Annotated in this window: 62 protein-coding genes and 1 pseudogene (1 of these 63 cut by a window edge); 26 read left to right on the top strand and 37 right to left on the bottom strand. The window is 60.6% G+C overall.

What is annotated here, in order from left to right; all coding sequences use genetic code 11:
- Nucleotides 1-113 carry the final stretch of a thiol-disulfide oxidoreductase DCC family protein gene (locus EDE05_RS21590; protein ID WP_132408868.1) on the top strand. Its footprint begins 340 nt before the window's first position, so the window shows 113 of its 453 coding nt (coding positions 341-453); its start codon lies off the left edge, out of view; its stop codon occupies nt 111-113.
- A 16-nt stretch (nt 114-129) separates the two neighbouring features.
- Here the strand turns inward: EDE05_RS21590 and EDE05_RS21585 are convergent, their stop codons facing one another.
- Entirely contained in the window at nt 130-1,023 is an 894-nt protein-coding gene (locus tag EDE05_RS21585) for a DUF1499 domain-containing protein (RefSeq protein WP_132408866.1), read from the bottom strand.
- A gap of 332 nt (nt 1,024-1,355) precedes the next feature.
- Here EDE05_RS21585 and EDE05_RS21580 point away from each other — a divergent pair, with 332 nt between their 5' ends.
- The 3 genes from EDE05_RS21580 to EDE05_RS21570 all read left to right on the top strand — a co-directional run bounded on the left by EDE05_RS21580 (nt 1,356) and on the right by EDE05_RS21570 (nt 2,943).
- On the top strand, nt 1,356-1,622 hold the full coding sequence (locus EDE05_RS21580) for a hypothetical protein (protein ID WP_132408864.1): 267 nt from the start codon (nt 1,356-1,358) through the stop codon (nt 1,620-1,622).
- Between the two features lie 131 nt (nt 1,623-1,753).
- Complete coding sequence (locus EDE05_RS21575; RefSeq protein ID WP_132408862.1) at nt 1,754-2,302, top strand: sigma-70 family RNA polymerase sigma factor; 549 nt, start codon at nt 1,754-1,756, stop codon at nt 2,300-2,302.
- Entirely contained in the window at nt 2,299-2,943 is a 645-nt protein-coding gene (locus EDE05_RS21570) for a DUF1109 domain-containing protein (protein ID WP_132408860.1), read from the top strand. The genes EDE05_RS21575 and EDE05_RS21570 overlap by 4 nt, the downstream gene beginning before the upstream one ends.
- A 23-nt stretch (nt 2,944-2,966) precedes the next feature.
- Here the strand turns inward: EDE05_RS21570 and EDE05_RS21565 are convergent, their stop codons facing one another.
- The 6 genes from EDE05_RS21565 to EDE05_RS21540 all read right to left on the bottom strand — a co-directional run bounded on the left by EDE05_RS21565 (nt 2,967) and on the right by EDE05_RS21540 (nt 11,783).
- Nucleotides 2,967-3,326: a VOC family protein gene (locus tag EDE05_RS21565; RefSeq protein WP_134102945.1), complete on the bottom strand. Its 360-nt coding sequence runs from the start codon at nt 3,324-3,326 to the stop codon at nt 2,967-2,969.
- A 120-nt stretch (nt 3,327-3,446) separates the two neighbouring features.
- Entirely contained in the window at nt 3,447-3,878 is a 432-nt protein-coding gene (locus EDE05_RS21560) for a GNAT family N-acetyltransferase (RefSeq protein ID WP_132408858.1), read from the bottom strand.
- Nucleotides 3,875-6,547 (bottom strand): pyruvate, phosphate dikinase, encoded by a 2,673-nt coding sequence (ppdK, locus tag EDE05_RS21555; RefSeq protein ID WP_134102943.1) that lies wholly within the window; start codon nt 6,545-6,547, stop codon nt 3,875-3,877. Before ppdK ends, EDE05_RS21560 begins: the two co-directional genes overlap by 4 nt.
- A gap of 363 nt (nt 6,548-6,910) precedes the next feature.
- Nucleotides 6,911-10,372, bottom strand: a complete 3,462-nt coding sequence (locus EDE05_RS21550) for a chromosome segregation SMC family protein (protein WP_134102940.1) — start codon at nt 10,370-10,372, stop codon at nt 6,911-6,913.
- 36 nt (nt 10,373-10,408) lie between these two features.
- On the bottom strand, nt 10,409-11,113 hold the full coding sequence (locus tag EDE05_RS21545) for a DsbA family protein (RefSeq protein WP_132408852.1): 705 nt from the start codon (nt 11,111-11,113) through the stop codon (nt 10,409-10,411).
- 145 nt (nt 11,114-11,258) lie between these two features.
- Nucleotides 11,259-11,783 (bottom strand): DUF721 domain-containing protein, encoded by a 525-nt coding sequence (locus EDE05_RS21540; protein ID WP_112801602.1) that lies wholly within the window; start codon nt 11,781-11,783, stop codon nt 11,259-11,261.
- A 161-nt stretch (nt 11,784-11,944) separates the two neighbouring features.
- Between EDE05_RS21540 and mutY the strand changes: the two genes are divergently transcribed.
- Both mutY and EDE05_RS21530 read left to right on the top strand, forming a co-directional pair.
- Complete coding sequence (mutY, locus tag EDE05_RS21535) at nt 11,945-13,048, top strand: A/G-specific adenine glycosylase (protein WP_132408932.1); 1,104 nt, start codon at nt 11,945-11,947, stop codon at nt 13,046-13,048.
- 19 nt (nt 13,049-13,067) lie between these two features.
- Nucleotides 13,068-13,682: an HAD family phosphatase gene (locus tag EDE05_RS21530; protein ID WP_132408850.1), complete on the top strand. Its 615-nt coding sequence runs from the start codon at nt 13,068-13,070 to the stop codon at nt 13,680-13,682.
- 23 nt (nt 13,683-13,705) lie between these two features.
- On the opposite strand, the gene EDE05_RS21525 is transcribed toward EDE05_RS21530, so the two are convergent.
- Nucleotides 13,706-14,083, bottom strand: coding sequence for a type II toxin-antitoxin system PemK/MazF family toxin (locus EDE05_RS21525; protein WP_132408848.1), 378 nt, complete (start codon nt 14,081-14,083; stop codon nt 13,706-13,708).
- Nucleotides 14,080-14,304, bottom strand: a complete 225-nt coding sequence (locus EDE05_RS21520) for an antitoxin MazE family protein (protein WP_112801596.1) — start codon at nt 14,302-14,304, stop codon at nt 14,080-14,082. Before EDE05_RS21520 ends, EDE05_RS21525 begins: the two co-directional genes overlap by 4 nt.
- A gap of 92 nt (nt 14,305-14,396) precedes the next feature.
- On the opposite strand from EDE05_RS21520, the pseudogene EDE05_RS27340 reads away from it, so the two are divergent.
- Nucleotides 14,397-14,495 (top strand): annotated as a pseudogene (locus EDE05_RS27340) (HAD family phosphatase); the annotation flags it as partial.
- A gap of 112 nt (nt 14,496-14,607) precedes the next feature.
- Here EDE05_RS27340 and EDE05_RS21510 read toward each other — a convergent pair.
- The 3 genes from EDE05_RS21510 to EDE05_RS21500 form a co-directional block, all read right to left on the bottom strand.
- Complete coding sequence (locus EDE05_RS21510; protein WP_132408846.1) at nt 14,608-15,738, bottom strand: site-specific DNA-methyltransferase; 1,131 nt, start codon at nt 15,736-15,738, stop codon at nt 14,608-14,610.
- 163 nt (nt 15,739-15,901) lie between these two features.
- On the bottom strand, nt 15,902-16,249 hold the full coding sequence (locus tag EDE05_RS21505) for an antibiotic biosynthesis monooxygenase (RefSeq protein WP_132408844.1): 348 nt from the start codon (nt 16,247-16,249) through the stop codon (nt 15,902-15,904).
- Complete coding sequence (locus tag EDE05_RS21500; RefSeq protein WP_132408842.1) at nt 16,246-16,575, bottom strand: NIPSNAP family protein; 330 nt, start codon at nt 16,573-16,575, stop codon at nt 16,246-16,248. The genes EDE05_RS21505 and EDE05_RS21500 overlap by 4 nt, the downstream gene beginning before the upstream one ends.
- Before the next feature lie 71 nt (nt 16,576-16,646).
- Here EDE05_RS21500 and EDE05_RS21495 point away from each other — a divergent pair, with 71 nt between their 5' ends.
- Nucleotides 16,647-17,348: a winged helix-turn-helix domain-containing protein gene (locus tag EDE05_RS21495; RefSeq protein WP_132408840.1), complete on the top strand. Its 702-nt coding sequence runs from the start codon at nt 16,647-16,649 to the stop codon at nt 17,346-17,348.
- Here the strand turns inward: EDE05_RS21495 and EDE05_RS21490 are convergent.
- From EDE05_RS21490 to EDE05_RS21480, 3 genes are all read right to left on the bottom strand, one after another.
- Nucleotides 17,281-17,754 (bottom strand): DUF1284 domain-containing protein, encoded by a 474-nt coding sequence (locus EDE05_RS21490; RefSeq protein ID WP_132408838.1) that lies wholly within the window; start codon nt 17,752-17,754, stop codon nt 17,281-17,283. The two genes, EDE05_RS21495 and EDE05_RS21490, sit on opposite strands and share 68 nt — an antisense overlap.
- Before the next feature lies 1 nt (nt 17,755).
- Nucleotides 17,756-18,340, bottom strand: coding sequence for a biotin transporter BioY (locus EDE05_RS21485; protein WP_132408836.1), 585 nt, complete (start codon nt 18,338-18,340; stop codon nt 17,756-17,758).
- Between the two features lie 191 nt (nt 18,341-18,531).
- The gene (locus EDE05_RS21480; RefSeq protein WP_132408834.1) at nt 18,532-19,194 is read right to left on the bottom strand and encodes a GntR family transcriptional regulator; all 663 of its coding nucleotides are present in this window, start codon (nt 19,192-19,194) and stop codon (nt 18,532-18,534) included.
- Between the two features lie 138 nt (nt 19,195-19,332).
- Between EDE05_RS21480 and EDE05_RS21475 the strand changes: the two genes are divergently transcribed.
- The gene (locus tag EDE05_RS21475) at nt 19,333-20,022 is read left to right on the top strand and encodes an HAD family hydrolase (protein WP_112801579.1); all 690 of its coding nucleotides are present in this window, start codon (nt 19,333-19,335) and stop codon (nt 20,020-20,022) included.
- A gap of 13 nt (nt 20,023-20,035) precedes the next feature.
- On the opposite strand, the gene EDE05_RS21470 is transcribed toward EDE05_RS21475, so the two are convergent.
- Nucleotides 20,036-20,605, bottom strand: a complete 570-nt coding sequence (locus tag EDE05_RS21470) for a PilZ domain-containing protein (protein ID WP_112801577.1) — start codon at nt 20,603-20,605, stop codon at nt 20,036-20,038.
- 127 nt (nt 20,606-20,732) lie between these two features.
- Here EDE05_RS21470 and thrC point away from each other — a divergent pair, with 127 nt between their 5' ends.
- From thrC to EDE05_RS21450, 4 genes are read left to right on the top strand one after another with little or no spacing between them, the layout of a single operon-like run.
- Nucleotides 20,733-22,133 carry a threonine synthase gene (gene thrC, locus EDE05_RS21465; protein ID WP_207914805.1) on the top strand — a complete coding sequence of 467 codons (1,401 nt, stop codon included), beginning with the start codon at nt 20,733-20,735 and terminating at the stop codon, nt 22,131-22,133.
- A 29-nt stretch (nt 22,134-22,162) separates the two neighbouring features.
- Nucleotides 22,163-23,461 carry a pitrilysin family protein gene (locus EDE05_RS21460; protein WP_132408830.1) on the top strand — a complete coding sequence of 433 codons (1,299 nt, stop codon included), beginning with the start codon at nt 22,163-22,165 and terminating at the stop codon, nt 23,459-23,461.
- 44 nt (nt 23,462-23,505) lie between these two features.
- The gene (locus tag EDE05_RS21455; RefSeq protein WP_112801573.1) at nt 23,506-24,117 is read left to right on the top strand and encodes a GNAT family protein; all 612 of its coding nucleotides are present in this window, start codon (nt 23,506-23,508) and stop codon (nt 24,115-24,117) included.
- Entirely contained in the window at nt 24,114-27,023 is a 2,910-nt protein-coding gene (locus tag EDE05_RS21450; protein ID WP_112801571.1) for an EAL domain-containing protein, read from the top strand. The genes EDE05_RS21455 and EDE05_RS21450 overlap by 4 nt, the downstream gene beginning before the upstream one ends.
- A 2-nt stretch (nt 27,024-27,025) precedes the next feature.
- Here the strand turns inward: EDE05_RS21450 and EDE05_RS21445 are convergent, their stop codons facing one another.
- Nucleotides 27,026-27,721 carry a helix-turn-helix domain-containing protein gene (locus EDE05_RS21445; protein ID WP_205839355.1) on the bottom strand — a complete coding sequence of 232 codons (696 nt, stop codon included), beginning with the start codon at nt 27,719-27,721 and terminating at the stop codon, nt 27,026-27,028.
- Nucleotides 27,722-27,924: 203 nt separating this feature from the next.
- Between EDE05_RS21445 and EDE05_RS21440 the strand changes: the two genes are divergently transcribed.
- Nucleotides 27,925-29,079, top strand: a complete 1,155-nt coding sequence (locus tag EDE05_RS21440) for an acyl-CoA dehydrogenase family protein (RefSeq protein WP_132408828.1) — start codon at nt 27,925-27,927, stop codon at nt 29,077-29,079.
- Between the two features lie 32 nt (nt 29,080-29,111).
- Here the strand turns inward: EDE05_RS21440 and EDE05_RS21435 are convergent, their stop codons facing one another.
- The 3 genes from EDE05_RS21435 to EDE05_RS21425 form a co-directional block, all read right to left on the bottom strand.
- Nucleotides 29,112-30,275, bottom strand: coding sequence for a putative zinc-binding metallopeptidase (locus EDE05_RS21435; protein WP_134102937.1), 1,164 nt, complete (start codon nt 30,273-30,275; stop codon nt 29,112-29,114).
- A 91-nt stretch (nt 30,276-30,366) separates the two neighbouring features.
- The gene (locus EDE05_RS21430) at nt 30,367-30,558 is read right to left on the bottom strand and encodes a CsbD family protein (RefSeq protein ID WP_105373231.1); all 192 of its coding nucleotides are present in this window, start codon (nt 30,556-30,558) and stop codon (nt 30,367-30,369) included.
- Between the two features lie 96 nt (nt 30,559-30,654).
- On the bottom strand, nt 30,655-31,260 hold the full coding sequence (locus EDE05_RS21425) for a YqgE/AlgH family protein (protein WP_112801710.1): 606 nt from the start codon (nt 31,258-31,260) through the stop codon (nt 30,655-30,657).
- A gap of 162 nt (nt 31,261-31,422) precedes the next feature.
- Here EDE05_RS21425 and EDE05_RS21420 point away from each other — a divergent pair, with 162 nt between their 5' ends.
- The gene (locus EDE05_RS21420) at nt 31,423-32,268 is read left to right on the top strand and encodes a protein-disulfide reductase DsbD domain-containing protein (protein WP_112801565.1); all 846 of its coding nucleotides are present in this window, start codon (nt 31,423-31,425) and stop codon (nt 32,266-32,268) included.
- Between the two features lie 93 nt (nt 32,269-32,361).
- A complete protein-coding gene (locus tag EDE05_RS21415; RefSeq protein ID WP_112801563.1) occupies nt 32,362-32,847 on the top strand; it encodes a peroxiredoxin in 486 nt (161 codons plus the stop codon).
- A 64-nt stretch (nt 32,848-32,911) separates the two neighbouring features.
- Here the strand turns inward: EDE05_RS21415 and EDE05_RS21410 are convergent, their stop codons facing one another.
- The 14 genes from EDE05_RS21410 to coxB all read right to left on the bottom strand — a co-directional run bounded on the left by EDE05_RS21410 (nt 32,912) and on the right by coxB (nt 44,000).
- Nucleotides 32,912-33,220 carry a Dabb family protein gene (locus tag EDE05_RS21410; RefSeq protein ID WP_105373235.1) on the bottom strand — a complete coding sequence of 103 codons (309 nt, stop codon included), beginning with the start codon at nt 33,218-33,220 and terminating at the stop codon, nt 32,912-32,914.
- 67 nt (nt 33,221-33,287) lie between these two features.
- Entirely contained in the window at nt 33,288-34,097 is an 810-nt protein-coding gene (locus tag EDE05_RS21405) for an endonuclease/exonuclease/phosphatase family protein (RefSeq protein WP_166675494.1), read from the bottom strand.
- Between the two features lie 3 nt (nt 34,098-34,100).
- Entirely contained in the window at nt 34,101-34,829 is a 729-nt protein-coding gene (locus EDE05_RS21400) for a class I SAM-dependent methyltransferase (protein ID WP_134102932.1), read from the bottom strand.
- A 21-nt stretch (nt 34,830-34,850) separates the two neighbouring features.
- A complete protein-coding gene (rnhA, locus tag EDE05_RS21395) occupies nt 34,851-35,291 on the bottom strand; it encodes a ribonuclease HI (protein ID WP_134102929.1) in 441 nt (146 codons plus the stop codon).
- Complete coding sequence (locus EDE05_RS21390; RefSeq protein WP_134102927.1) at nt 35,288-36,268, bottom strand: homoserine kinase; 981 nt, start codon at nt 36,266-36,268, stop codon at nt 35,288-35,290. Before EDE05_RS21390 ends, rnhA begins: the two co-directional genes overlap by 4 nt.
- A gap of 128 nt (nt 36,269-36,396) precedes the next feature.
- Nucleotides 36,397-37,425 (bottom strand): 4-hydroxy-3-methylbut-2-enyl diphosphate reductase, encoded by a 1,029-nt coding sequence (ispH, locus tag EDE05_RS21385; RefSeq protein WP_112801559.1) that lies wholly within the window; start codon nt 37,423-37,425, stop codon nt 36,397-36,399.
- Nucleotides 37,426-37,429: 4 nt separating this feature from the next.
- A complete protein-coding gene (locus tag EDE05_RS21380) occupies nt 37,430-37,795 on the bottom strand; it encodes a DUF1304 domain-containing protein (protein WP_112801557.1) in 366 nt (121 codons plus the stop codon).
- Between the two features lie 60 nt (nt 37,796-37,855).
- Nucleotides 37,856-38,617 carry an SURF1 family protein gene (locus EDE05_RS21375; RefSeq protein WP_245519956.1) on the bottom strand — a complete coding sequence of 254 codons (762 nt, stop codon included), beginning with the start codon at nt 38,615-38,617 and terminating at the stop codon, nt 37,856-37,858.
- A gap of 72 nt (nt 38,618-38,689) precedes the next feature.
- Nucleotides 38,690-39,568 (bottom strand): cytochrome c oxidase subunit 3, encoded by an 879-nt coding sequence (locus EDE05_RS21370; RefSeq protein WP_105373242.1) that lies wholly within the window; start codon nt 39,566-39,568, stop codon nt 38,690-38,692.
- 49 nt (nt 39,569-39,617) lie between these two features.
- On the bottom strand, nt 39,618-40,223 hold the full coding sequence (locus tag EDE05_RS21365) for a cytochrome c oxidase assembly protein (RefSeq protein WP_134102921.1): 606 nt from the start codon (nt 40,221-40,223) through the stop codon (nt 39,618-39,620).
- 9 nt (nt 40,224-40,232) lie between these two features.
- The gene (locus EDE05_RS21360; protein WP_162712486.1) at nt 40,233-40,373 is read right to left on the bottom strand and encodes a hypothetical protein; all 141 of its coding nucleotides are present in this window, start codon (nt 40,371-40,373) and stop codon (nt 40,233-40,235) included.
- Nucleotides 40,370-41,326 (bottom strand): heme o synthase, encoded by a 957-nt coding sequence (gene cyoE, locus EDE05_RS21355; protein WP_132408812.1) that lies wholly within the window; start codon nt 41,324-41,326, stop codon nt 40,370-40,372. The genes EDE05_RS21360 and cyoE overlap by 4 nt, the downstream gene beginning before the upstream one ends.
- A 68-nt stretch (nt 41,327-41,394) precedes the next feature.
- Nucleotides 41,395-43,098, bottom strand: coding sequence for a cytochrome c oxidase subunit I (gene ctaD, locus EDE05_RS21350; protein WP_132408810.1), 1,704 nt, complete (start codon nt 43,096-43,098; stop codon nt 41,395-41,397).
- A gap of 17 nt (nt 43,099-43,115) precedes the next feature.
- Nucleotides 43,116-44,000, bottom strand: coding sequence for a cytochrome c oxidase subunit II (gene coxB / locus EDE05_RS21345; RefSeq protein ID WP_112801551.1), 885 nt, complete (start codon nt 43,998-44,000; stop codon nt 43,116-43,118).
- 408 nt (nt 44,001-44,408) lie between these two features.
- Here coxB and EDE05_RS21340 point away from each other — a divergent pair, with 408 nt between their 5' ends.
- The 3 genes from EDE05_RS21340 to EDE05_RS21330 all read left to right on the top strand — a co-directional run bounded on the left by EDE05_RS21340 (nt 44,409) and on the right by EDE05_RS21330 (nt 46,982).
- Complete coding sequence (locus EDE05_RS21340; RefSeq protein ID WP_245422951.1) at nt 44,409-45,047, top strand: invasion associated locus B family protein; 639 nt, start codon at nt 44,409-44,411, stop codon at nt 45,045-45,047.
- Nucleotides 45,048-45,123: 76 nt separating this feature from the next.
- The gene (gene tldD, locus EDE05_RS21335; protein ID WP_112801548.1) at nt 45,124-46,539 is read left to right on the top strand and encodes a metalloprotease TldD; all 1,416 of its coding nucleotides are present in this window, start codon (nt 45,124-45,126) and stop codon (nt 46,537-46,539) included.
- Nucleotides 46,536-46,982, top strand: coding sequence for a VOC family protein (locus tag EDE05_RS21330; protein WP_134102918.1), 447 nt, complete (start codon nt 46,536-46,538; stop codon nt 46,980-46,982). Before tldD ends, EDE05_RS21330 begins: the two co-directional genes overlap by 4 nt.
- On the opposite strand, the gene EDE05_RS21325 is transcribed toward EDE05_RS21330, so the two are convergent.
- Entirely contained in the window at nt 46,963-47,271 is a 309-nt protein-coding gene (locus EDE05_RS21325; RefSeq protein ID WP_134102915.1) for a pyrophosphatase, read from the bottom strand. The genes EDE05_RS21330 and EDE05_RS21325 overlap by 20 nt on opposite strands.
- Before the next feature lie 126 nt (nt 47,272-47,397).
- Between EDE05_RS21325 and EDE05_RS21320 the strand changes: the two genes are divergently transcribed.
- Together EDE05_RS21320 and EDE05_RS21315 are read left to right on the top strand one after the other, a co-directional pair.
- Entirely contained in the window at nt 47,398-48,189 is a 792-nt protein-coding gene (locus tag EDE05_RS21320; RefSeq protein ID WP_134102912.1) for a sulfite exporter TauE/SafE family protein, read from the top strand.
- A 108-nt stretch (nt 48,190-48,297) separates the two neighbouring features.
- A complete protein-coding gene (locus EDE05_RS21315) occupies nt 48,298-49,338 on the top strand; it encodes a polysaccharide deacetylase family protein (RefSeq protein WP_166675495.1) in 1,041 nt (346 codons plus the stop codon).
- A 9-nt stretch (nt 49,339-49,347) separates the two neighbouring features.
- Here EDE05_RS21315 and pdxH read toward each other — a convergent pair whose 3' ends face one another.
- Nucleotides 49,348-49,968 (bottom strand): pyridoxamine 5'-phosphate oxidase, encoded by a 621-nt coding sequence (gene pdxH / locus EDE05_RS21310; protein ID WP_134102906.1) that lies wholly within the window; start codon nt 49,966-49,968, stop codon nt 49,348-49,350.
- A gap of 56 nt (nt 49,969-50,024) precedes the next feature.
- On the opposite strand from pdxH, the gene EDE05_RS21305 reads away from it, so the two are divergent.
- From EDE05_RS21305 to EDE05_RS21290, 4 genes are all read left to right on the top strand, one after another.
- The gene (locus EDE05_RS21305; RefSeq protein ID WP_132408798.1) at nt 50,025-50,483 is read left to right on the top strand and encodes an RT0821/Lpp0805 family surface protein; all 459 of its coding nucleotides are present in this window, start codon (nt 50,025-50,027) and stop codon (nt 50,481-50,483) included.
- A 239-nt stretch (nt 50,484-50,722) separates the two neighbouring features.
- On the top strand, nt 50,723-51,802 hold the full coding sequence (locus EDE05_RS21300; RefSeq protein ID WP_134102903.1) for a DnaJ C-terminal domain-containing protein: 1,080 nt from the start codon (nt 50,723-50,725) through the stop codon (nt 51,800-51,802).
- 142 nt (nt 51,803-51,944) lie between these two features.
- Nucleotides 51,945-52,763: an enoyl-ACP reductase FabI gene (gene fabI, locus EDE05_RS21295; RefSeq protein WP_105373255.1), complete on the top strand. Its 819-nt coding sequence runs from the start codon at nt 51,945-51,947 to the stop codon at nt 52,761-52,763.
- 22 nt (nt 52,764-52,785) lie between these two features.
- Nucleotides 52,786-53,373 (top strand): histidine phosphatase family protein, encoded by a 588-nt coding sequence (locus tag EDE05_RS21290; RefSeq protein ID WP_134102900.1) that lies wholly within the window; start codon nt 52,786-52,788, stop codon nt 53,371-53,373.
- A 47-nt stretch (nt 53,374-53,420) separates the two neighbouring features.
- Here the strand turns inward: EDE05_RS21290 and EDE05_RS21285 are convergent, their stop codons facing one another.
- Nucleotides 53,421-53,681 carry a DUF1344 domain-containing protein gene (locus EDE05_RS21285; RefSeq protein WP_132408792.1) on the bottom strand — a complete coding sequence of 87 codons (261 nt, stop codon included), beginning with the start codon at nt 53,679-53,681 and terminating at the stop codon, nt 53,421-53,423.
- Nucleotides 53,682-54,059: 378 nt separating this feature from the next.
- Between EDE05_RS21285 and EDE05_RS21280 the strand changes: the two genes are divergently transcribed.
- Complete coding sequence (locus EDE05_RS21280) at nt 54,060-54,308, top strand: hypothetical protein (RefSeq protein WP_134102897.1); 249 nt, start codon at nt 54,060-54,062, stop codon at nt 54,306-54,308.
- Nucleotides 54,309-54,388: the final 80 nt, after the last annotated feature.

The following is a 54,388-nucleotide window of genomic DNA, read 5'->3' as shown; positions in this document are numbered from 1 at the left end:
CATTCCGCGACTGGGGTTATGACATCATCGCCCGGAACCGTTACCGGATCGCCGGCAGACGCTCGTCCTGCTTCGTGCCAACGGCCGCAGATAAACATCGTTTCCTCGCGTAAAGCGCCGACCCGGTCGTCAGTTGCCGGCGATACCCAAGAGTTCGGTGTCGAGTCGATCGAGGAAGTCTTCGGCAATCGCTTCACCCATGCCAAGGTCATGCGGTCCATAACGGGAGGCGACGCGGATATCGACCGAAGTGGTCTCGGCATCTTCGCGCAGACGGATAACGAGATCGAAGCGCAGTCCGAGAACCAGCGTGCGGGCCTCTCCCTGAAGCAGGACGTCGCCGGCATTGCCGAAAACGGTGGTGAGCGACGGCTCGGGACGCGGCAGCGGGATCGGCGCCAGATCCGGCACCGGGGCCTGCTCGTCCTCGGGCGCAGGCCGCTCGGCGATATCCGGCGCGATCAGTTCCACTCCTTCCCTGCGCGTCACCGAAATGCGAGCGGAAAGCATAGCCTTCTGCACGCCTTCATAGACGCGATCGAGAGCACCTTCATACCGGCGGCCGGTCAGACCCGGATAGGCGGCAAACTGCGCACGCCTGTCGGCCGGCGTGACAGAAGCCGGTCGCGGCAGCCATTGCTGTTTCGCGTTCGGCTCGGCGATCCATGTCGGCGGGTCGACAATGTCCGTCGAAATATCGAAAAGCGGCGGCAGCGTGTAATAATAGAGCGTACCGGTCGCAACGACCCCGAGCGGCACCGCTGCGTAGAAGAGGCCCTTGGCGGCTGCGACGCCGCCTTCCGCACCCACCTGCCAGAGCCGCGTCAGCCCGATCAACGACAACGGCACGGAGACTGCCGCAATCGCCGCGGCAAGGAAGGTCAAAGACAAAAAATCCGGTGTCGTCAGCGGGCCGAATCGATGGGCAAGTGTCGCGATGGCGAAAAGCACGAGCGCGGAAAGTCCCAGCCTTCTTGCAGCATAGGCCGAATGGGAAACGGGCCGGACAAAACGGACGGTCATGCTGACACGAGGCTCACGACAATATGAGGACACCGGCACTTATATCTAAAGCAGCCATTCTTAAATGGAAATCGCTTTGTTCGTCCCTTTGCACAAGGAGATCCGCCCATGCGCAATACCGGTATCTTCAGCATCATCCTCTTGTCCTTGCTTGTGACCGCTTGCCAATCCTCCCCAGGCTTTTCGCGGGCAGACCGTTCGGTATTTCAATCCACCGACAATTGACGGGGGCGAGCCTGAAGCAGGTTCAGACATGGTGCGGGCAGTCGTTCTTGTGTAAAAAAGGCGAAGTCGGGTGTCGCACCCTACATCTTTCCTTGGGAGTTTCCGTCATGCGCCTTCGTCGTCCTCTCCTGCTTGCAGCGCTCGCCTTGCCGCTTGCGGCTTGCCAGACCATGACGCCGGAGGAGCGCCGCGCAGCCGACGAGACCACCTGCGCAGGCTATGGCTTCCGGCGCGGCTCCGAAGCGATGGCGCGCTGCGTGCTGGACCTGGAGCTCGACCGCCGGGCGGAGTCGCGTGCCTTCCAGGCCCGCAGCAGTTCGATGATGTGGCGCCCTATGGTCGTCGAGCGGCGCGTGATCGTCGAAAGACGGTAGGCGTAAGGGCAACTTGACGCTGACCGGAACACATTACAGCGTCACGCTCATGTGATAGGGCTGAGCTTCGGGAAAAATTTTCCGCAGGCTGTAACCGATCGCACCAGGCTTCCGAATACCAACGAGACAGCATGACCATCGCCCATTCGGAAGAAGCCCTGAAGACGCTGATGCTTCTATCCCTGGATGGGGACGAGGCAGCCTACCGGCGTTTGCTGAACGCTCTGCGCGTCCTGCTCGTCGGTTACTACAGCCGCAGGATGGGCGCGGCGACGAGAGCGGATATGGAAGACCTTGTCCAGGAGACATTGCTGGCGCTGCATTCCCGGCGAGCAACATACGATCGCAATCGCCCGTTCACGTCCTGGTTCTTCTCGATCGCGCGCTACAAGCTGATCGACCACCACCGTGGTCGCGGTGGGCGGATGATGGCGGAGGTGGAACTCGGCGAGGATTTTGAAAGCGGTTTCAGCGAAGATGCGGTGACCGCCCGCATGGATGTCGAGCGGCTTCTCGACAGCCTGCCGGCAAGACAACAGGAAATCATCCGTCAGGTGAAACTGGAGGGGCAATCGGTCGCCGACACAGCAAGCCGCACCGGCCAATCCGAATCGGCAGTCAAGGTAGGCATCCACAGGGGCCTGAAGGCATTGGCGGAGAAATTGCGAGGCGAAACGTGAAACGGACAGACGATATCATCGACAGCCTGGTGAAGGACCTTAAGCCGGTGGCGCCCCGCGCGCTGGAGCGGCGCTTGGCGCTTGACCTCGTCGCTACTCTTGCCGTTTCGCTGCTCCTCATGCTGACGATCCTGGGCTTGCGCGTCGATATGAGCGAGGCGCTGATGCTGCCCGTCTTCTGGATCAAGTCCGCCTATAACGCACTGCTTGCAGTCGTCGCGCTCCTCGCGGTCTACCACCTCGCCCGCCCGGACGGTTCGGAGGGACGCTTCTTTGTCCTGATTGCCGTGATCTTCCTGGCCATGGCAGTCGCCGCCGCAATCCAGCTGATGATGTCTCCGAGTGAGACCTATCGGGTCCTCATCTTGGGGTCCTCGGCGTTGCACTGCCCCTTCCTGATCTTCGCCTTCGCACTTCCGGTCCTTGCCGGAAATATCTTGTGGTTGCGTCGAGCGGCACCGACCGATCTGCGCCTGACGGGGCTTATAGCGGGCATTGCCGCCGGCGCGGCGGGTGCCTGGGTTTATTCCTGGTTCTGCACCGAAAACGGCATGCCTTTCGTGCTGATTTGGTATTCCCTCGGAATTCTGATGACCGGCCTTATCGGCGCTCTCATCGGCCCCCGCCTGCTCCGCTGGTAGGGGGAGGTAAGACCACGCCTCGATCAGCGGCGGTATTGAAGTTCGATTTTTACGCTCTCCGGCCCGTAGACAAAAATCTGGCCTATATCGGTACCCGGTATGGCATCGTGTTCGAAGCGGTAACCGGTCGCCTCGATATCCCTGACGGCGATATCACGGTCATAAAACGCAAAGGCCACGTGATCATAGATGCCAACAGGAGGATCATCTTTCCGATCAACGGGAGGCAGATGAATGCAGGAATGGCCATCGAGATAAAGCCAATGCCCTGGGAAAGGGAACGGCGGACGAAAGCCTTCCTTCACTCCCAACACCTTTTCGAGGAACGCCATCATCGGCCCCGGATCGCGGGTGCGGATCGTTACATGGTCCAAGCGCGGCATCTGGTCCTCCCCGTCGCCCCCGTTCACTCACAGACAAATTCTGCCACAGCCGTCGCCTGAAAACGACTCCTCATTCGATTCCGGCCAAAGACCTCCGGCAGATGAACAGGCTGAGGTCGGTCAGAAATTTCTCATCTCGTAATGCGGGATGCCGACTTCGAAGAACTCCTCGCCAAAGGTTTTGAAGCCGAAGCGTTCGTACATTGCTGTCTTGTCGCTTTGCGCCGACAGGCAAAAACGGTTGTCGCGCGCAGTCCGGTGGACATCCATGGCATGGCGGATCATGGCGCTTGCAATTCCCTTGCCGCGCCAGGCATGGCTGACGACAACCCGTCCGATCCTGACGAAGTCGTCGGCGTAGATCAATCGGAGCGTGCCGCAAACTTCGCCGGAGAGGATCGCCACGAAATGAAAGGCCGTCAGATCGTCGGCATCGAACTCCATATCCGCCGGCACGTTCTGCTCGACGATGAAGACCTCGCGACGCAGCCGAAAACCCTCGTTGCAGAGCGTGCTGAAAACCGGCACGGCAAGCACGGTAACCGGGTTCATGGTTTTTTCCCCTCTATCGCCGCCTGGGCCGCCGCAAGCCTGGCAATCGGCACGCGGAAAGGCGAACAGGAGACATAGTCAAGCCCGGCGTCTTCGCAGAAGCGGATCGATGCCGGGTCGCCGCCATGCTCGCCGCAAATCCCGAGCTTCAGGTCGTGTCGTGTCCTGCGGCCGCGTTCGGCGGCCAGTCTGATCAGTTCTCCAACGCCGTCGAAATCCAGAGAAATGAACGGATCGTGCTCAATGATGCCCTTGCGCTGGTAGGTCGGGATGAAGGTCGCCGCGTCATCGCGCGAAATCCCGAACGTCGTCTGGGTAAGGTCGTTGGTGCCGAAGGAGAAGAACTGTGCTGTCTCGGCAATCACATGGGCACGGATCGCAGCCCGCGGCAACTCGATCATCGTGCCGGCGAGGTAAGCGATCGGCGTGCCGCTTTCCTTGGCAACATCATCGGCAACCCGGTCGATGACACCTTTCACGTAATCGAGTTCGGTGCGAAGGCTGACGAGCGGCACCATGATTTCAAGCTCCACGGGCTCGCCGGTTTCTAATGCGGCGGCCACGGCAGCCTCGAAAATAGCGCGGGCCTGCATCTCGGCAATCTCGGGATAGGAGATCGCCAGACGGCAGCCACGATGGCCGAGCATCGGGTTGAACTCATGGATAGCGTCGATGCGTCGGGCCAGAAATGCCGGCGGCATGCCCATGGCCTTGGCGACATCGGCAATCTCGGCCTCCGTCTTAGGCAGAAATTCGTGCAGCGGCGGGTCAAGCAGGCGGATCGTCACCGGCAGGCCGTGCATGATGGTGAAAAGCTCGGTGAAATCCGAGCGCTGCATCGGCAGGAGTTTCGCAAGAGCTGCCCGGCGGCCGTTTTCGTCTTCCGCAAGGATCATCTCGCGCATCACATGGATGCGGTCACCCTCGAAGAACATGTGCTCGGTGCGGCAAAGGCCGATGCCTTCGGCGCCGAACGAGCGGGCAGCCCGTGCATCCTGAGGCGTATCGGCATTGGTGCGTACGGTCATGCGGCGGTTCTTGTCGGCCCAGGCCATCAGCTTGCCGAAATCGCCGGAAAGCGCCGGCTGAATCATCGGCACCGTTCCCTGCAACACCTGGCCGGACGAGCCATCGATGGTGATCGTGTCACCCCGCTTCAGCGTGATGCCGCCGACGCCGATCAAAAGTTCGTTGCGAAGGTCGACACGCATCGAACCAGCGCCGACCACGCAAGGGATACCCATGCCACGGGCGACCACCGCTGCGTGGCTGGTCATGCCGCCGCGTGTGGTGAGAATTCCTTCGGCCGCATGCATGCCGTGAATGTCTTCCGGGCTCGTTTCGATCCGAACCAGGATGACCTTGCGGCCCTCCGATTCCGCTGCCACCGCCTCTTCGGCGGTGAAGACGATCTCGCCGGTGGCCGCGCCCGGCGACGCCGGAAGGCCCGAACCGATTATATGACGTTCAACCCGCGGATCGATGGTGGGATGCAGCAGTTGATCCAGAGAAGGAGGCTCGATCCGGCAGATCGCCTCCTCCTCGGAGATCAGTCCCTCCTCCACCATATCGACAGCGATCTTCATCGCCGCGCGGGTGGTGCGCTTGCCCGAACGGGTCTGCAGCATCCAGAGCGTTCCCCGCTCGATGGTGAATTCGAGGTCCTGCATGTCGCGGTAATGGGCTTCCAGCCGTTCGCAGATCGCCTTGAATTCTAAAAAAGCCTCCGGCATCAGCTTTTCCATCGAGGGCTTTTCGGAGCCCGACGCGATGCGCCCCTCTTCGGTGATCGACTGCGGCGTGCGGATGCCGGCGACGACATCCTCGCCCTGGGCATTCACCAAAAACTCGCCGTAAAGCGCCCTTTCGCCTGTCGAGGGGTTGCGGGTGAACGCAACCCCCGTTGCCGACGACGAGCCGAGGTTGCCGAACACCATGGTCTGGACGTTGACGGCCGTACCCCATTCTTCGGGAATGCGGTGGAGGGTCCGGTAGGTCAGCGCACGCGGGTTCATCCAGCTCGAAAACACCGCCGCAATCGCCTTCCACAGTTGGATATGCGGATCCTGCGGAAAGCTCTCTCCCAACTCCTCTTCGATGATCTTCTTGTAGAGGCCGACGACATGCTGCCATTCGACCGCGGAAAGATCGGTATCGTAATCATGGCCGAAACGGGCCTTTTCGTCCTCCAGGATCTCCTCGAACACTTCGTGATCAAGGCCCATGACGACGTCGGCATACATCTGGATGAACCGCCGGTAGCTGTCCCAGGCAAAGCGGGCATCGCCGGCGTCGTGACCAAGCGCCTGCACCGTCTCGTCATTAAGGCCGAGATTGAGGACGGTATCCATCATGCCAGGCATGGAGGCGCGCGCACCGGAGCGGACGGAGAGCAGAAGCGGCTTGGTCGAGCCCCCGAAGCTGCGCCCCGTCAGGCCCTCCATGGCAGCGATGCCCTCGAGAACCTGGCTTTTCAGGTCATCGGGAAGGGTCCGGCCATGTTCAAAATAATGGGCGCAAGCATTTGCGATGATGGTCATACCCGGCGGCACAGGCAAGCCAAGGCTCGCCATCTCGGCGAGATTTGCGCCCTTTCCACCTAACCGCTCAAGGTCGACGGCGCGGCCCTCGGCCTCGCCACCGCCGAAGCGATAGACCCACTTCATCATGCTGCCCTCCACCCGATGCAGTCTGTTTTTCGCCATAACTACAGGTTTTACGACGGTTTGGAAACGCAGTAGGCAAGGATTATGTTGCAACGCAGCAAATAAAAGCTGCAGCGCGGATGGATAGCAGGTTTCTTGGAAAACAAGCTTTGCGGGGCCGGATCACAGGCGGCCCCGCAAAGCCTTCCGTCCGAGACAGGAAACCCGGACGGGGGGTCTAAGGCTCCGACGTGAGCGCCGGAGCACCAGGAAGTTCAATGGACTTCCTCCGAATTCAACAAGACAACAATAGCCGAAAATTTCAATCACCCATATGGGTGATTCTACTTAATTGGTGAGCATTTTTCCTAGGCACATTAAATTTGCTCAGCTTGCCTCACGCAACAGTTCCGCCGTCTGCAAGTCGACGGACACAAGCTGGGAGACACCTTGCTCCGCCATCGTAACACCGAAAAGCCTGTTCATCCGCGCCATGGTTATGGGGTTGTGCGTGATAATGATGAAGCGGGTTTCGGTGGACGCCGCCATTTCGTCCATGAGATTGCAGTAACGCTCCACGTTATGGTCGTCGAGCGGCGCATCCACTTCGTCCAGAACGCAGATCGGCGCGGGATTGGTGAGGAAAACCGCAAAGATCAGTGCCATGGCGGTCAGGGCCTGTTCGCCGCCTGAAAGCAGCGTCATGGTCTGTGGTTTCTTGCCCGGCGGGCGCGCAAGGATTTCAAGCCCGGCTTCAAGCGGATCGTCCGATTCGATAAGCTGCAGTTCCGCCGTGCCGCCGCCGAAAAGGTGCGTGAAGAGCCGCTGGAATTCCGCGTTGACCACATCAAAAGCCGCCAGCAGACGCTCACGACCTTCACGGTTCAGGCTCTGGATCGCCCCGCGCAGCTTGCGAATCGCGTCGATCACATCGGCGCGCTCGCGCATCAATGTATCGAGCTTGTCGGAAAGCTCCTTCTGCTCTTCGTCGGCACGAAGATTGACGGCTCCCAGCCGCTCGCGCTCCATCCGCAACCGGTCGACCTCCCGCTCGATCTCCCTGATATCGGGCATCGGCGCATCGGGTTTCAGTCCGGCAAGGCGCAGGACGTCATGGGGCGCAACGTTCAAGGTCTCGCGGATGCGGCTTTCGCTTTCGTGGCGCTTTTCGGCAGCGGAGACTAAACGTTCCTCGGCGCGGCCGCGTCTTTCGCGAACTTCGGCCAGTTCGGACAGCGCGGTGACAGCAATTCGATCCGCCTCACGCTGACGCGTTTCAGCCTCGGCAAGCCGGTCAGCGGCAGCGCGCCGCATGTCGTCGGCCTTCTGCAGCTGCGAAAGCAGCGCGCGCCGCTTGTCGTCAAGCTCCTCGGGAGCGGCTTCGAGATCGGCGATTTCCTCGCGGGCCTCGTCCTCGCGCTCACGCAGGCTTGCGATGTGACCGGCAGCACTCGCCGCTCGGGTGGTCCACGCGGCGCGTTCCTGAGCGATCGCCGACAGGCGGCGCTTGCGGCCTTCCGTCTCGCGGCTCAGCCCCTCGTAGCGGGCACGTGCCTCGGCGAGCAAGCTGCGATCGGTCGCAACCACCAACTGCTGCTCGCGCAGCCGGTTATCGATATCGGAAATATCCGGAGCATCTTCCAGTTCAACGCGCGCATTCTCCTCCTGAACGCCCAGATCCTCAATCTGCCCGCTGATCTGATTGACGGCCTCGGCGATCACGTCACGGCGGCGCATCAGGTCGCCAGCAGCGCGTTCGGCCGAAGCAAGTGCATCGCGCGCTTCGGAAAGCTGCCGCGCAGCAAGGCGGCCGCCTTCGCGGGCATCGGCAAGCTGGCGCTCCCGAGCCCCGATTTCGGACGCGGCGGCGGCAAGTGCCACCTCGGTTTCCGACAGGACGATCCGTGCCTCGTCGATTTCCGCCTCAAGCTCGGAGAGCCGGTTCTTCTGAGAAAGGCGCAGGGCGGCGGCGCCAGGCGCTTCCGAACCGGTGACGTGACCGTCCCAGCGATAAACGGCGCCTTCCTTCGTCACCAGACGCTGGCCGGGATGCAGGAGCCGGATTAGGTTCGGGGCATCAGCTTCGGAAATGAGGCCGATCTGCGCCAGGCGGCGAGCAAGTTCCGGCGGAGCCGTAACATGGGCGATCAGTGGCTTTGCGCCCGGCGGTAGGTCCGGATCGCTTGAGCCATCGCCGTTCAACGACCAATAGGTCGGTGCGTTGGCATCGACTGGGCTTTCCAGATCATCGCCCAATGCGGCTCCAAGTGCTGCCTCGTAACCGCGGTCGACGCGGATCATTTCGGCAACAGCAACGAAATCGCCAGAAGCGGCGCCGGCCGCAAGCATCCTGGAGATCGTACGCGCTTCGGTTTCCAAGCCGTTCAGTGCGGAGCGGGCCGCTTCCACCGGGCCGCGGGCTGCCAATTCATCCGCACGCGCCGACGCGAGTGCGGCTTCGACTTCCTCGGCAACCGCGGCTGCATCCTCGACCGCGAATTCGGCTGCCTCCACCGCTTCGCGCTTTTCGGCCGGGTCATCAAGTCCTGAGAGGCGATCGTTGATTGAGTCGAGCTCGCGCCTGGAGTCGCCAAGCTGCCGGTCGAGACGCTGGCGGCGCTCGGCAAGATCGCGGATTGCCCGCTCCAGCTGGTTGCGTCCAGCAGCCGCTTCCGCTCGCTCGGCGGTGATGGCGGAAAACAGCTTCTCGCTTTCGCCAAGTTCGGCCGCCGCAGCCTCAAACGCCGCATGCAGCTCTTCGGCCTGCACACCGGACTCGGCCAGAATCTCGCTGAGCTCGGCCTCTTCCTGGTCGAGCTTTTCCAAAAAAACCGCATTGTCAGCGGCCAGTTGCTCTTCGCGGCGGATATCCTCGCCGAGCTGTGCAAGGCGGCGTGTCAGTTCATCGCGGCGCTTCAGGAGACGGTTTACCTCCTCCTCCAACTGACCGCGGGCGATCTGCAGGCGCTGGAGCGCGGCCCCCGCCTTTGCCTCTTCCTCGCGCAGTTCCGGCAGCTTCAGGCTGGCGACCGCCTGTTCTTTTGCCGCCTCCATCTGCGCCTGCGCCTTCTCGGCCACGACGACCGTGATCTGGTTCAGCGCGCTTTCCGCTTCGGCTTCGGCCTCCTTGGCCTGCGTCCAGCGGATATGCAGAAGCTGCGCTTCGCGCGAGCGGATATCGGCTGAAAGCGTTTTGAAGCGGTTAGCCTGCCGGGCCTGCCGTTTCAGGCTCTCTATCTGGCTTTCGAGCTGGCTCAGCACGTCGTCGAGGCGTTCGAGATTGGTTTCGGCGGCGCGCAGGCGAAGCTCGGCCTCATGGCGGCGGGAATGGAGGCCGGAGATACCAGCTGCCTCTTCCAAGAGCTGACGGCGAGCCTGCGGTTTCGCCTGGATGAGCTCCCCGATCCGGCCCTGACCGACCATGGACGGCGAGCGCGCGCCGGTCGACGCATCGGCAAAGAGCAACTGCACGTCCTTGGCGCGCGCCTCCTTGCCGTTGATGCGATAGATCGATCCGGCTTCACGCTCGATCCGGCGGCTTACCTGGATTTCATCGGCATCATTGAAAGCGGCGGGCGCGGTGCGGTCGGAATTGTCGAGATAAAGGCCGACTTCGGCAGTGTTGCGGGCCGGGCGGTTGCCGGAGCCGGAAAAGATCACGTCGTCCATGCCGGACGCGCGCATGTTCTTGTAGGAATTCTCGCCCATCACCCAGCGCAACGCTTCGACAAGGTTGGACTTGCCGCAGCCGTTCGGGCCGACCACACCGGTCAACCCGCGTTCGATGACGAATTCCATCGGCTCGACGAAAGACTTGAATCCGACGAGGCGCAGCTTGGTGAACTTCATGCCGCGCCCCTCATCTTCCCTTTAAGGAAGATAAGCTCACAACAGGCTGTCGATGAGCGCTGACATGGATTCAACCGATAGGTCCCCAGAATACTTCTTGCCGTTGATCAGGAAAGTCGGGGTGGAATTCACACCGAAGTCGTCAGCTCCCCGCTTTACGACCGCGTTTACTTCATCGAGAAGCTTCTGGTTCGTCAAGCAAGCTTCGAAACTCTGCTGTGAGTAACCTGCCAGTTTAACACTTTGCAGCAGTGCATTGCGCACATTTCCATCTGCCGGAGCCGCCCAGGCGCGCTGCTGCTTGAAGAGCATCGAGACCATCGGGAAATATTGGGCCGGAGCGGAAAGCTCCTGCGGGTTCTGCGGATTGCAGCGGGCCAGCATGAAGGCCGCCGTCGCGACCGGATCGAACGGGAATTCCCGGATGATGAAACGCACCTTGCCGGTATCGATATACTTGGTCTTGATCGTGTCGAAGGTCTTGTTGTGGAAGTTGGCGCAGTGCGGGCAGGTCATCGACATATATTCGATGACCGTCACAGGCGCCTTCTCCTCACCCAGCGCCATTTCCGGCAGCGGACCCGGCTTGATGGCAGCTGCCATGTCCACGTCGCCCTGGGACTCGGGGAGTTCCTGCGCAAAAGCTTCGGAAACGCCGAGCGGCAAGGCCAGCGCCAAGGCGGCTACGGCAACACCGCCTAAAAGCGCGCGTCTGGTCATGGTGACATCGTTCATCTGCATGGAACACCTGTAAGCGAGAGGTCTCAATATTTTTGACATTCCGTAACGCGACGCCCGAACAGGAACAAGCTGTCGATAGGCAAATCTCTTCAAAGAATTGTGACAAATCAGAGATGTATCAAGGATGAACGCAAGCTTCTTAAGGTCACCGCTTGCTTTTCTTCTGGAGCACGGCGGTGCCAAGCCGCTCGACAGCCTTTTTCAGCGCCTCGCTTTCGATGCCCTCCATCATCGTTTCAAGCCGCTTGGCTGCCTCGCCCTTCAGCGGCGGAGGCTTGCGGGGATGCTTGAAGGTTTGCGAGACGGGCTTTTGGACGATACGTATCTGGCGGACGGCCGGAAAGCCGAAAAAGCCATTGATGCGCGCAATCAACTCGCCCTGGGCGTGGGTCAGAAAAAGGGCGCGGGCGCCTTCGCAAGCGATCGTCAGGACGCCGGCCTGATAGCCGCCGCCTGCGGCAAAACCTTCGTCGCGCCGCGGCCAGGCGATTTTTTCCGGTCGGGTGCAGTCTGCAAAATCCTCGCCGGCGATTTCGTCCCAGGAGCCGAGCAGTGCCGTCGAGATGCCGGCGCGGCGGGCAAGCACCGGATCGATGATGCCGTTTGCCACTTCGGAAATCTGAAACTCCCGTTTTCCTCTCTGGCTGCGCGTCTTTTCCGGGCTGTTCATGCAAAATCCGATCCAGTTGATCGAAAGTCATTATAGAGACCGCAATGCGATTAAGAAAGCGATCGTCGGTCAGGCCTTCGAAGGTTCTTATATCCCTATCTCCCCAGCTTTCCTCGGTATGGCGATTGGCGGACACAGGCGCAGCCACTATCTTCGTTGAAATGACGAGCTCTCCTGTCCTTTCTGCCGATATCCCGCTTTCGCTCCCCGAAAAGCTGCTTGCCTGGTACGACCGGCACCATCGGGAGCTGCCCTGGCGGGTGACACCGGCTGCGGCGAAGGCGGGCGGGCGGGCCGATCCCTATCGTGTCTGGTTGTCGGAGGTCATGCTGCAGCAGACCACCGTGCAGGCGGTCAAACCCTATTTCGCCAAGTTCTTGGCGCTTTGGCCGAAGGTCACGGATCTCGCCGCAGCGCCTGCCGAGGACGTGATGGCCGCCTGGGCAGGGCTTGGTTATTATGCCCGTGCCCGAAACCTGAAAAAGTGCGCCGAGGCGGTGGCCGCCGAGCACCAAGGCATCTTTCCCGATACGGAGGAAGGCCTGCGCGCACTTCCCGGCATCGGCGACTATACGTCCGCGGCGGTTGCGGCAATCGCCTTCAACCGGCGATCCGCAGTCATGGACGGCAATGTCGAGCGTGTGATTTCGAGGCTTTACGCCATCGATGCGCCGCTACCGGGCTCAAAGCCCTTGATGAAGGCGAAGGTTGCTGATTTGACGCCTGCCGACCGGCCGGGGGATTTCGCCCAGGCGATGATGGATCTCGGTGCAACGATTTGCACGCCGAAGCGACCGGCCTGTGCGCTCTGCCCCTTTCGCGAAGACTGTCTCGCCTTCGCAAAACATGATCCGGAACGCTTTCCCGTGAAGGCCGCGAAAAAAGAAAAACCGGTGCGGGTGGGCGCGGCTTTCGTGGCGGTGACGCCTAAGGGCGAGGTGCTGCTGCGGCGGCGGATCGAAAGCGGTTTGCTCGGCGGCATGACCGAGGTGCCGACCACCTCGTGGACCGCGCGTCTCGATGGCGGGACGAGCCCCGACCATGCCCCCTTCCCCGCCGACTGGCAGGCCTGCGGCACGGTCGTCCATGTCTTTACCCATTTCGAGCTCAGGCTTTCCGTCTTCCGGACGCAAACTGAGAAGACAACGGCAGATGACGGATGGTGGGAGCCGGTCACAAATCTTGAGGCCCAGGCACTGCCGACCGTCATGAAAAAAGTCATCGCAGAGGCTATCCCACGAGCCTTCGAAAAACTTCCGAACTGATTCTCATCCGGGGAGACATATGACGGCCAAGATCGAGCACATCGTTTTCGACATCGGCAAGGTGCTGATCCACTACGACCCGAACATCCCCTACAGCCGCATTATACCGGACGAGGAAGAACGCAAATGGTTCTTCCTCAATGTCTGCACCCATGAATGGAACCTCGAGCAGGACCGCGGCCGCAGGTGGGAGGAAGCCGAGGCGCTGCTGATTAAGAAATATCCCGAACGCGAAGAGCAGATCCGTGCCTTCCGCAAGCATTGGCACGAGATGGTGCCGCATGCCTACGACGGCTCCGTCAAAATCATGGAAGACCTGATCGACAGGGGCCGGGACGTTACGATGCTGACGAATTTTGCGGCCGACACGTTCACCCATGCCAGGGAACTGTTCCCCTTCCTGAACAAGCCGCGCGGAGTAACGGTTTCAGGCGAGATCGGCCTGATCAAGCCGGACGTAGCGATCTACGAAAAACATGCCCGTGACTTCGGCCTTAAACCGGAAGCGACGATCTTCATCGATGATTCCGTCGCGAATGTGGAAGGCGCCCGCGCCGCCGGCTGGCAGGCGGTGCATTTCAAGGATGCGGAGCAATTGGAAAAAGACTTGAGGAGCAGGAACATCGACATCTAAAACGGTCGACCTGGCAGAGCTCTTCACTTGCTTAAAGGCTCTTCATGATTCCTTCGCCCTGCCAGCCCGGGAGAAACCGCCATGCCGAGGAACACGGTCATCGCCCGATTGAGTCGCAACAAATCCTCATCATCGAGCCGTCCGACCTGCACACCCAGCTTCACTCGGGGGACTGTCGTAATCTTGTCCACCATCAGGCGACAGACCGAGCGCAGGCCGTTGCGCTCGTTCGGCTCGACGATGAGACGAAACAGCGGCGCGTCGGTAGGGTCGGTTGTGAAAGCGCAAATCGTAATCGAGTCGGTGGCGTCGAAGCTGTCGTCCTGCACGATCACAACGGGGCGCGGCTTTGCTGCATAATCCTTGCCTCCGGAAACAGTCCAAACTTCACCGCGTCTCATTCATCGCCCCAGTTCGACACCGCGTCGATGAATGCCTGATCCTCATGGGCGTGAGCGCTTGCGGCAACTGCCTCAGACTGTCGATGTGCCTGGTCCCGGAAAGAGGGAGCACGAACATCCGGCACCCAAATCTGAATAGGCCGCAAGCCTTGCGCGCGCAGCCGGTCGCGATGCTCACGCACCTTCACCCGCCCGGGCTTGGATTTTGATACTGTCGCCATGGTCAGGGCTCCTGAACGCTGGTTACATGTAACATATCAGAACTACCAGCCGAACGCCACTCCTCCCATCAGCGTGAGAACGCGGTCAGGTCGACGCAGAAGGCGCCCGCGCTGCCGGCTGGCAGGCGGTGCATTTCACGGATGCCGATCAGTTGAAAGAAGATCTCGCCGCTCGCGGCTTGGGGGTCTGACCAAAAAGATAATGACGCCCGGGGTCAGCCTCCCCGGGCGTCAATTATCCTCGTCCGGGACTAGAGGTACAAAACCGGACAAGGAATGGTGGATCTGACAGGGACTGGTGGATCAGTCCAATTTTGCCAGATCATTCCGGATGATGGCCCTCAGCGCATCGATCGGCCTCAAGGACCGGCCGTCGTCGAAGTGCCAGAAGGTCCAACCGTTACACGCGTCAAAGCCCTGCACCTTGGCGCCAAGGCGATGAATGGATCCGGCCTCGCCGTTTGCCGCGAGCGTCCCGTCGGCGCGGATGATTGCGCTGTAGCGGCGGCGTTCGTCGGTCAGAACCTGGCCGGGCCGGACGAGACCTGCTTCAAGCAGCGTGGTGAAGGCGACGCGGGGTTCGGCTTTCTTGCCGGTCATGACCGTCAGTTCGGCCTTGCCCAGCGGTTCGACAGCTTCGATACGGGCGGCGGCCGCATCGATATAGTCCTGTTCGCGCTCGATGCCGACAAAATTGCGGCCGAGGCGCTTTGCCACCGCACCAGTCGTGCCGGAACCAAAGAACGGGTCGAGGACCACGTCGCCGGGTTTCGTCGAGGCCATGATGACGCGGGCGAGCAGCGCTTCCGGCTTCTGGGTCGGGTGGACCTTCTTGCCATCCTCGCCTTTCAGGCGCTCGTTGCCCGAGCAGATCGGGAAAAGCCAATCGGAACGCATCTGCACATCGTCGTTGGATGCCTTCAGGGCATCGTAGTTGAACGTGTAGCTCTTGGCCTTCGCGTCGCGGCTCGCCCAGATCATCGTCTCATGGGCGTTCTGGAATCGGCGACCCTTGAAGTTCGGCATCGGGTTGCTCTTGCGCCAGACGATGTCGTTCAGCAGCCAGAAGTTCAGATCCTGCATCATCGCGCCGACGCGGAAGATATTGTGATAGGAGCCGATGACCCAGATCGTTCCATGCGGCTTCAGGACGCGGCGGCAGGCAAGCAGCCAGGCGCGAGTGAAGGCGTCATAGGCCTCGAACGAGGCAAACTGGTCCCATTCATCGTCGACGGCATCCACCAGTGACTGATCAGGGCGATGCAAGGTGCCGCCGAGCTGAAGATTATAGGGCGGATCAGCAAAGATCGCATCGACGGAGTGATCCGGCAGGGCTTCCAGAGCGGCGACGCAATCGCCCTTGATGATGGAGTTGAGCCAGGTGTCCGGACGGACCTGTTGCTTCAGGTCGGCCAGCGGAAGAACTGCTGCCATTTTTTTACTCGCTACGCTGTACTCGGTACGAATTTACTGACTGTTATGGTTACCTACTTTGGTTACCAAAGCCTGAAGCGCTGGACGATTTCGAGAAAAATTTACGCAGGCGGCCGAACGGTGAAGCCGGCTCATCGGCTTCACCTCAAACTGCCTAGATTTGCTAAGCGGCATGCGCCGCGCGGCTGTCGGTCGGCGCCTCGTCGCGCTCGAACATGCCGTAGTCGCGCAAGACGTGGCCGATGCGCAGCCGGTAGTCTGCGAAGATGCCGTTGCGCCCTGCCCTTTGCGCGGCGCGGTGGGATTCGAGATTGCGCCAGTGGCGCACAGCTTCCTCGTCCCGCCAGAAGGAGAGCGAGAGAAGCTTTCCTCGCATGGTGAGGCTTTCGAACCGCTCGATCGAAATGAAGCCGTCGATCGTTTCGAGTTCGGAACGCAGGTCGCCTGCTAGATCCAGATATTTGTGGCGCTCGCCCATATAGGGCACGACTTCGAAGATGACGGCGATCATGGCTTTATCAAAGCTCCGTGCGGTATGGAGATGTTCTTCAGGAAAATGCGGTCTTCCTTGAAGATGAAGCGCTCGCGACTGGCAAACTCGTAATTCTGCTTCCCGAGCGGATCGACCGCCAAGCGGGCACGATAGGCTTCGTAGGCTGCCAGGCTCTCGATATTGTAGACCCCGTAGGCAGTGGTCGACGAACCTTCATGCGGCCCGAAATAGCCGATCAGGTCGGCGCCGCAACGGGGAATGGCCTGGCCCCAGTTGCGGGCATATTCGGCGAATCCCGCTCGTTTGAACGGATCGATCTCATAACGGATGAAACAGGTGATCATGACTTTCTCCAATGCTTGCGAGCCTGTTTTGCCATGTTGCGGAACGAATATGCTTCGGTTAGGATCGAAGTATGAAAGAAGGACCGGACATTGCTCGCATCGGCACGCTTATCGGCGACCCCGCCCGCGCCAACATGCTGACCGCCTTGATGGGCGGACAGGCGCTGACGGCGACCGAACTGGCGCAGGCGGCCGGGGTGACGCTGCAAACCGCCAGCTCACATCTGTCCAAGCTTGAGGACGGTGGGCTGATCTCCCAACGCAAGCAGGGCCGGCACCGGTATTTCACACTGGCCGACGGTGCTGCCGGGACGCTTCTCGAAAATATCATGGGATTTGCGGCAAGCCGGGGGCATCTCAGGCATCAGCCCGGGCCGAAGGATCCGGCGCTACGCAAGGCGCGGATCTGCTACGACCATCTGGCCGGCGATTATGGCGTACGGATGCTCGACAGTTTCGTAAGCCGCGGCGTCATCCGCACCGATGGCGAAAACCTGATGGTGACCGAACAGGGCCGGGTCGATATCGGCAGGATCGGCATCGATGTCGCACCGCTTGTCTCTAGCCGCCGGCCGCTTTGCAAATCCTGTCTCGACTGGAGCGAGCGCCGGTCGCACCTTGCCGGCACGCTCGGCAAGGCTCTGCTTTCGCATTTCCTGGAAAAGGGCTGGGCCCGCCGCAGCAGCGAGAGCCGCGCCGTGCTGTTCACGCCGGAAGGGGAGCGCAAGTTCCTGTCGCTGTTTCCGCTGGAACGGCCGAGCCCAGAACCCTGACGTCGGCAAAGCCGGATGCCGCCACCACCGAGCAGATTTCCGACCACCGGCATCCGTGGCAGGCAGTGCGAAGACTTCCGTCCGCGAATGCTTCCCGGAAACGCCTGATGAGCGTGCGGCCCGGGTAGATGCGATCGCCCGGACGAACCGAACGACCCAGCAGGCGGGCGACGGCAGCCGTCGCCAGATCGTCGCGCCTGACAACGCTTTCCAAGCGGCAATGCGCTTTATCGCCGCTCAGCAGCGGCCGGCAGATATCATCCGGCCCCGAGACGATCTCAATCGCCTCACCCTCGGAAAGCCGCCGCGCAATGGCAATGTAGTTGGCCACAAACGCGGCATTGTAACCCTTTCCGATAAAGGTCAGCATACAGAGCAGGTGATGCGGCCGCAGGCGGACGACCAATTCAGGCATCCTTGGTGCGAAACTGCTGCAGGCCCTTGAGCAGCGCCGCGGCGAGTGCGGATTTCAGGCCGGCGCCGAGAATGAAGGGAGCAACGCCAAGCAGCCATGCTTTTTCCGCGCCGAGCAGGTAGGCCAGGTAAGCGACGCCGATAGCGAGGCACAGGACGTTAGCGGCAAGGTGAGCGGCAAAGCTCTTTACATAACGTTCGCCGGTCCAGCCCTTTTCAGCCAGGTAACCCGCAACCGCCGCAACAATCGGGAAGGATGCCAGATATCCCGCTGTCGGACCGGCAAAAGGCGCCAGGCCACCGGAACCATTGGCAAGAACCGGAGCGCCAAGTGCCGCTTCGCCGAGCCATAGGAGAACCGTCAAGGCACCGAGCCGCCATCCGTAGAGCACGCCGATCATGGTGATTGCGAAGGTCTGCATCGTGACCGGCACCGGATACATGGGCACCGCAATCTGCGAGGCGAGCGCCAGTGCCAGCGTGCCGGCAAGAACGAAAAGAGCCTTGGTCAGAAGCGAACGGCCGGTAAGCCGCAGAGGGTCGAATACCAGGATCTGGCGGGAGTCAGCAGCGGACATCAAATTCTCCTTTTCAAATTATAGATAATTTCGATTCTCATCTATTTTATGAAAGGAATTGCCCGTCGAGACAAGTGCCTTACCGCCTCAACCGCCCTGGAAAGCGCGTTAGGGATGCACGCGATCTCGGATCAATCCGAAAAAAGCCTTATGAAACAGCCTGATAAAATTATCTATAATTTTTGAAAAACTCAGCCGACGATCGTGAAAGTCTCGCGGGAAGGCCCAGCGGGCTGCGGGCCGCGGCCGATCCATTGCACATGTTTCTGGAGAATGGCCGCTGCTTCCTCGCTCCTGCCCTGGCGAAGAGCGCTCAGGATCGCCCGATGGTCGTGATCGGTGCGCTTTTCCCAACCGGATTGCCAGGCGGAAAAAAGAAAACGTGCACTTGCTGCATGCAGGTCGTCGATCGACGCCAGCAGCCGTTTCATGCCGCAAGGCGTCAGAAGCAGCCGATGGAAGCGGCGGTTGGCCTCCTCCCAGGCGTGCACGTCGGCGGCGGCGTCGCCTTCACGGGCGGCTTCTTCCGCCTCATCGAGAATGGCGGGGGTAAGATGGCGGGCGGCATGCCGCAGCGCCAGAACCTCCAGCACGGCACGCATTTCCGCCACTTCACGAACTTCGGCAAGATCAAAGGAGGCAACGCGCACGCCGCGACGAGGTTCGCTGATTGCCAGCCCCTGCGCCTCGAGCCGACGAAAGGCCTCGCGAACCGGCACGTGGCTGGTCTGAAATTCCTCGGCGATATGGTCCTGGCGAAGACGCGCGCCCGGAGAGAGCTCACCGCGCACGATGCGATCGGCAAGCACCCGGCTGATGCGACTGGCTATCGTGTCTTCCGGCTCCTTGCCCATGATGCTTCCTTAGAGCGGTGTTTCGGGCTTGTCGAGAGCCGCCCGCCATGCTCGCTTCAGCCATGCAGCCTCGTCGGTTGAGCTTGGCGCGACTGTCGTATAAAAGGCCGGCCTCACCTCCGGTACAAGGCATCTATCATGAGCGGTTTCGACCTCATCATCTTCGACTGCGACGGCGTGCTCGTCGATTCCGAAATCATCGCGGCGCAGGTCGAGTCGCGACTTCTGACCGAGGCCGGCTATCCGATCAGCGTCGAGGAAATGGGCGAACGCTTTGCCGGCATGACCTGGAAGAACATATTGCTGGCGGTCGAGAAGGAAGCGAACATTCCGCTTTCCGCCTCGCTGCTCGATAAGTCGGAACAGTTGCTGGATGCCCGCCTCGCCCGCGACGTGAAGATCATCGACGGCGTGAAGTTCGCGCTTGCGCGCCTCGCCACGCAGCGCTGCATCTGTTCCAATTCCAGCAGCCATCGGCTCGACATGATGCTCGAAAAGGTAGGGCTCAAGCCCTATTTCGCTCCCCATATCTATTCCGCCAAGGATCTTGGGGCGGACCGGGTAAAGCCGAAGCCGGACATCTTCCTGCACGCCGCCGAACAGTTCAAGGTCTCACCGGACAAGGTGCTGGTGCTTGAAGATTCCGTTCACGGCATCCACGGCGCCAGGGCAGCCGGCATGCGCGTCGTCGGTTTTACGGGCGCCTCGCATACCTATCCGAGCCATGCCGACCGACTGACCGATGCCGGCGCCGAAACGGTGATTTCCCGGATGATGGACTTTCCGGCAGTCGTCGCGGCACTTGGCGAATGGGGCGGAGCGCTCTGAACAGTCGCTGCCGTCATCCCCGGCGGGCGGGCTTCTTCGCCGGGCCGGTATCGTAACCGAGACGCACGCGGGTGAAGCGGGATGCGCCGCCCTGGGCGTTCGGGATCTGCACATCCGGTTTGTTGAAGATGAACTGGGTGCCGCCGGCAGGCATTTCGACTGGGAAGGCGACCTTCTGCGAGTAGATGACGTTGTCGCCATCTACGACTTCAACCAGAATCGGCAACGTAACCTGACCCGGCTGCCCGGCGGGGCCTTGCACGACACGGCCCTGGGCCACGACATTGATGGTCAGGGTCGTTTCGTTGGCGGTGCACTGGCGCGTCGCATCGGCCAGCGAGGCCTGGTAGAGCAGCTTTTCGGGATTGTCCTGACCACCGCGAGCATAGACGCGATGGACGGCCGTCTGCTCGAGCATCACCACCTGTGGGCAATAGGCCTGCACAACGGGAGTTGCGGGCTGCTGGGCGGACGCAGCCTCGGCGGTCGGCGATAGTCCCTCGGCGGTCGAGGATGAATTGCAGCTTGCCAGAGCTGCCACGAGCGATACTGCCAGAACACTACGCGAAATCTTGCCTAACACCGTACTCAACCTCTTCCATCCCGATTGCTGGGTCATGTCTTCACGAGAACCGGAACGTCATTTTCCGGCCTTTCACCACCCATTTTCCTGGTCTATATCAGCGGCGCGAATAAAAATCGATTGGGGATTGAACGTCGTGGACTACATTTCTACCCGGGGCGAAGCCCCGTCCCTTAAGTTCCGGGACGCCATGCTGGCAGGTCTTGCGCGCGACGGCGGTCTCTACGTGCCGCGCGAATGGCCCACCCTGACGAAAAAGGACATCCGTGCGCTGCGCGGCAAGCGCTACCAGGATGTCGCCTTCGAAGTGCTGAAGCATTTCGTCGAGGACGAAATTCCCGCCGACAAGTTCAAGGCCATGATCGAGGAAGCCTATGCGACCTTCCGGCATCCGGCGGTTGTGCCGCTGGTGCAGACCGGGCCCAACGACTTCGTACTCGAACTTTTCCACGGCACCACGCTCGCCTTCAAGGACGTGGCGATGCAGTTGCTGGCGCGACTGATGGATTATGCGCTGGCAGAGCGCGGCGAACGGGCCACCATCGTCGGGGCGACCTCGGGCGATACGGGGGGCGCGGCGATCGATGCCTTTGCCGGTCGCGAGCGGACTGACATCTTCATTCTTTTTCCACATGGCAAGGTCTCGCCGGTGCAGCAGCGGCAGATGACGACGTCCAATGCGGCGAATGTGCACGCGCTGGCGGTCAGGGGAAATTTCGACGACTGCCAGAACCTCGTAAAGGAGATGTTCAACGACGCGGCCTTCCGCGACCGGCTGAAGCTTTCCGGCGTCAACTCGATCAACTGGGCCCGCATTATGGCGCAGGTCGTCTATTACTTCACGGCCGCACTGTCGCTCGGCGCACCGGACCGCAAGGTTTCCTTCACCGTGCCGACCGGAAATTTCGGCGACATTTTTGCGGGTTACGTCGCAAAGAAGATGGGCCTGCCGATCGACCGGCTGGTGATTGCCACCAATGACAACGACATCCTGGCCCGCACCTTGAAAAGTGGCCGCTACGAGATGCGCGGCGTCAAGGCCACGACTTCGCCTTCCATGGACATCCAGATTTCCTCGAATTTCGAACGGTTACTGTTCGAATCCTATAATCGCGATCCGGCATCCGTTCGCTCGGCCATGGCCGGGCTGAAGCAGTCCGGTGCTTTCGAGGTCCAGCCGGACGCGCTGAAAGCCATCCGCCGCGAATTCCGCGCCGGGCGCGCCACCGAAAAGCAGGTTGCGGCCACCATTCGCGAGACGCTCAGCGCCACTGGCTATCTCATCGATCCGCATACGGCGACCGGCGTTTTCGTCGCTCAAAAGAATTTGAGAGCCACAAGTCCCATGGTCACGCTCGCCACCGCGCATCCGGCCAAATTCCCGGCCGCGGTAAAATCCGCTTGCGGAATTGATCCGGCGCTTCCATCATGGCTTGCTGATCTTATGCAAAGGGAGGAGCGCTTCGATATCTTGGAGCCTGAGCTTAAGGCCGTCGAAACCTTCATCGGCCAGCATGCCCGCGCTTGAAGTTCTCGGCGGCGCCGGAAAGACGTAACATGAATGTAGAAATCACCCGGCTTTCTTCCGGGTTGACAGTCGTCACCGAGACCATGCCTCACCTGGAGAGCGTTGCCCTCGGCGTCTGGATCAAGTCCGGGTCGCGTAACGAGACCCAAGACGAACATGGGATTGCTCACCTCCTCGAGCATATGGCCTTCAAGGGCACCAAGCGGCGCAGCGCCCGCGACATCGCCGAGGAAATCGAAAATGTCGGCGGTGAACTGAATGCCGCTACCTCGACGGAAACCACGTCCTATTATGCCCGCGTCCTCAAGGATCACGTACCGCTCGCCGTGGATATCCTGGCCGACATCCTGACGGAGTCGGAATTCGACGAAGAGGAACTCAGGCGCGAAAAACACGTCATCCTGCAGGAAATCGGCGCCGCGAACGACACGCCCGACGACGTGATCTTCGACCGCTTTTCGGAAATCGCCTTCAAGGGCCAGACGATCGGTCGACCGATCCTCGGGACGCCGGAAACCGTCAACGGCTTCACGCCCGGCCAGATCCGCAACTACCTGTCGCGCAATTACACCACCGACCGGATGTTCGTGGTGGCGGCCGGCGCCGTCGACCATGCCTCCTTCTGCCGCCAGGTGGAAGAGCGTTTTGCCACACTGCCGCTGATGCCGAGCGCGCCGCCGGTCCTGGAAACCGCCCGTTACCTCGGCGGCGACGTTCGCGAAGAGCGCGACCTGATGGACGCACAGGTCCTGATCGGCTTCGAAGGCAAAGCCTATCACATGCGTGATTTCTACTGTTCGCAGATCCTTGCGAATATCCTGGGCGGCGGCATGTCGTCGCGCCTGTTCCAGGAAGTGCGCGAGCACCGTGGGCTCTGCTATTCGGTCTATGCCTTCCATTGGGGCTTCTCCGATACCGGCATCTTCGGCATTCATGCGGCGACCGGCGGGGACGACCTGCCGAAGCTGATGCCGGTGGTGATCGACGAACTGCACAAGGCATCGGAAACCATTCACCAGCAGGAAATCGACCGCGCGCGCGCGCAGATCCGTGCGCAGCTTCTCATGGGCCAGGAAAGCCCTGCGGCGCGTGCCGGCCAGATCGCCCGGCAGATGATGCTTTACGGCCGGCCGATCCCCAATAACGAAATGATGGAGCGTCTCGAGGGCATCACCACCGAACGCCTTACCGACCTTGCCGGAAGGCTGTTTTTCGATACAGTTCCGACATTGTCCGCCGTCGGTCCGATCGAACAGCTCGCGCCGATGGCCGACATTTCAGCGGCGCTTTCCTCGCCGAACGTTGAGACCAAGAAGGCCGCCGGTTAGGTCGAAGACCCGCACCCGGCTGCCCTGCGCGGAGCAGCAACAGCATGGCGAAGTCGGTGTTTCGGTTCCTGTCAAAACAGCCGGACACCCCTGAGCTATACGGAGAGAAACACTTCCTCCGGCTGCCGCGGTTTTCCGACTACAAGCAGTGGTATGCGCTGCGCTCGGAAAGCCGGGCTTTCCTACAGCCGTGGGAGCCGATCTGGCGGCCTGACGAACTCACCGAGAGTTCGTTCCGGGCGCGTGTCGTCCGCAGCGGCCAGGAATATGGCTCGGGCCTCGCCGTGCCGCTCCTCCTCTTCCGCCGGCAGGACAATGTCCTGCTCGGCGGTCTCACTATCGGCTATATCCGCAGGGGTGCCGCGCAGAGCTGCATGATCGGCTATTGGATGGGGGAAAGACACGCCGGCCAAGGCCATATGTTGGCCGCATTGAAGGTGGCTATCCCGTATGTCTATGGCGGACTTCAGTTGCACCGGATTGAAGCAGCCTGTATTCCGGAAAACTGGAAAAGCGTCCGGCTTCTCGAAAAAGCCGGCTTCGAGCGGGAAGGTCTTTTGAGGAAATATCTCAAAATCAACGGCGAGTGGCGCGACCACCTGATGTTCTCCCGGCTACCCGAAGACGGCGATTTCGGGAAGACGCCGAAGCCATGAGAGTGCCTGTGTTGCGTTTTGCGTCGTTGATCCGCTGGGTGCCAGCGCTGATACTTTCCCTTGCCGTCGCCATCCTGGCTGCCGCTCCCTCGGCAAGCGCCGCCGAACCGGTGAAGATTTCCCGTGACGACACCGCACTCGATCTCACCAAGACGACCGATATCTATACAAACCAGGGTGAAGCGTTTCAGGTCTCGACCGCAGCCGGTGCCGACGGCATCCGCCGCCGCATCGAAGTGCGGGCGAGTTCGCCGCGTCATCAGGGGGACTGGGCAGTCTTCGCACTTGCCAACGTTTCGGAAGAACAGCTCGAACGGGTCATCGTCGCGCCGCATTTCCGGCTGGCGAATTCCAAGATGTTCTGGCCGGATCTCGGTTCGCAGCGCATCATCTCGATTACACCGTCGGAAGGCTTCGCGCTCGACCGGGTGCCGAGCCCCGATGCGGACGTTTTCCGCATCACGCTCAATCCGGGAGCGACGATCACCTTCGTGGCAGAACTTGCAACGCCGCAGCTTCCGCAAATCTATCTCTGGCAGCCGGACGCATACAAAGACACGGTGAACTCCTTCACCCTCTATCGCGGAATCGTGCTCGGCATCGCCGGCCTGCTTGCCGTGTTTCTGACGATCCTGTTCGTGGTCAAGGGCACGTCCATGCTGCCTGCAGCGGCCGCCCTTGCCTGGGCAGTCCTCGCCTATATCTGCGTGGATTTCGGCTTCCTCGACAAGCTCATCACCATCACCTCCAGCGACCAGAGGATCTGGAGGGCGGCGGCGGAAGTGGCGCTTGCCTCCTCGCTCGTCATCTTTCTCTTCACCTATCTCAACTTGAACCGCTGGCACGTCCATCTTGGTTACGCGACGCTTGCCTGGGTTGTCGGCCTCGTGCTTCTCGGCGGCGTAGCGATCTACGACCCTTCGGTTGCCGCAGGGATTGCCCGCATCTCCTTCGCCCTGACCGGCACGGTCGGCATCCTGCTGATCATCTATCTCGGCTTCAATCGGTATGACCGGGCCATCCTGCTGGTTCCGACCTGGGCGCTGATCCTCGTATGGCTATTCGGGGGATGGCTGACGGTGACGGGCAAGCTCGACAACGACATCATCCAGCCGGCGCTTGGCGGCGGTCTCGTCCTGATCGTGCTTCTCATCGGCTTCACCGTCATGCAGCACGCCTTTGCCGGCGGCGCCTACCAGCAAGGCCTGTTTTCCGATCTCGAGCGGCAATCTCTGGCGCTGACGGGCAGCGGCGACACCGTCTGGGATTGGGATGTGGCCCGCGACCGCGTCGTCACCACGCCCGATATTTCCGCCCGCCTCGGCCTCGATCCCGGCACAATGCATGGCCCGGTTCGCAACTGGGTGCCGCGGCTGCATCCCGATGATCGCGACCGTTTCCGCGCCACGCTCGACGTGCTTTTAGAACATCGCCGCGGCCGCCTGCATCACGAATTCCGCATCCGGGCGGAGGACGGGCATTTCCACTGGCTGCAGATTCGCGCCCGGCCGGTGCTCGGCTCCAACGGCGAAATCATTCGTTGCGTGGGCACGATCATTGACGTCACGGAGCAAAAAAATTCCGTCGAGCGCCTGCTGCAGGATGCGCTCCACGACAATTTGACCGGCTTGCCGAACCGCCAGCTCTTTCTCGACCGCCTGCAAGCGGTTCTGACACTCGCCCCGAGCGGCGACATGGTACGCCCGACGGTCATGACGATCGATATCGACCGCTATAAGCAGGTCAATGACAGTCTCGGCATCGCGGCGGGCGACAACATCCTGATCGCGCTGACCAGGCGGCTTCGCCGTCTGCTGAAACCGCAGGACACGCTGGCACGTATCGCCGGCGACCAATTCGGCCTGATCCTGGTGTCTGAACGCGATCCCGCCAAAGTTGCCGATTTTGCGGATGCGGTATCCAAGGCGATCATGGTGCCGATCAACTTCGCCAACCGCGAAATCATCCTTACCGCTTCGATCGGGCTCGCCTCCTGGGTGGACCAGCAGGAAAGTGCAGCCGGCCTGCTGGCCGACGCGGAACTCGCAATGTACCGGGCAAAGCGCGCAGGCGGAAACCGTGTCGAGCCCTTCCGACCGGCGTTTCGCGCCTCCGGTACGGACAAGCTGCAGATCGAAACCGACCTGCGTCGCGCCATCGAGCGCAAGGAACTCTCGCTTGCCTACCAGCCGATCATCCGGCTGAAGGATGGGGAAATTGCCGGCTTCGAGGCGCTGATGCGCTGGGACCATCCCAAGCGCGGCAGCATTCCGCCATCGGAATTCATCCCGATCGCCGAGATGTCGGACCTGATCGGCCCGCTCGGCTTGTTCGCCCTGGACCGCGCCGGCACCGACCTGATGAAATGGCAGAACCAGACGGGTGAACTGCCGATCTTCGTCTCGGTGAACCTTTCCAGCGCTCAGCTCCTCAACGCCGACCTCTACAACGACGTACGGGCCTTGCTGCAGAAGACCCAGGTCAGCCCGCATCAGCTCAAGCTGGAGCTCACCGAGTCGCTGATGATGGAAAATCCCGAGCAGGCACGCCTCGTGCTCGCCAAGCTCAAGGAAACGGGTATGGGCCTGGCGCTGGACGATTTCGGCACCGGGTATTCTTCACTGGCCTACCTGACGAAGTTTCCGTTCGACACGATCAAGCTCGACAAGGCACTCGTCAAGGATGCCACGGATAAACGCGCCATTCTTCTACGCTCCGTCATTGCCATGGCCCGTGCGCTCGAGATGGCGGTGGTCGCGGAAGGCATAGAGACCGACGAGGACGCCGCCGAACTTGCCAAGATGGGTTGCCATTTCGGCCAGAGCTATCTGTTCGGCCCGCCGGCCGCTGCGGATGTGGTGCTGAAGTTGCTCAAGGAACGCTTTCCGCTGACCAAGCGGGCGTGACGTCACGCCGCCTGCCCGGTCTTCTGACGCTCACGGGCAAAGGGGCTTAGTCCGAGCCATTGTTGCATCGAGCTCGCCATCTCGGGACTACCGTCAAGCTCCAGCCGGCCGGACCTCACCTCCGCTCGCACGGTCGCGATGCCCATCCAGATCGCTGTCATGATACGCAAAGCGCAGGTCACGTAGAGATCGACCTCAAAGCCCGGATCGGTCGAACAGACGTCCACATCGCGCCCGTCGATGACAAGCCAGTATCGCTGCCGCGCCGGCGGTTGATCGGGAAAAAGAAACTGCACCGTACAGCGGCTGGGAGGCAGCGGTTCCGGATCAAGATGGCGGCGCATATCCCACATCAGCAGCGACGGATCGAGTTTTTCGAGGGCATGCTGGGTTTCCACCCAATGCTGCCCCCAAAAGCCGAGCGTCATCACGACGTCGCGAAGCTCCTCGCCGGCCGGCGTCAGATGGTATTCAATGACACCGTCTGCTGCCTTGCGTGTCTCGATGACACCCGCCTTTGCAAGCTCCTTTAGCCGTTTTGAAAGCAAGGTGGGCGACATGCGCGGCACTCCGCGCCTGAGGTCGTTGAATCTGTGGCTGCCACAGAGCAGTTCCCGCAGTATCAGCGGTGTCCAACGCGTGCAGAAGACTTCGGCGGCCATGGCGACGGGACAGAACTGGCCGTAACTCGCGGTCATTTCCGGCATAGGCAACCCCTGCGTGATTGAACTACCCAGAATAGGACCATCGCCCATAAGCGCCAAGTACACTTTTTGTACTAGTCCTTCTCCGCTTATCCATGAGACTTCCGGCGCGCCATGCGCGGTACACTTCCTGTACTTGCGGCTTTTCGGTCCCGGGCAAACACTCCCTGCATTCTCAACAGGAGGAGGATTGCAACATGACGACAGCAACCGGAACCTTGCCGTTCAGCAAAGTTCATCCCGAGCTCGCCGGCATTGCCCGCTCACTCGGATCAGTCTTCGCCGGGCGTGCAGCCGCGGCCGACGAAGGCGACACCTTCGTTGCGGACAATTACCGCGACCTACGCCATTCCGGCCTGGTGGAGGCCGGCGTGCCAGCGGACCTCGGTGGCGGGGGCGCGGACATTGCGGAACTTTGTGCCATGATCAAGGAACTCGCCCACCATTGCGGTTCCACCGCGCTTGCCTTTTCCATGCACACCCATCAGGTGGCGATCCCCGCCTGGCGATGGACGCACCAGAAGGCACAGCCTGTCGTACCGCTCTTGAAACGCGTCGCAGCGGAACGGATCATTCTGCTTTCGAGCGGGGGATCGGACTGGATCCGCGGATCCGGCAAGGCTGAAAAAGTGGACGGCGGCTATCGTATCACCGCACGCAAGATCTTTACCTCAGGCTCGCCCATCGGCGACCTCCTGATGACAGGTGCCGTTGTGGACGAACCCGACGGACCGAAAGTGATCCATTTCGGCCTGCCGATGAAATCCCCGCATGTCAAAGTGCTCGACACCTGGAAAACGATGGGCATGCGCGGCACAGGCTCCCATGACGTGATGGTTGACGGCCATGTGGTGCCGGAGGAGGCGGTCGCCCTGAAACGTAATCAAGGCGAATGGCATATGCTCTTCCATATCATCTCCATGATCGCCTTCCCGCTGATATATTCGGCCTATCTCGGCGTTGCCGAAAGCGCCCGGAATATCGCCATAGACCTGGCAAAGAAACGCGAGCCGGACGCGCATGTGATCAGCCTCGCCGGGCAGATGGAGACGGAGCTGCGCGCCGCTCAGTATGCGCTTGGCAGCATGATCGCGACAGCGGAACGGGGCGATCCCTCGCCGGCGACGACGAACGAGATCATGATCGGCCGCTCGCTGGTTGCCCGCCACGCCATCGCCGCGACCGAGCTTGCTATGGAGACAGCGGGCGGAGCCGCCTTTTATCGCGACAACGGTCTGGAACGGCGGTTCCGCGATGTCCAAGGCGCCCGTTATCATCCGATGAGGGTGGGAGCACAGCAGGAGTTTTCCGGTCGCACCGCCCTCGGTCTCGACATTTCGACGACGTTCTGATCGGAGGGCTGGCTTGCTTCACGAGGCACTATTCAGGAAGCAAGCCCCGCCGGAGGAGCGGGCGCAATGCGCCCGTCCCGACCTTGAATGGAGGCAGTGCCAAGCTCCACTTCAGACGGCTGCTTGAGATCGATTTGGGTATTCTGGTGAACGAGCTGATGGATGAATTCGAGCTTCGTCACCACCGATGGAGTAAGGATAAATGGATAAAGATCCGGCACGCCCATCGACCGGTGGATGCCGTTGATCGCGAGGCTCAGAGGCACCCAGGCGGCTACAAGCTGCTCGGAACTTTCGGCCTTGTACGGATTGAATGCCACTTCCGCCGCCAGTTCCTGATGCCGCCGCGGCTCGATTGAGATCCCATAAGCCCTTGCCGTCTCCAGCGTATCGACAATGTGAAGATAGTGGGCAAAGGTCTCGGCAAAATCTTCCCAAGGATGACTGCTCGCATAGGTGCTGATGAACTTCTCCTGCCAATCAGGCGGCGGCCCCTCTTCATAGTTGCGCTTAAGCGCCTCCCCGTAATCCGCCGTCTCGTCACCAAAAACTTCCCGAAACTCGGCTAGCCTAGCGCCGTCGCGCACGAGTTTGTCCCACATATAATGACCGATCTCATGGCGAAAATGGCCAAGTAGGGTCCGATACGGCTCATTCATCGAGACCCGCACCTGTTCCCGGGTGACATCGTCTGCCTCGGCGGCGCGAATGGCGATCAAGCCGTCCTCATGACCGGTCATCGCTGGTACGATCGTGCCATCCTCCCTCACCTCGTCCACGAGAAAGTCGAAGACGAGACCGTTCTCAGGGTCCTCTTGGCGTGTGGTACGCGGCAGGTTCCAGCGCATCAGCGAATAGAAGAGATGCCTTTGCGCCTGACTGATCCGGCGCCACTGATTGAGTCCGACCTCTGTGGATGCATCGGGAACGAGCCGGTTGTGCCGGCAGGCCGGGCAAAAGGGGTGCACCTCCTCCGCCGCCACCGTCCAATTGCAGACATCGAGGGCTGTGTTGGCACAGAGCCTAACCTTGCGTTCGGGTCTGGCGACCAGATGCCAAGTTCCGTCCTCATCTTCGGCAAGCGCATGCATCGCCAGCATTTCCGGCACAAAGGCAAGCCTGTGGCCGCAGTTGACGCAGGAGCGGTTGTCGAAATGGATCGGCTGGCCGCAATGGTCGCAGTCGTAGAGGCGCATGGGAGATACCGTGGAAAAGCAGGATTAATAGAGAAAACCTGCTCCGACCCAAGCCGGAACAGGTTCGAATACGCTTGCTGGCGCAATTCGTTTACATGCGGTCGACCACGTTCTTCGCGGCGTCCTTGAGATGGCCCTTGGCCTGTTGGGCATCGCCCTTAGCCTCCTGAGCAGATCCCTTAGCCCGCATTTCATCGTCGTCGGTCATGTCGCCGGCTGCCTGCTTAACCTTGCCAGCCATTTCATTGGCCTTGCCGGCCATTTTGTCACTGGTGCTGCCCATGGATCTTTCTCCTTGTTCGTTTGACGCGTCCAGCGTCTTGCAACAGGAGAACGCCGCGTCAGTGAGCTTCGTTCCGGGGCAGATCCAGATTTCCCGTCAGGCGTGGCCGGCTTCGCTGGACAGCATTTCCGGACTGACCCCCATCGATGCCAGTGCCCGCTCGTATTTTCCATCAAGCGCTCGGTCGAAGATCAGGTCGTCGTCGGCTGGACAATTAAGCCATCCGTTGTTGGAGATTTCCAACTCCAACTGACCGGCTCCCCAACCCGCGTAACCGAGCAGCATGGTAGCTCGCGCCGGTCCGCGACCCTTGCAGATCGCGCGAATGATATCCAGCGTGGCGGTAAGCGATATCTCGTCGCTGACGGGGATCGAGGACTCGCTGACAAAATCATCCGTATGGAGGACGAAGCCGCGGCCCGTTTCGACCGGCCCGCCGGACAGAATGGGAAAATCGCGGGTATCGCTCGGCAACATGATCGCTTCAGTCTGGTCCAGAAGTTTCAGGTGAAGCAGAACGTCGGTGAATGAAATCGGCTGCGGCCGGTTGATGATGAAGCCCATCGCGCCGGCCGGCGAATGGGCGCAGACATAAACAACGGCTCGGGCAAAATTGCCGTCTTTCATGCCAGGCATGGCGATCAGGAACTGACCGTCCAGGAACCCCCGTTCGCTCTTGTCCCTCAGGGTCGAGAAAACCATCATGCCTCCAACCTGCCTGCCGGCCCGGCCTCCGGGCGAGTGAGGCTTCAATCCATCTTTTATCAAGATGGGGCAGTATATCCAATCAATCAACCGAAAATGATTGGCTTTTGGGGGTCTGTGACTGGTCCGGCTCCACGTAATCGATTAAATGCTTGCCGCATGAAGATAATTTCGCTCAGCCATTTTTCCGATCGCGCATCTGCCATACTCGCCGGTCTGTTTGCTGGCGCGGCGGTGGCCTTTGCTACCCCAAGTATCGCTGAGATAACGCCCTGGGCCATCAATGAAGGCGGCCGGATGCGGATCGTCGCCTTGCCGCCCGAGCCGGATGGCACTGTTCGTGGCGTTTTGCAGATCGAGCCCAAATCGGGCTGGATCACCTACTGGAAAGAACCGGGCGACGCGGGCATTCCGCCGCAGATGGTGTTATCCGAGACCGACGGCGTCAAGCTGAACCACATCTCCTTTCCGGTTCCGAAGCGGATCAACAATGGCAAGCTGCGCGACATCGGCTACGATCAATCGGTGGCGCTGCCCTTCGAACTCAAGGCAGACGCACCCCACAAGCCGCTGACTATCGGAGCTTCGGCTTTCGTCGGTCTCTGCCGCAATATCTGCATTCCTTTCCAAGCGGAATTTTCGCTGGCGCTTGCGCCGACCAAGGGAACGCCGGTCGAGGAAGCGATGATCCTCAATGCGGCAGCCTCGAAGCTGCCGGAAGCTCCCTCGAACGATTTCGCGGTTACCCAATATGTGATGACCCGCGACAGGCTGAGCCTCAAACTGAAGCTACCCGCCGGAACAACCGAACCGCAGGTAATCGTTACCGGTCCCCAGGGGCATGTACTTTTTGAGAGCGTGAACGGGCGGCGGGACGAGGACAGCTATCAACTCGACATGCCGATCGGCAAGCTGCCAAAGGGCTATGACATCAAGGGCAAGCGCTGGGGCATCCTCGTGATTGCCGGCAGCCGAGCCATGGAAACCTCCCTTGCCTTCGAGTAGACCAGCTCCTCACTTGTCTTGTGTCAAGTCGCCATTATAGTGCGCGGCAAATGGCGGGCTGAGGCAGCCCGATCCCAACCGAGGAGAGCTCCCATGACCATTACCGTCGGCGATAAGCTGCCAGAAGCGACCTTCAAGGAAAAGACCGCGGACGGTGCAGTGGAAATCACCACCCAGCAGCTTTTCAAAGGCAAGAAGGTCGTCCTGTTTGCCGTCCCCGGCGCCTTCACGCCCACCTGCTCGCTGAACCATCTCCCAGGGTATATCGAGAACCGCGATGCGATCCTTTCCAAGGGCGTGGATGACATTGCCGTCGTTGCAGTCAACGACTGGCATGTGATGGGCGCGTGGGCGCAGCAGTCCGGCGGCATGGGCAAGATCCACTTTCTTGCCGACTGGGATGGCGCGTTCACCAAATCGCTGGGACTGGAAGCCGACCTCTCAGCGGGAGGTCTCGGCGTGCGGTCCAAGCGCTATTCCATGCTTGTCGAAGATGGCGTGGTAAAGTCGCTCAACGTCGAGGAAACACCCGGCCAGGCGACGGTTTCCGGAGCCGCCGCAATGCTGGAGCAGCTCTGAACCCTTTGAATAGGCCAGCAAGCGGCGCCGCCCTTGTGGCGCCCCTTCTGCTTTGCCGGCGGGCTCACACGGCGAGATCGAAAACCATCAGGCCGGACAATCCACCGTCGGTAGATGCGACGATCCGCTCACCGACAGCCACGTGTTCCGGGTGGACGAGATAAGCATCCCGCGCCTCAGGGTTCTCGAAGGTTACGACGAAGCCATCGAGAAATCCGCCGTTCAGCCCTTCGGGCGAGACGTTGGGACCGTATTTCAAGTCGAGGATGCCGGGGATGACGTTCTTCAAGTCGGCAATTGCATCATAGATGGCCTGCTTCTCGGCATGCTGGAGCGCCGCCTTGAAGCGAAGGAATACGCAGTGCAGGATCATTGGCCGGCCCTCCCGGATTTTCTTGTTTGCGGCAGAATAGTGGCTAAGGCGGCAAGCGCAACGGGCCTCAGGCGATTTCCAGCAGAAGGGCGCGGTGATCCGATACTTCGGGGTCGGCGACCACGTCGAAATTTTCGACTTTCACATCCGGCGTCACCAGCAGATAGTCCGCGTAACGTCCTTCCTTCGGATACCAGGAGGTGCGCGTGTCGGTGAAGCCGCGCGTCGTGACGAGGTCGATGAGACCGAAGCTCCGGAGGATTGCGAAGGTCTCGCTGTCCGGCAGCAGGTTCAGGTCGCCGCAGAGGACGAGCGGTTCGCCGGGCTGCCAGACCTTTTCGATCAATGTGGCGAGAGCATCAGCTTGCGCCAATCGGGCCGGAGTATCTCCCTTGCCGGCGAGATCGCGAAGTCCATGCATCTGGACGATCGTCACCGCAGAACCCGCATCGTAGCGGAACATGCGGATGCCATGCGCATTGCGTGAGCGCGGATGAGGCCCCCAGCCATCGGCAGAGAATTGCGCATGCACGAAGCCGAGCCCTTGGCCGATGATCGGCAACGTGTCGCGGACGAAAGTGCCGAGACCGAATTCCGACGTCACCTCCCGCTCTCCTTCGAAAAGCGTGCCTCGCGCCACCGGCGCGAACATCTTCTCGTGACGAGGCAGGATCGCCTTCACATCCTCATAGAGGTTGGCGCGCTGCGGCAGTTCGAACGTGCCGTCGCGATAGATGAGCCAGTCGGATGCCGCATCCGGCGAACGGGTAACCTCCTGCAGGCAGAGTACGTCCGGATCGGCCTCCTGCAGATACCGCATCAAGGGCTCGTGTACCCGGCCACCCCAGGCATTGAGAGAAATCACCCTGAGCGACACCGATCAGCGCTCCGCCGAAATCATCAGGATCATCGGACGGTCCATTTCCTCTTGGAGAGCGGAATTGGCCGCAATCTGGTCTGGTGTCGGGTGCCACTCAAGCAAACGGCGGATGACAAAGCCTTCGTCCATCAAGGTATTTACGGTCGTGCCAAGCGTCCGATGGTACTTAACGACGCCTTTGGCCAGCCAGTCGGTCATGCGCCGACCCTCGACGGAATAGTTGTCCACTGGCCAAAACCGATTGCCGTCCCCGTCTGTTCGCCACCCGGGATTGGAGGAGGCCATATAGATTGGATGCTCTATGGTGAAGACGAACTTGCCGCCCGGCACCAAGGTCCTGTGCACTTGCCGCACCAATCGGCCGAAATCTTCAAGGTAGTGAAAGGCAAGAGAGCTGTAAGCAAGGCCGAACCGTGCTTGCGGCAGTTCGACCTGCTCCAGATCAGCGCGATCATAGCTGATGACAGGATGGGCGTTTTCCGCCGTTGCGCGGGCAATCATGTTTTCGGAAAGATCGAGGCCCAGCACGGCAGCCGCGCCTTCATCCGCCGCAAAACGCGAAAACCAGCCGAAACCGCAGCCGAGATCGATAATCCGCAAGCCTTTCAATGGTGGAAGAAGAGCGCGTATGGCAGGCCATTCGGCGGCTCCGGCAAGACCATGCACCGAGCGGCCGAGCTGGCTGTACCCGGCAAAAAACTCGGACCTATCGTAGACGTTCTGAGCCACGGCCTCCTCCTGGGTCAGTCGCTATCTCTTCTTGAATGGCGCCATGCCGAGGCGGGCGAGTTCATCAGCCCGCTCGTTTTCCGAATGACCCGCATGGCCCTTGATCCAATGCAGGGTTACCTTGTGCTTGCTGCGCGCTTCCTCCAGCTGCTGCCAGAGTTCAGCGTTCTTGACCGGCTTCTTGTCTGCGGTCTTCCAGCCGTTTTTTTTCCAGCCGAAGATCCACTTGGAAATGCCATCCTTCACATAGGCGCTGTCGGTGTAGAGATCGACCTCGCACGGGGTTTTCAAGGCGTTCAGCGCCTGGATCGCCGCCATCAGCTCCATTCGGTTGTTGGTCGTGTCGGCCTCGCCGCCGAACATTTCCTTTTCCGTTTCGCCGTAACGCAGGATGGCGCCCCAACCGCCGGGTCCGGGATTTCCGGAGCACGCGCCGTCGGTGAAAATATCGACATGCTTCATGACAGTGCCGCTTCCGGTGCCAGCCCGTATTCAGCAGCCGAGCCGATCTGCCGGTGGAACCGCAGCTTGCGCAGGTATTCCAGCGGATCCTTTTTCACCACGAGCGCGCTGGCGGGCGTTGTCAGCCAGTCATAAAGCCTGGTCAGGAAGAAGCGCAGGGCCGAGCCGCGTGCCAGAACCGGCAGAGCCGCGATCTCGTCCTTCGATAGTGGACGGACGCTCTGATAACCCTCCAAAAGCGCCTTCCCTTTTGTGAGATTATAGGAATGATCCTTCTCGAAACACCAGGCGTTCAGGCAGATCGAGACGTCGTAGCAAAGCAGGTCGTTGCAGGCGAAATAGAAATCGATCAGGCCGGAAAGCTCGTCACCCAGGAAAAAGACGTTGTCCTGGAAAAGGTCGGCATGGATGACGCCGGCCGGCAGATCCTTCGGCCAATGGCTCGCCAGAAATTCAAGCTCCGAAGAAATCTCGTCCTGCAGGCCCGCCTCCACCTCGTCGGCGCGGTCTGCGGATTTCGCCCAAAGGGTCTTCCAGCCTTCGAGCGACAGTGCATTCGGACGCGTCAGCGAAAAGCCATCCGCCGCGAGATGCATCTGGGCGAGCGCCTTTCCGACTTCACGGCAATGCTTGGCTTCCGGCTTCCTCAGCCACATGCCCTCGAGAAAGGAGATCAGCGCGGCGGGACGGCCTGAGAGTTCGCCGAGCAACTGGCCGTCCCGCCGCGGCAGCGGAAGCGGGCAGGACAGACCACGTGCCGCAAGATGCTGCATCAGCCCCAGGAAAAACGGCAGGTCCGATTTTTCCACGCGCTTCTCATAAAGCGTCAGGATCAACGGATCGCGTGTCGTATGCAGCAGGAAGTTCGAGTTCTCGACGCCTTCCGCAATGCCCTTGTAGGAGGTCAATTCACCGACATCATACTCGGTCAGGAAATGTTTCAGGTCGTCTTCGGTGATGTCGGTGTAAACGGCCAAGAGTCCATCCCACGATGATTCTACCGCTTCAATGCGGCGCATAGCCTCTTCCTAGCGTCTCCATCCGCCTACCGCTAGACCTCCGGTCGGCCCGAGCGAAAATCGATTCACAGATCTATTCCAGGCCGTTACGCCGGCACGCTTCTCGCGCCGTTCACCCAGGCCATATCCTCTACGGTCAGCGGCACGCCGCGAAGCTCGCGGTTGACAAGGAAGTTTTCCGTTTCCTCCGCCGTGATGGCGAGCTCGATCTTCGCGTCGAAACGCTCCTTGAAGGCTGCAATGATCTCATCGACGATCACTTCCGGAGCCGAGGCGCCGGCGGAAAGCCCGAGCGTGCGGATATCGCCGATCTCGTTCCAGTCCAGTTCGGACGCCCGCTGCACCAGCAGAGAACGTTTGGCACCGGCACGCAGGGCGACTTCCACCAGACGCTTGGAATTGGAAGAATTCGGCGCTCCGACGACGAGGAAAAGATCGCAGCCAGGTGCGGCCTGTTTTACCGCCTCCTGGCGATTGGTCGTGGCATAACAGATGGAATCGGCGGCAGGTGCCGTGAGGCTTGGAAACCGCTCCATCAGCCGCGCGATGACGCCCGCCGTGTCGTCGACCGAAAGCGTCGTCTGGGTGACGTAACCGAGGTTTTCGGTGTCGGCCGGTTCATAGCGGTCGGCATCCTCTATCGTCTCGATCAGGGAAACCGTGCCTGGCGGAAGCTGGCCCATCGTGCCGATCACTTCCGGGTGGCCGGCATGGCCAATCAGCACCACATGGCGGCCAAGCCGCTGGTGGCGCATGGCCTGTTTGTGGACCTTCGAAACGAGCGGGCAGGTCGCATCAAGATAGAACAGATTGCGCGCTTGCGCATCCTCCGGCACCGATTTGGGAACCCCATGGGCGGAAAAGACAACCGGCTGCTCCCTATGCTCGGCCGGAATCTCTTCCAGTTCCTCGACAAAAACCGCGCCCTTTGCTTCCAGCCCTTCCACAACGTAGCGGTTATGGACGATCTCGTGGCGGACATAGACGGGTGCGCCATAGGCCTTCAGCGCCAGCACGACGATCTGGATGGCGCGGTCGACGCCGGCACAAAAACCGCGCGGGCCGCAGAGGCGGATCGAAAGCGGACTTTTTTTTGCGGGGAGTGAGGATGCCATCAAATCAGGACGCCAGGAATGTCAGCAACAGAGCGATAAGGGCCGGACCGCCCTGAACCAGCAGGATCCGCGGCTTGACCGACCACGCGCCATATATAGCGGCAATGACGACGCACACAAGGAAGAAGAGCTTTAGCTGGAACGCGAAAGCCGGATCCGGATGGAGCAATGACCAGAACAGCCCGGCCGCAAGGAAGCCGTTGTAGAGCCCTTGGTTGGCGGCCAGCACCTTCGTTGCCTGCGCCCGTTCCTCCGACATGCGGAACACCTTTCTTCCCGTCGGACCAGTCCAAAGGAACATCTCCAGGACCAGAAACCCCACATGCAGCAGCGCCGCCAGCGCGACGAAAAGATTTGCCAGCAGGCTCATCCCAACCCCCGTTCAACCCGGTTGTAACATAATGCGGTTCAAGCACAGGCGCCAACCGCCTTAAGCATGCTTGCGCCGAAACCACATCCCGATCACGACCGCAACAAGCGCTGCAGCCAAGCCGTACCACGTCACCGCGTATTGCAGGTGGCTGTTCGGCAGGTCGAATTGCGTCACCCCACCTTTCGGCCAGCCGCCTGGATTGGCGACCGATGCATCGGCATCCACGAAGAACGGTACGGCCTTGGACGGGTCGAGGCCCGCAGTTGCGACCATGGCGTCGAGATCCTTCCAGTAGAAGATGTTCTTCGCGGTGTCGTTGTCCGGAACGATGACTGACGGCTTTGCGGGAAGTCGGCTGCGGGCATAACCCGTGACCGTCTGCTCCCCCGTCACCTCTCCGGCCGGTCGCGTTGCCGGTTCCTTCATCTCATAGGGCACGAAACCACGATTGACGAAAAGGATCCGGCCATCGGTCAGCGTCATCGGCGTATAGACGTAGAAGCCGGTGCGGCCTTGGAATGTCGCGAAGAAATGCCGCTCCTTCCGGTGGTCGAAGGTACCGGTTACCGAGACGCGGCGATATTCGATATCGCTGCCAGACCTCATGAGCATCTCGATCTCGGAGAGTGCCACGGGTGACGCAGCCCGGCGCGCGGCGATATCGGCAAGCAGCCCCTCTTTCCATTGCAGCCGTCCCACCTGCCAGGTGCCGAGCGAGAGAAGCGTGGCGAGTGCCAGAAGAACGATGATGGCGCTGCCAATTCTCCAGCCGCGACTGCGCCGCGTAGGGGTAGTCGTGATCTCGGAAGAAGCCTTCATCGCCATGGAATTCCAATCCTTAAAAGCAGAAGGGCGGCTTTCGCCGCCCTCCCAAATTCATGCCTTCCCGGATCACCCGTGGGAAAGCGGTGCGCCCCAGCCGCCCCAGATGTAGATCGAGAAGAACAGGAACAGCCAGACGACGTCGACGAAATGCCAATACCAGGCAGCAGCCTCGAAGCCGAAATGCTTCTGGGGCGTAAAGCCGCCGCGCATGGCGCGGACCAGGCAGACCAGCAGGAAGATCGTGCCGATCAGCACGTGGAAACCATGGAAGCCGGTCGCCATGAAGAAGGTCGCGCCGTAGATCGAGTTCGAGAACGCGAACGGAGCGTGCATGTATTCGTAGGCCTGGACGAAGGAAAACAGGATGCCGAGCGCAACTGTCAGCGACAGGCCGGAGATAAGACCCTTGCGATCATTGTGCAGCAGCGCATGGTGCGCCCAGGTCACGCAGGTCCCCGACAAGAGCAGGATGATCGTGTTGTAAAGCGGCAGGTGCCAGGGATCGAGAACCTCGATGCCCTTCGGCGGCCACTGGCCGCCCACGGCCTCGACGCGGCTCGCCTGGATGGCCTCGTTGGCAAACAGGCTGGCATCGAAAAAGGCCCAGAACCAGGCAACGAAGAACATCACTTCGGAGGCGATGAACATGATCATGCCGTAGCGTAGATGCAGCGACACGACGCGCGTATGGGCGCCCTCGCGGCCTTCCTTGATGGTGTCCGACCACCAGCCGATCATCGTGTAGACGACGATGGCGAGGCCGATGAAGAAGAGCCAGGGCGTCGCGAAATTCAGGCCGAAAAGCTTGAACTCGCCGCCATGCAGATAGCGCATGTAACCTACGCCGCCAAAGGTCAGGACGAAGGCGCCGAGCGAAGCCAGAATCGGCCACGGGCTCGGATCGATAATGTGGTAGTCGTGCTGTTTCTGATGCGCATCGGCCATGTCAGAATCCCCGGATGAATGCCTGCTTCGCCGAAACCGGCGAACCCTCTTAAAGTTTCTTGTCCACTGTCTTGCCGCCTTTCGGCAGAGCCGCGACCGGTTTGCCGGGCGCACTCGGATAGAAGGTGTAGGACAGTGTGATCGTCTTGATATTCCTGGTCTCCTCCGCCTTGGCAATCTCCGGATCGACGAAGAATACCACAGGCATCGTGACCGACTGGCCGGGCTGCAGCGTCTGCTCGGTGAAGCAGAAGCACTCGACCTTGTTGAAGTAGGCGCCAGCCTCCATCGGCGTGACATTGAAGACGGCGGTGCCGGTCGTCGCGCTCGACGAGCGATTGGTCGCCGTATATTCGATCTGCAGCGTCTCGCCGATCTTCGGATCCACCGCCTTGGCGGGCTTGAAGTCCCAGTTGAGGCCGGGCGAGATATTGGCGTCGAAGGTGACCTGGATCGTCTTGTCCAGGACCTTGTCGGAATACTGCTCGACCCGTTGCGTCGTGCCGTTGTAGCCTGTCACCTGGCAGAACAACCGGTAGAGCGGAACCGACGCATAGGCCATACCGACCATGCCGGCGACGAAAACGGCGCAGCCGGCGAAGATCGCGCCGTTGCTTACCCGTTTTGCCTGTGCATTCCGACCGGCTTCCGTCATCGCCCGCTCCTAGTTCCCAAGCCCGCCGATTTTGACAAGCGTGATGATGTAGAAGAGAATGACAAGACCGGCCAGCAGCACGCCGAGCGCGATGTTGCGGTTGCGGCGTGACTTCTTCTGCGCCTCATTGAGCTTGACGGTCTCGATCACAGCAGGCCTCCAAGAATGGTGGGCAGCCCTTCGAACATCCGATCGGCCAAAAGGGCCGAAAAGATAGCGAACAGATAGAGGATCGAATAGGCGAACATCTTCTTCGCCGGGATCATCTTCTGGTCGCCATCCGGCATCCGCCAGACGGCGATGGAACAGTAGACGAAAACCGCGCCGAGCAGCGATGAAAAAATTCCGTAACCAAAGCCGGCGAGCCCCGTAAAGGTCGGCGCAACGGCAATCACAGCGGTCAACACCGCGTAGATTACGATCTGGATCTTCGTGGAAGCCTCTCCGGCAACATTCGGCATCATCGGTATGCCAACCGCGCCGTAATCGCGCATCTTGAACAGGGCCAGCGCCCAGAAATGCGCCGGCGTCCACAGGAAGATGATGAGGAACAGAAGGATGCTGTCGAGCGATACGCCTCCGGTGACACAGGCCCAGCCGATCATTGGCGGGAAAGCCCCCGAGGCGCCGCCGATGACGATGTTCTGCGGCGTCGAACGCTTCAGCCACATCGTGTAGACGACGGCATAGAAGAAAATGGTGAAGGCAAGCAGGGCCGCGGCAAACCAGTTGACCGCAAGCCCGAGGATAGCGACGGAAAAGACCGACATCGTCAGCCCGAATGCGAGAGCCTCCTGAGGCAGGACGCGGCCCGCCGGGATCGGTCGCTTCGCTGTGCGCGTCATAACGGCGTCGATATCGGCGTCATACCACATGTTCAGCGCACCCGAGGCGCCGGCGCCGACTGCTATGCAGAGAATTGCGATCACGCCGAGCACGGGATTGATGTGGCCGGGCGCGAGGATCAGACCGGCGAATGCCGTGAACACCACGAGCGACATGACCCGCGGCTTCATGAGCTCGAAGAAATCGCGCGCACCCGCTTCCGAAAGGCGAACGCCTCCATCGGAGCCGAGAACATCGTGATTGCTCATAACCGTCATTGAACCGTCCTGCTTAACATCTCCGGGCATCGCGGGTGCCGCGATGCCCCATCTTGTTCCTTGGCCGCTCAGCGGATGCGCGGCAGCTGCTCCCACTGGTGGTAGGGCGGCGGCGAGGAAAGCTGCCATTCGAGCGTGCTTGCACCTTCACCCCAGGGATTGTCGCCGGCAACGCGCTTCTTGGCGAAAGCTTCCCATACGCCGAAGAGGAAGATGATCACGCCGGCGAAGGAGATGTAGGAGCCGATCGAGGACACGTAGTTCCAGCCGGCATAGGCGTCCGGATAGTCGATATAGCGGCGCGGCATGCCGGCGAGACCCAGGAAGTGCTGCGGGAAGAATACCAGGTTCACGCCGATGAACATGACCCAGAAATGCAGCTTGCCGATGAACTCGTTGTACATGTAGCCGAACATCTTCGGGAACCAGTAGTACCAGGCAGCAAAGATCGCGAAAACGGCGCCGAGCGACAGAACGTAGTGGAAGTGAGCCACGACGTAATAGGTGTCATGCAGCGAACGGTCGAGACCGGCATTGGCAAGCTGGACGCCGGTGACGCCACCGACGGTGAACAGGAAGATGAAGCCGATCGCCCAGACCATCGGCGTCGTGAAGGTGAGCGAGCCACCCCACATCGTGGCGATCCAGGAGAAGATCTTGATACCGGTCGGAATTGCGATGACCATCGTCGCGAAGACGAAGTAGCGCTGCGCATCGAGCGACAGGCCGACCGTATACATGTGGTGGGCCCAGACGATGAAGCCGACGGCACCGATCGCCACCATGGCATAGGCCATGCCGAGGTAACCGAAAACCGGCTTCCTGGAGAAGGTCGATACGATATGGCTGACGATGCCGAAGCCGGGCAGGATCAGGATGTAGACTTCCGGATGACCGAAGAACCAGAAGAGGTGCTGGTAGAGGATCGGGTCACCGCCGCCTTCCGGCGCAAAGAAGGTCGTGCCGAAGTTGCGGTCGGTCAGAAGCATGGTGATGCCGCCTGCCAGAACCGGCAGAGAAAGCAGCAGCAGGAAGGCAGTGATCAGAACGGCCCAGGCAAAGAGCGGCATCTTGTGCAGCGTCATGCCGGGAGCACGCATATTGAGGATGGTGGTGATGAAGTTGATCGCACCGAGGATCGAAGAGGCACCGGCGACATGCAGCGAGAAGATCGCGAGGTCGACGGCCGGACCCGGATGCCCCATGGTCGCGAGCGGCGGATAAAGCGTCCAGCCACCGCCAACGCCGAACGCGCCGGCAGGACCTTCGACGAACATCGACAGGACCAGCAGGAGGAAGGCGGGAACGATCAACCAGAAGGAAATGTTGTTCAGGCGCGGAAAGGCCATATCCGGCGCACCGATCATGATCGGCACCATCCAGTTGGCGAAACCGCCGATCATGGCCGGCATGACCATGAAGAAGATCATGATCAGCGCGTGACCGGTGGTGAACACGTTGAACATGTGCTTGCCGCCGTCGATGGCCGCGTCACCCTGGAAACCATAGACCATGGACGCCAGACCATGGAAGATCTGGATGCCAGGCTCCTGGAGCTCCATGCGCATGGCGACGGAGAGAAGACCGCCGACAATGCCTGCCATGATCGCAAAGATCAGGTAGAGCGTGCCGATGTCCTTATGGTTGGTCGAAAACAGCCAACGCTGAGCGAAAGTCGGCGTGTGCGAATGATCGTGATGATGGTCGTGACCATGCGCATCGTGAGAGGTGCGGGTATGGGCGTGATCGTCGTGAGCGGAATGTCCAGCCATTATCCTCACTCCTCTAATTACTTGGATAGGTTTTCGGCGACGGCAAAATTGCCGGCCGGCTTGTCGACCGCAGCCACGAGCGCTTTGTAGGCGCCCGGCAGGTCCGAAGCCGCCTGCGCAAGCCAAGCCTGGTATTTGTCTTCCGAGACGACGCGGATGGCGATCGGCATATAGGCGTGATCCTTGCCGCAAAGTTCCGAGCACTGGCCGTAATAGAGGCCTTCACGCTCGGCCTTGAACCAGGTTTCGTTGAGGCGACCCGGTACCGCGTCGATCTTCAGGCCGAAAGCCGGCATCGCAAAGGCGTGAATGACATCCGACGGAGCAGCCGTCACGAGCATGCGGACTGTCTTGTTGACGGGGACGACCATTTCGTTGTCGACCGCCAGCAGGCGCGGATAGGCGCCGATATCGGTCTTGCCGGCAGCTTCGCGGTCCTGTTCCTTCAGCATGAAGCTGTCGAAGGCGACAGGAGCCTGCCCGCCTTCATATTCATAATTCCACTGCCACTGCGTTGCAGTCGCCTTCACCGTCATGTCCGACTGCGGAATCTGCAGCTGGGCATTCAGGAGATTGAAGGAGGGAATGGCGAGGAAAAACAGAATGAGAACGGGGCCAAGCGTCCAGATGATTTCGATCATCGTGTTGTGGCTGGTGCGCGACGGCACCGGATTGGCGCTCGCGCGGAACTTCACGACCACGATGACAAGGAGCACCAGGACCAGAAGTGTGACCGGCACGATGAACCAGAGCGTATAATGCTCGAACCACCGGATCTGGTGCATGATCGGCGTGGCGGGCGCCTGAAGGTCAAGCTGCCAGGGACGCGGCTGATCCGCAAAACCGGCAGAAGCAAAGAGCAGACAGATGAGCGCCGTCATCACTGCAAAAGCTCTGTTCATCACTAATTTCTCCCCATGCGTTTGATCCAGAACAAACCCAACGCAGAATCCAAGCTATATGGTGTGCTTCAATCACAGTTTGCCTGCCGCCGCAATATCTGGCAGGAAAAGCCCGTGCGGCATTTTTGCGCCTCGCGGGGAGCGCTGAATCATGCCACGATTGTAGGCTCGTGCGACTGAAACTCCGGCATCGAACGGCGATCGAGCCGGCATCCCGCCCCCTTTTTATGCATCATAGCTTATATTCCGCGCAACGCCGCAGATTTATGAAGCTGTGAATCAATATGGAGAGGGCATCGGTCATGGAGTCCCATTTTCGCCGTACTCCGCTGGAAAGAGGGCGGGGCTTTTCATTTGGTTCGGCCAGCGACAAGAATAGCCGCACTGATTCGTCTTACCGAGGTTTCCATGGGCCGTCCCTCCCTGATCCGCGCCAGTTTTGCAGCAATGCTCGCGACGGCCGTATCTCTTCCGGCATTCGCGCAGCAGCAACCTGGCCCGCGCCCGACGCCCCAACCAAGCCAAGGCACGACCTCGCCAGCGGCTCCCCAGCCCCCCGGACCGGCCCAGTCGGTGCCGGGAGTTCAGCCGCAACCGGCCCAGAAGCCGCAGCCGCCCGGCAATGTCCGGGAAAATCACGGCGCCTGGTCGATCATCTGCGACAGGCCGGCGGGCGCCTCTGCCGAACAATGTGCGCTGATGCAGAACGTGATCGCCGAAGACCGGCCTGAGGTTGGACTGTCGGTCGTCGTCCTGAAAACCGCCGACCGCAAGGCGAAGATCCTGCGCATCCTCGCGCCGCTCGGTGTTCTCCTGAAGGACGGCATGGAGCTCTACGTCGATAACAACAATATCGGCCGCGCTTATTTCACCCGCTGCTTCTCCGAAGGCTGTTATGTGGAGGTGGAGATCGACGACGAGCTGATGCGCATCCTTCGTGCGGGCAAAAACGCCGTCTTTGCACTGCGCGAATCGGCCGACCAGGATCGCGTCGGCATTCCGATCGAGCTTTCCGGCTTCGCTCCGGGTTACGACGCCCTCCCCTGACACTTGCCTCCGGCGTCCCGGGGACCTACATCGGACCGAACAAAGTTCGGGCCCGACCCCGGCGAAGGAGCCTTCCATGAATACCGATCTTCTCAACCTTTTCGACTGCGACGAGGTCAAGTTGCGCTCGATCCTGTCCGAGACGTTGGCCGGGGCCGACGACGGCGAGTTGTTCGTGGAGCATGCCCAGGCGGAATCGCTGACCTTCGACAACGGACGGCTGAAGGGCGGCTCCTTTAATACAGATCAAGGATTCGGGCTGCGCGCGGTGGCCGGCGAAGCGGTCGGTTATGCGCATGCGGGGGAGCTTTCGGCCGCAGCACTATCGCGCGCCGCCGATGCCGTGCGGGCCGTCACGGCCGGCTATTCCGGCTCCTATGCGGCCGCTCCGCAGCGCACCAACAAGAAATATTACGGAGACGAGAACCCGATCGGATCCCCGAGCTTCGAGGAAAAGGTCAAGCTCTTGACCGACATCGACGCCTACCTGCGCGACAAGGATGACAAGGTTCGGCAGGTGACGGCCACCGTTTCGGCAAGCTGGCAGGTGGTCGATATCCTGCGGGCCGACGGCCACCGGGTACAGGACATCCGGCCGATGACCCGCATCAACATCTCCGTCGTCGTCGGCGACGGCGACCGGCAGGAGTCAGGTTCATTCGGCACCGGCGGCCGCATCGGGTTCGGCGATTTCGTAACGGAAGGCAACTGGCAGACCGGCGCCGACGAGGCGCTTCGCCAGGCACTGGTCAACCTGACCGCCATCGACGCGCCGGCCGGTACCATGGACGTCGTACTCGGCTCAGGCTGGCCGGGCGTGATGCTGCATGAAGCCGTCGGTCACGGGCTCGAGGGTGATTTCAACCGCAAAAAGACATCCGCCTTTGCCGGACTTCTGGGAGAAATGGTTGCAGCTCCGGGTGTTACGGTTGTCGACGACGGCACGATCGACAACCGCCGCGGCTCAATCACCATCGACGATGAAGGCACGCCGTCCGGCTACAATGTGCTCATCGAGAACGGCAAACTGGTCGGCTACATGCAGGACCGGCAGAATGCTCGGCTGATGGGCGTTCAGCCGACCGGCAACGGTCGCCGTCAAGGTTATGCCTATACGCCAATGCCGCGCATGACCAATACCTACATGCTCGGCGGCGACAAGAGCCCGGACGAGATCATCGCCTCGGTCAAGAAGGGTATTTATGCCGTCTCCTTCGGCGGCGGCCAGGTCGACATCACCTCCGGCAAGTTCGTGTTCGGCTGTACGGAAGCCTACATGATCGAAAACGGCAAGATCGGGCCTGCCATCAAGGGCGCCATGCTGATCGGCAACGGTCCCGACGCGATGCGAAGGGTGACCATGGTCGGCAACGACATGAAGCTCGACACAGGCATCGGCAATTGCGGCAAGGGCGGCCAATGGGTACCCGTCGGCGTCGGCCAGCCGCATCTGAGAATGGACCAGATCACCGTCGGCGGCACCAAGGCTTGAATCTACATCGCTTCAATGCGCTGATTCCCGAGCTCTCCGTCAGTGATTGGCGGAAAAGCCGAGATTTCTACTGTGACTTGATCGGTTTTTCGGTCGTCTACGATCGGCGGGAAGAAGGTTTCGCCTTCTTGGCGCTCGGGGAGGCGCAACTGATGATCGACCAGATTGGCCTTGGCCGCGATTTTGACCTTCCCGAAGCTCCCCGCGAACATCCGTTCGGGCGAGGCATCAACCTACAGATCGAAGTGCCGGCGCTCCGACCGGTTCTCGTCCGGCTCGCTGCGGCGAATATCCCACTCTATTTGGCGCCGGAAGAGAAATGGTATCGCCGGGACGATAAGGAAGTCGGTAATCGACAGTTCATCGTCGCCGATCCCGATGGTTACCTTCTACGATTCTTCGAGGATCTTGGCGAGCGGCCGTTCAATGGGCATCCGGCGTAAAAAGCCATTTCCGCTCAATCGCCGCGGCCAGATCGATCTGGTTGCGGCGGGCGAAAAGCAGGACATGGCCCAAAAGATCAGCGGTTTCGTCCGCCAGGTCGCGGCTTAACTCTTCCTTGCTCCGTCCCTTCGTGCGCCCACGACCGGTCAATCGGTTCCAGGCCTGGGTCAGTTCGCCCATCTCCTCCTGAAGCTTCAGGAGGAACCAATCGGAATCGCGCTTGATGGCATGGGTTTCGGCATAGCCGGCAGAGGCGGCTTCGAACTGACCGGCGAGTTTGTCCAGCATGACGTTCTCCATTTGTGCCGGCAAGTCGCACCGATTCTACCCTCAGGTCCAGCGCCATTACTTGACACCCGGCGACCAATTCCGAAAGTTGCGGCGATCCCTCAAATCCGTATCACGGCCTCCCCGATGGAATCCCAAGATCTGTTTGCCGCCTTTCTGGAAGCATGGCTACCGGGTCATTCGTCTTATCAACTCGCCTTTGTTTTCCTGGCGGCAATGATCGCGGGTCTGGCGCGCGGCTTTTCCGGCTTCGGCGGGGCGCTGATATTTGTGCCATTGGCCGGCGCGGCGATGGGTCCGAAGATCGCTTCCGGGCTGCTCCTCGTGATCGACGGCATCATGACCCTCGGCATGGTGCCGGACAGTTGGCGACGCGCCAATCGGCGGGAGGTGGCAACCATGCTTGCAGGTGCCGTGGTGGGTGTGCCGACAGGCACTGCCCTGCTTGCCCTTCTGCCCTCGGTCACGCTGCGCTGGATCATCTCGATCGTCGTGCTCTGCCTGCTGGCCTTCCTGATCTCCGGTTGGCGCTACCATGGTCGGCCGAAGACCTACCTGACAATCGGAGTGGGAGGCCTCGCCGGCCTTTTCGGCGGCGCAGCGCAGATGTCGGGACCGCCGGTCGTCGCCTATTGGCTCGGCGGCGCAATTCCCCCGACAATCGTGCGGGCCAACCTTGTCCTCTATTTCGCGCTCTCGACCGTCATCTCGGCCACATCCTATTTGATCGGCGGGATTCTCACTGTCGAAGTGCTTCTGATCGCCCTCTTTGCCGGTCCCGGTTACGGACTCGGTCTGTTTATCGGCTCTAGGCTTTTCGGCATCGCCAGCGAAGCGACGTTCCGGCGGATATGCTTCGTCCTGATTGCGACCGCCGCCCTCATCGGCCTTCCGCTCTTCGACACCTTGCGCCCCTGACGGGAATCTTGCCTGCCTTTCTTCAGCAAGGTTTAACCCGGAACACAGTAGGGTCACGCTCTCAGAAGTGACGTGAGCGTGATCACCGTGGGGAATACGAGGGAGAGGCTGAAGGCGCTCTGGCGCCGGGACGTCAAGCGGCGCCTTGTGGCCGGAGGCCTCGACATGGCCGCTGCCCTTGCGCGGGCCGGAATGTTTCCCAATGCACGGGGCCGCGGCGCCATTTTCACCCTCCATCATGTCCGACCGAAAAAAAACCGCCCGCTCCAACCGAGCGGCCATCTGGAAGTGACCCCCGATTTCCTCAGCGAGGCTATCGAAAGGCTCTCGGCGGAAGGTTATGAGTTCATACCGCTCGCGGACGTGCCGGGCCGCCTTGCCGCGCCGGCGAAGCAACCCTTTGCGGCCTTCACACTCGATGACGGCTACAAGAACAACGCTGAATATGCCCTTCCCGTCTTTGCCCGCCACGGTGCGCCGTTCACCGTCTTCGTCACGCGAGGCTTTGCGGAACGTACGCATTCCATGTGGTGGGAAACGCTTGCCGAACTGCTGGGCAGGGAGCGGGAAGTCACATTCGATTTCGGGGACGGAGCGGAGGCGATGGACCTTACCTCCGAAGCGCGCAAATTCGATGCCTTCGATCGCTTTTCAGCTTATGTCGCTGGTGTCGACGAGGCGGCGGCCGTTGCGAGGATCGATGCGCTGGCGAGGAAACATGGCATCGATCCGCTGGAGATCACCAGCGACTTGACGATGGAGCCCAAGGAATTACGCTTGCTTGGCGCGCATCCGCTGGCGTCGCTTGGAGCACATACGATCAGCCACCGGGCAGTCGGCCGCCTTTCCCCGCAGGATGCTCGCGACGAAATGCGGCAATCGGCGGACTATGTGGAGCAACTGACCGGCAGGCGGCCCGACACGATCGCTTATCCCTACGGCACACGGCATGCCGTTTCCGAGCGCGATCACCTGATTGCAAGCGAACTGGGCTTCTCGGTTGCGGTGACCACACAGCCCGGCACGCTGTGCGATAAAAGCAGGCATCGCCTCACGGGGCTACCGCGCATTTCGCTCAACGGCTATTATCAGGAGCCGCGCTACGTTTCCGCGCTGGCTTCGGGAATCCCGTTCGCCTTGGCACGCTGACCGTCCGGGTCAGGGATACATTCGCACCTTCTCCCAGGGACCGTCCGCCACCCCACGCCGAAACTCGACCCGGTCGTGAAGGCGGAACTGCCGGTCGTGCCAGAATTCGATCGAGACGGGCTTGATTCGGAAACCGGACCAATAAGGCGGTCGCGGGATGTCGCCTATGGCATATCTGGCCGTGTATTCGGCAACAGCCTTTTCCAGGGCGAAACGGCCCTCCAGCGGTCGAGACTGTTTCGATGCCCAGGCGCCGATCCGGCTGCCGCGCGCCCGCGTCACATAATAGGCATCGGCCTCGGCGTCGCTCACCACGTCCACCTCCCCCCGCAGCCGGACCTGGCGGCGCAACGACTTCCAATGAAAGCACATCGCCGCCTTCTTCTGACCGAGGATTTCACGTCCCTTCTGGCTCTCGAAATTGGTGTAGAAGACGAAGCCGTCCTCGTCGAAACCCTTGAGAAGCACCATGCGGACATTCGGCATGCCGTGTTCGTCGACGGTGGAAAGGGCGACGGCATTCGGATCATTGGGTTCCGATTTTTCCGCATCCTTCAGCCAGGAGCCGAAGAGTGCAAAAGGTTCGTTCTCCTCGGTGAAGTCACCGGTTGTTAACCCGCTTTCAGACATATTGAATAAAATACTCCCTAAAGTGCCCCGAGTTTTTTGGCCGTACAGGACGCAAGGTGGTAGTGATAGCAAAGTCGAAGAGCCGCACAAAGAGGTCCATCGCGCTTGGTCGAGGTGCAGCCGTCATCTGTCTCGCCGGATTGTCTCTTACCGGATGCACCAGCAGTCTGGACCTCTTCGGCAGTTCCCCCAAGGTAGACCGCAGCATCTCAACCGGAACCGTTCCCGGTCCGAAGCAGGAATCCGGCGAGAACCTTTCCGACGAGGCGACGGTCCGCAATGCCGTCACGTCTGCCGATCTTGCAAAAGTCGGCGCTGCCTCGGTCCCGTGGGCGAATGCCGTGACCGGCAGCGCAGGCGTCGTTTCGAAAATCCGCGAGGCTCGCAACGAAGGCCATCTCTGCCGCGACTTCACGACCACGAGACATTCCTACGAAGGCATTGCCATGTTTTCCGGCCAGGCCTGCATGACCGGCAGCGGTGACTGGATGCTGACCGCCTTCGACCGACAGTAAGGCCCTCTTCAGCACATCACCTTGCTCTACGAGCCGGCAGAAACGATTCGTTTACCTTAACGAATACGAATTTTGGCCTGTAACCTCTGATTCATGAGTTCCGACCTAAATTTCCTCGAACAGGCACGCTGTACTCAGTGACGCGAGGAACTGACGAAAGCTGTCGGAGTTGTGACGAGTATCGGGGGGTCCAAGGATTTTGGCGGGGCCCGCCGCTTCAGGTAACCGGTGGTCCCACAATGCGTGATCCCTATTCTCTGCTTGGTGTGAAGCGCAGCGCCGATGCTGACGAAATCAAGGCGGCATGGCGCGCCAAGGCAAAGACCGTCCATCCCGACGCCAACCAGGACGATCCGTCCGCCGCCAGCCGTTTTGCCGAAATCGGCCAGGCTTATGAGGTGTTGAAGGATCCCGACCGCCGCAAACGCTACGATCGAGCAGCCGAGATGCACCAGACCATCATGCAACAACGTCAGGCCGCGCGCGAAGCAGCCGAGCGGGCCAAGGCGGCCAAGGCCAATGCCGAAAAGGTCATGGAAGAGCTTGCCCGCGCCAATGCCCAGCGCACGCAGAGCCAGGCGGAAAATCCTCAAGGCGCGACGGGCGAGACCCCCGAAGACATGATCGAGCGCATATTCGGCGCGGCGGCTGCCGAGCAGGTGAAGGCGCAGAACCAGGCTCGAACCTCGGAGGATGCATCCGAGGGTGTGAAGGCCGAGCAGTCCGGTGAAAGAGCCCCCCTGCCCGTCATGGCGGTCGATCTTATCGCCTCGCTCGTCCGGCGCTTACGCGGGACTGCCCCTTTACCTGAAAAAGTTCCGGATCTTTCCGTCGATGCCACTGTCACCGTTGCCGATCTGCTGAAGCAGGCCTCGGTGACGGTAAAGCTCGCGGACGAACGAGAGGTCCGGTTTACACTGGAAAGAGGTATGACAGACGGGCATGTGGTGCGGCTGAAGGGCCAGGGCCTGAAAGTGGCCGGGATGAAACAGGGCGATCTCCTCGTCGCGCTCAAGGCCGCGCGCGATCCGCATTTCCACATCGAAGGTTTCGACCTCCATACCACCCTGCCGATCTCGCTCGAGGATGCGGTTTTGGGTACTGAGGCTACGGTGGAAACGCTCGAGGGCAGCCGCAGTCTTTCCGTTCCCGCCTGGTCAGGCTCGGACCAGACGATAAGGATGAGCGGGCTTGGGCTGTATGACGGCGCGGGCGGACGCGGCGACCTCGTGGTCGAATTGAGGATCATGCTGTGGGAAAAGCCGAACGAGAAGGTCACCGACCTGATGCGGCACATGCGTCACGGGCTATACGTCTAATACCAGTATGACAGTTTTGCGTCGGTTTTCACCGGCGCGCACCCTTGATTACGACCTTTAACATGAGATGATCCAAGTCAGCTTGAACCCTTGGGCTGCCTATGTCATAGGCAGCATTCGTTAAAGTTTCAGGGGACTATGTATGGTTCAGGCTTCCGGCCTCATGGCAGGCAAACGTGGCATCATCATGGGTGTTGCCAACAATCGTTCCATCGCTTGGGGCATTGCCAAAGCCATTCACAGCCAAGGCGGAGAGGTGGCATTCACCTACCAGGGTGATGCGCTCAAGAAGCGCGTCGAGCCGCTTGCGGCAGAACTCGGCGCCTTCATGGCCGGCCACTGCGATGTCAGCGACGAGGCCTCCGTCGATGAGGTTTTCGCCAATCTCGAAAAACATTGGGGCAAGATCGACTTCCTCGTGCATGCAATCGGCTTTTCCGACAAGGACGAGCTGACGGGCCGCTATGTCGACACGACGCCAGAGAATTTCGCCAAGACCATGCAGATCTCGGTCTATTCTTTCACCTCGGTGGCACGCCGGGCGGAAAAACTGATGACCGACGGCGGCTCCATGCTGACGCTCACCTATTACGGTGCAGAGAAGGTCATGCCGAACTACAATGTCATGGGTGTCGCCAAGGCTGCGCTCGAAGCGAGCGTAAAATATCTTGCGGTCGACCTCGGCCCGAAGAATATCCGTGTGAATGCGATTTCTGCTGGCCCGATCAAGACGCTGGCGGCCTCCGGCATCGGCGATTTCCGCTACATCCTCAAATGGAACGAATACAACGCGCCGTTGCGCCGCACCGTCACCATTGAGGAAGTCGGCGATGTCGGGCTCTACATGCTTTCGGACCTGTCGCGCTCGGTGACCGGCGAAACACATCATGCAGATAGCGGTTATCATGTCGTCGGCATGAAGGCCGTCGATGCTCCGGACATCTCGGTCATCAAGGACTGATCGACACCAGGAAACGTCTGCCGTGCTTATCTACATGATCCGCCACGGGCAGACGGACTGGAACGCCGAAGGGCGTCTGCAGGGACAGCGGGATATTCCGCTCAACGCGCTTGGCCGGGCGCAAGCCAGCCGGAATGGCGAAAAGCTTCGAGAACTGATCGGGCGAGCGGAAGATTTCGCTTTCATCGCCAGCCCTTTGTCGCGAACACGCGAAACCATGGAGCGGCTTCGCGCCGCCATGGGCCTTGATCCGAACGCTTATCTGATCGACGAGCGGCTGAAGGAACTCTCCTTCGGCGATTGGGAGGGCCATACGCTGGCGGAAATCAGCCTGATGTCGCCGGACCGCCTGATGGCCCGGGCACAGGAAAAGTGGAGCTTTATTCCGCCGGGGGAATTCGCCGAAAGCTACGAAATTCTCTGCTGGCGCATCGGCGCCTGGCTGCAGGCGGTTGAAAAACCGACGGTATGCATTAGCCATGGCGGCGTCATCCGCTCGCTCTTCCGCCTGATCGGCAATCTTTCCGAAGACGACGCGGCAGCCGCGCCGACGCCGCAGGATCGCATTCTCAGGATCGACAGGGATTGCGGCCGCCTGGAATGGCTTTGACCAGCAAGCGGCGGCATGGGCTCAGATCACCCGAAAGAGTTTAGGAACTACTGGACGATCTCAAGATCGTCCACGATCCGGTGACCGTCGACTTCGGTGAAGAAGACAAGGACTTTGACGCCGGCTTTGAGGCCTTCGAAATTGAATTCCTCCGGCACCTTGTAGGTCTTTCCGTCATCCAGTGTCAGGCTCAGCGCCTTCACATCCACCGTCTTGATCGTCGCCTCGACATCAGCGCTCTGCGCCCAGCCATTCAGGGGCGAAAACATGCTTGCAGTGGCAAGCAGAGCAGCAATCAGGATACGCATGGGTTTAGGCCTTGATGAGGTCGACGTTGTTTCGTTACGACGCACAGATAGCCTCCCGATTGTGGCGAAAATCGCCCGCTACCATGACATTTTCGGTATAAGTAATGACTTGATTGTTAACGCTTTTCAAGAGCTCCAGCCGGTTCGAAGGCGGCGCAGCCGTATCGGCCGGATTTGGCCCGCGTGCTCACCTCGGAAATCGCTTCCAAATTTGTGGGCAGCCGGGGCAATCGGAAATTAACTCCCATCCGTTAGGCTTTTCCCGCAAGTCATAAAAGTTAACGAAAAGGGTTCGGGCGATTGAAATTCCGGCGTTCCTCCGCTTCTCAAACTCTACACCTTTTTCGGCATCCGAAGGCTCCCGCTGCAATCGCATTCATGATCGCCCTGATGGTGATTGCGATTGCGATCATCATAGATGGGCGCCATACGGAAAGTTACCGCACCGAACTGCGAGGGACGACCGAAAGGACAGCGGCGCTGCTCGCCCAGCGTTTTTCATCCCAGGCCGAGACCGACATCCTGGCCGCCGATCACCTGGTCCATGTCCTGCAAGAGGATGCGCAAGGCTCGATCGAAAGGTTCCAGCACTACATCGACAACGCCTTCAAAAAGCAACGGTGTTAGGTGTCAATCGCGTTAGCGTGGTGTTCCCGCATTCTTGCGTTGAGGATGATGATCATCTTTCGCATGACGGCGACGAGCGC

The sequence above is a fragment of the Neorhizobium sp. R1-B genome (genome assembly GCF_004368875.1).
GTDB lineage: Bacteria > Pseudomonadota > Alphaproteobacteria > Rhizobiales > Rhizobiaceae > Neorhizobium > Neorhizobium huautlense.
This window is presented reverse-complemented; position numbering and strand designations above follow the sequence as displayed.

What these genes read in the sequence shown, in the direction of transcription:
- EDE05_RS21495 (WP_132408840.1), top strand. Translation starts at nt 16,647, where the DNA reads ATGAAAGAAGGACCGGACATTGCTCGCATCGGCACGCTTATCGGCGAC.
- EDE05_RS21380 (WP_112801557.1), bottom strand. Translation starts at nt 37,795, where the DNA reads ATGAGCCTGCTGGCAAATCTTTTCGTCGCGCTGGCGGCGCTGCTGCAT.
- EDE05_RS21325 (WP_134102915.1), bottom strand. Translation starts at nt 47,271, where the DNA reads ATGCTGGACAAACTCGCCGGTCAGTTCGAAGCCGCCTCTGCCGGCTAT.
- EDE05_RS21370 (WP_105373242.1), bottom strand. Translation starts at nt 39,568, where the DNA reads ATGGCCGATGCGCATCAGAAACAGCACGACTACCACATTATCGATCCG.
- EDE05_RS21560 (WP_132408858.1), bottom strand. Translation starts at nt 3,878, where the DNA reads ATGAACCCGGTTACCGTGCTTGCCGTGCCGGTTTTCAGCACGCTCTGC.
- EDE05_RS21455 (WP_112801573.1), top strand. Translation starts at nt 23,506, where the DNA reads ATGGCGAAGTCGGTGTTTCGGTTCCTGTCAAAACAGCCGGACACCCCT.
- EDE05_RS21525 (WP_132408848.1), bottom strand. Translation starts at nt 14,083, where the DNA reads ATGAGACGCGGTGAAGTTTGGACTGTTTCCGGAGGCAAGGATTATGCA.
- EDE05_RS21505 (WP_132408844.1), bottom strand. Translation starts at nt 16,249, where the DNA reads ATGATCGCCGTCATCTTCGAAGTCGTGCCCTATATGGGCGAGCGCCAC.
- EDE05_RS21440 (WP_132408828.1), top strand. Translation starts at nt 27,925, where the DNA reads ATGACGACAGCAACCGGAACCTTGCCGTTCAGCAAAGTTCATCCCGAG.
- EDE05_RS21435 (WP_134102937.1), bottom strand. Translation starts at nt 30,275, where the DNA reads ATGCGCCTCTACGACTGCGACCATTGCGGCCAGCCGATCCATTTCGAC.
- EDE05_RS21580 (WP_132408864.1), top strand. Translation starts at nt 1,356, where the DNA reads ATGCGCCTTCGTCGTCCTCTCCTGCTTGCAGCGCTCGCCTTGCCGCTT.
- EDE05_RS21340 (WP_245422951.1), top strand. Translation starts at nt 44,409, where the DNA reads ATGGGCCGTCCCTCCCTGATCCGCGCCAGTTTTGCAGCAATGCTCGCG.
- EDE05_RS21480 (WP_132408834.1), bottom strand. Translation starts at nt 19,194, where the DNA reads ATGGGCAAGGAGCCGGAAGACACGATAGCCAGTCGCATCAGCCGGGTG.
- EDE05_RS21545 (WP_132408852.1), bottom strand. Translation starts at nt 11,113, where the DNA reads ATGCAGATGAACGATGTCACCATGACCAGACGCGCGCTTTTAGGCGGT.
- coxB (WP_112801551.1), bottom strand. Translation starts at nt 44,000, where the DNA reads ATGAACAGAGCTTTTGCAGTGATGACGGCGCTCATCTGTCTGCTCTTT.
- EDE05_RS21320 (WP_134102912.1), top strand. Translation starts at nt 47,398, where the DNA reads ATGGAATCCCAAGATCTGTTTGCCGCCTTTCTGGAAGCATGGCTACCG.
- EDE05_RS21430 (WP_105373231.1), bottom strand. Translation starts at nt 30,558, where the DNA reads ATGGGCAGCACCAGTGACAAAATGGCCGGCAAGGCCAATGAAATGGCT.
- EDE05_RS21420 (WP_112801565.1), top strand. Translation starts at nt 31,423, where the DNA reads ATGAAGATAATTTCGCTCAGCCATTTTTCCGATCGCGCATCTGCCATA.
- EDE05_RS21540 (WP_112801602.1), bottom strand. Translation starts at nt 11,783, where the DNA reads ATGAACAGCCCGGAAAAGACGCGCAGCCAGAGAGGAAAACGGGAGTTT.
- ppdK (WP_134102943.1), bottom strand. Translation starts at nt 6,547, where the DNA reads ATGATGAAGTGGGTCTATCGCTTCGGCGGTGGCGAGGCCGAGGGCCGC.
- EDE05_RS21375 (WP_245519956.1), bottom strand. Translation starts at nt 38,617, where the DNA reads ATGAAGGCTTCTTCCGAGATCACGACTACCCCTACGCGGCGCAGTCGC.
- rnhA (WP_134102929.1), bottom strand. Translation starts at nt 35,291, where the DNA reads ATGAAGCATGTCGATATTTTCACCGACGGCGCGTGCTCCGGAAATCCC.
- EDE05_RS21510 (WP_132408846.1), bottom strand. Translation starts at nt 15,738, where the DNA reads ATGGCAGCAGTTCTTCCGCTGGCCGACCTGAAGCAACAGGTCCGTCCG.
- mutY (WP_132408932.1), top strand. Translation starts at nt 11,945, where the DNA reads ATGACGAGCTCTCCTGTCCTTTCTGCCGATATCCCGCTTTCGCTCCCC.
- cyoE (WP_132408812.1), bottom strand. Translation starts at nt 41,326, where the DNA reads ATGACGGTTATGAGCAATCACGATGTTCTCGGCTCCGATGGAGGCGTT.
- EDE05_RS21520 (WP_112801596.1), bottom strand. Translation starts at nt 14,304, where the DNA reads ATGGCGACAGTATCAAAATCCAAGCCCGGGCGGGTGAAGGTGCGTGAG.
- EDE05_RS21415 (WP_112801563.1), top strand. Translation starts at nt 32,362, where the DNA reads ATGACCATTACCGTCGGCGATAAGCTGCCAGAAGCGACCTTCAAGGAA.
- fabI (WP_105373255.1), top strand. Translation starts at nt 51,945, where the DNA reads ATGGTTCAGGCTTCCGGCCTCATGGCAGGCAAACGTGGCATCATCATG.
- EDE05_RS21285 (WP_132408792.1), bottom strand. Translation starts at nt 53,681, where the DNA reads ATGCGTATCCTGATTGCTGCTCTGCTTGCCACTGCAAGCATGTTTTCG.
- tldD (WP_112801548.1), top strand. Translation starts at nt 45,124, where the DNA reads ATGAATACCGATCTTCTCAACCTTTTCGACTGCGACGAGGTCAAGTTG.
- EDE05_RS21425 (WP_112801710.1), bottom strand. Translation starts at nt 31,260, where the DNA reads ATGGTTTTCTCGACCCTGAGGGACAAGAGCGAACGGGGGTTCCTGGAC.
- EDE05_RS21550 (WP_134102940.1), bottom strand. Translation starts at nt 10,372, where the DNA reads ATGAAGTTCACCAAGCTGCGCCTCGTCGGATTCAAGTCTTTCGTCGAG.
- EDE05_RS21410 (WP_105373235.1), bottom strand. Translation starts at nt 33,220, where the DNA reads ATGATCCTGCACTGCGTATTCCTTCGCTTCAAGGCGGCGCTCCAGCAT.
- ispH (WP_112801559.1), bottom strand. Translation starts at nt 37,425, where the DNA reads ATGGCATCCTCACTCCCCGCAAAAAAAAGTCCGCTTTCGATCCGCCTC.
- EDE05_RS21500 (WP_132408842.1), bottom strand. Translation starts at nt 16,575, where the DNA reads ATGATCACCTGTTTCATCCGTTATGAGATCGATCCGTTCAAACGAGCG.
- EDE05_RS21365 (WP_134102921.1), bottom strand. Translation starts at nt 40,223, where the DNA reads ATGACGGAAGCCGGTCGGAATGCACAGGCAAAACGGGTAAGCAACGGC.
- EDE05_RS21585 (WP_132408866.1), bottom strand. Translation starts at nt 1,023, where the DNA reads ATGACCGTCCGTTTTGTCCGGCCCGTTTCCCATTCGGCCTATGCTGCA.
- EDE05_RS21450 (WP_112801571.1), top strand. Translation starts at nt 24,114, where the DNA reads ATGAGAGTGCCTGTGTTGCGTTTTGCGTCGTTGATCCGCTGGGTGCCA.
- EDE05_RS21300 (WP_134102903.1), top strand. Translation starts at nt 50,723, where the DNA reads ATGCGTGATCCCTATTCTCTGCTTGGTGTGAAGCGCAGCGCCGATGCT.
- EDE05_RS21565 (WP_134102945.1), bottom strand. Translation starts at nt 3,326, where the DNA reads ATGCCGCGCTTGGACCATGTAACGATCCGCACCCGCGATCCGGGGCCG.
- EDE05_RS21445 (WP_205839355.1), bottom strand. Translation starts at nt 27,721, where the DNA reads ATGACCGCGAGTTACGGCCAGTTCTGTCCCGTCGCCATGGCCGCCGAA.
- ctaD (WP_132408810.1), bottom strand. Translation starts at nt 43,098, where the DNA reads ATGGCTGGACATTCCGCTCACGACGATCACGCCCATACCCGCACCTCT.
- EDE05_RS21485 (WP_132408836.1), bottom strand. Translation starts at nt 18,340, where the DNA reads ATGTCCGCTGCTGACTCCCGCCAGATCCTGGTATTCGACCCTCTGCGG.
- EDE05_RS21280 (WP_134102897.1), top strand. Translation starts at nt 54,060, where the DNA reads ATGATCGCCCTGATGGTGATTGCGATTGCGATCATCATAGATGGGCGC.
- EDE05_RS21475 (WP_112801579.1), top strand. Translation starts at nt 19,333, where the DNA reads ATGAGCGGTTTCGACCTCATCATCTTCGACTGCGACGGCGTGCTCGTC.
- EDE05_RS21530 (WP_132408850.1), top strand. Translation starts at nt 13,068, where the DNA reads ATGACGGCCAAGATCGAGCACATCGTTTTCGACATCGGCAAGGTGCTG.
- EDE05_RS21460 (WP_132408830.1), top strand. Translation starts at nt 22,163, where the DNA reads ATGAATGTAGAAATCACCCGGCTTTCTTCCGGGTTGACAGTCGTCACC.
- EDE05_RS21575 (WP_132408862.1), top strand. Translation starts at nt 1,754, where the DNA reads ATGACCATCGCCCATTCGGAAGAAGCCCTGAAGACGCTGATGCTTCTA.
- pdxH (WP_134102906.1), bottom strand. Translation starts at nt 49,968, where the DNA reads ATGTCTGAAAGCGGGTTAACAACCGGTGACTTCACCGAGGAGAACGAA.